Origin of the sequence: Cytobacillus sp. FSL M8-0252 (assembly GCF_038007345.1) — a bacterium.
Lineage (GTDB): Bacteria > Bacillota > Bacilli > Bacillales > Cytobacillaceae > Cytobacillus > Cytobacillus kochii.
Window position 1 is genome coordinate 1,958,998 of the sequence record NZ_JBBOWZ010000001.1, and the last position, 57,671, is coordinate 2,016,668.

Annotated in this window: 56 protein-coding genes and 1 other annotated feature (1 of these 57 running past the window's edge); of the genes, 53 read left to right on the forward strand and 3 right to left on the reverse strand. The window is 37.9% G+C overall.

The window, feature by feature from the left end; genetic code table 11:
- The 26 genes from ftsA to pyrE form a co-directional block, all read left to right on the forward strand.
- A protein-coding gene (gene ftsA / locus MKX83_RS10115; RefSeq protein WP_095369610.1) for a cell division protein FtsA crosses the window boundary here: on the forward strand, positions 1-223 show its end. It extends 1,061 nt beyond the left edge of the window; 223 of the gene's 1,284 nt are visible here — the last part of the coding sequence; the start codon falls outside the window, past its left edge; the stop codon is at positions 221-223.
- A 157-nt stretch (positions 224-380) separates the two neighbouring features.
- Positions 381-1,547 carry a cell division protein FtsZ gene (ftsZ, locus tag MKX83_RS10120; RefSeq protein ID WP_307314547.1) on the forward strand — a complete coding sequence of 389 codons (1,167 nt, stop codon included), beginning with the start codon at positions 381-383 and terminating at the stop codon, positions 1,545-1,547.
- A 370-nt stretch (positions 1,548-1,917) separates the two neighbouring features.
- On the forward strand, positions 1,918-2,838 hold the full coding sequence (gene spoIIGA / locus MKX83_RS10125) for a sigma-E processing peptidase SpoIIGA (RefSeq protein ID WP_095369608.1): 921 nt from the start codon (positions 1,918-1,920) through the stop codon (positions 2,836-2,838).
- A gap of 38 nt (positions 2,839-2,876) precedes the next feature.
- Positions 2,877-3,596 (forward strand): RNA polymerase sporulation sigma factor SigE, encoded by a 720-nt coding sequence (gene sigE / locus MKX83_RS10130; protein ID WP_095369607.1) that lies wholly within the window; start codon positions 2,877-2,879, stop codon positions 3,594-3,596.
- Positions 3,597-3,741: 145 nt separating this feature from the next.
- Positions 3,742-4,521 carry an RNA polymerase sporulation sigma factor SigG gene (sigG, locus tag MKX83_RS10135; protein ID WP_095369606.1) on the forward strand — a complete coding sequence of 260 codons (780 nt, stop codon included), beginning with the start codon at positions 3,742-3,744 and terminating at the stop codon, positions 4,519-4,521.
- 354 nt (positions 4,522-4,875) lie between these two features.
- Positions 4,876-5,154, forward strand: coding sequence for a YlmC/YmxH family sporulation protein (locus MKX83_RS10140; RefSeq protein WP_095369605.1), 279 nt, complete (start codon positions 4,876-4,878; stop codon positions 5,152-5,154).
- Between the two features lie 59 nt (positions 5,155-5,213).
- On the forward strand, positions 5,214-6,032 hold the full coding sequence (pgeF, locus tag MKX83_RS10145) for a peptidoglycan editing factor PgeF (RefSeq protein WP_095369604.1): 819 nt from the start codon (positions 5,214-5,216) through the stop codon (positions 6,030-6,032).
- A 4-nt stretch (positions 6,033-6,036) separates the two neighbouring features.
- Positions 6,037-6,714 (forward strand): YggS family pyridoxal phosphate-dependent enzyme, encoded by a 678-nt coding sequence (locus tag MKX83_RS10150; protein ID WP_095369603.1) that lies wholly within the window; start codon positions 6,037-6,039, stop codon positions 6,712-6,714.
- 15 nt (positions 6,715-6,729) lie between these two features.
- On the forward strand, positions 6,730-7,221 hold the full coding sequence (locus tag MKX83_RS10155; RefSeq protein WP_095369602.1) for a cell division protein SepF: 492 nt from the start codon (positions 6,730-6,732) through the stop codon (positions 7,219-7,221).
- Between the two features lie 7 nt (positions 7,222-7,228).
- Positions 7,229-7,495: a YggT family protein gene (locus tag MKX83_RS10160; protein WP_095369601.1), complete on the forward strand. Its 267-nt coding sequence runs from the start codon at positions 7,229-7,231 to the stop codon at positions 7,493-7,495.
- Between the two features lie 177 nt (positions 7,496-7,672).
- Positions 7,673-8,449: a YlmH family RNA-binding protein gene (locus MKX83_RS10165; RefSeq protein WP_095369600.1), complete on the forward strand. Its 777-nt coding sequence runs from the start codon at positions 7,673-7,675 to the stop codon at positions 8,447-8,449.
- Positions 8,450-8,593: 144 nt separating this feature from the next.
- Positions 8,594-9,109 (forward strand): DivIVA domain-containing protein, encoded by a 516-nt coding sequence (locus tag MKX83_RS10170; RefSeq protein ID WP_095369599.1) that lies wholly within the window; start codon positions 8,594-8,596, stop codon positions 9,107-9,109.
- Positions 9,110-9,183: 74 nt separating this feature from the next.
- Positions 9,184-9,435, forward strand: a binding site (T-box leader).
- A gap of 97 nt (positions 9,436-9,532) precedes the next feature.
- Entirely contained in the window at positions 9,533-12,304 is a 2,772-nt protein-coding gene (gene ileS / locus MKX83_RS10175; protein ID WP_095369598.1) for an isoleucine--tRNA ligase, read from the forward strand.
- A 335-nt stretch (positions 12,305-12,639) separates the two neighbouring features.
- Positions 12,640-12,933: a hypothetical protein gene (locus MKX83_RS10180; protein ID WP_224938549.1), complete on the forward strand. Its 294-nt coding sequence runs from the start codon at positions 12,640-12,642 to the stop codon at positions 12,931-12,933.
- Between the two features lie 88 nt (positions 12,934-13,021).
- Positions 13,022-13,507 (forward strand): signal peptidase II, encoded by a 486-nt coding sequence (lspA, locus tag MKX83_RS10185; RefSeq protein WP_095369597.1) that lies wholly within the window; start codon positions 13,022-13,024, stop codon positions 13,505-13,507.
- Positions 13,488-14,393 carry an RluA family pseudouridine synthase gene (locus tag MKX83_RS10190; protein WP_328199043.1) on the forward strand — a complete coding sequence of 302 codons (906 nt, stop codon included), beginning with the start codon at positions 13,488-13,490 and terminating at the stop codon, positions 14,391-14,393. The genes lspA and MKX83_RS10190 overlap by 20 nt, the downstream gene beginning before the upstream one ends.
- Positions 14,394-14,579: 186 nt before the next feature.
- Entirely contained in the window at positions 14,580-15,122 is a 543-nt protein-coding gene (pyrR, locus tag MKX83_RS10195) for a bifunctional pyr operon transcriptional regulator/uracil phosphoribosyltransferase PyrR (protein WP_095369595.1), read from the forward strand.
- Positions 15,123-15,253: 131 nt separating this feature from the next.
- Entirely contained in the window at positions 15,254-16,531 is a 1,278-nt protein-coding gene (locus tag MKX83_RS10200) for a uracil-xanthine permease family protein (RefSeq protein ID WP_095369594.1), read from the forward strand.
- A gap of 203 nt (positions 16,532-16,734) precedes the next feature.
- Positions 16,735-17,670, forward strand: coding sequence for an aspartate carbamoyltransferase catalytic subunit (locus tag MKX83_RS10205; protein WP_341050699.1), 936 nt, complete (start codon positions 16,735-16,737; stop codon positions 17,668-17,670).
- On the forward strand, positions 17,633-18,919 hold the full coding sequence (locus MKX83_RS10210) for a dihydroorotase (RefSeq protein WP_341050702.1): 1,287 nt from the start codon (positions 17,633-17,635) through the stop codon (positions 18,917-18,919). Before MKX83_RS10205 ends, MKX83_RS10210 begins: the two co-directional genes overlap by 38 nt.
- Positions 18,916-20,004 carry a carbamoyl phosphate synthase small subunit gene (locus MKX83_RS10215; protein WP_095369591.1) on the forward strand — a complete coding sequence of 363 codons (1,089 nt, stop codon included), beginning with the start codon at positions 18,916-18,918 and terminating at the stop codon, positions 20,002-20,004. The genes MKX83_RS10210 and MKX83_RS10215 overlap by 4 nt, the downstream gene beginning before the upstream one ends.
- Entirely contained in the window at positions 20,001-23,219 is a 3,219-nt protein-coding gene (gene carB, locus MKX83_RS10220; RefSeq protein WP_095369590.1) for a carbamoyl-phosphate synthase large subunit, read from the forward strand. The genes MKX83_RS10215 and carB overlap by 4 nt, the downstream gene beginning before the upstream one ends.
- A complete protein-coding gene (locus MKX83_RS10225; protein WP_341050708.1) occupies positions 23,216-23,995 on the forward strand; it encodes a dihydroorotate dehydrogenase electron transfer subunit in 780 nt (259 codons plus the stop codon). Before carB ends, MKX83_RS10225 begins: the two co-directional genes overlap by 4 nt.
- Entirely contained in the window at positions 23,992-24,933 is a 942-nt protein-coding gene (locus tag MKX83_RS10230) for a dihydroorotate dehydrogenase (protein WP_095369588.1), read from the forward strand. The genes MKX83_RS10225 and MKX83_RS10230 overlap by 4 nt, the downstream gene beginning before the upstream one ends.
- Positions 24,905-25,621 (forward strand): orotidine-5'-phosphate decarboxylase, encoded by a 717-nt coding sequence (gene pyrF, locus MKX83_RS10235; RefSeq protein ID WP_095369587.1) that lies wholly within the window; start codon positions 24,905-24,907, stop codon positions 25,619-25,621. Before MKX83_RS10230 ends, pyrF begins: the two co-directional genes overlap by 29 nt.
- The gene (pyrE, locus tag MKX83_RS10240; RefSeq protein WP_095369586.1) at positions 25,618-26,250 is read left to right on the forward strand and encodes an orotate phosphoribosyltransferase; all 633 of its coding nucleotides are present in this window, start codon (positions 25,618-25,620) and stop codon (positions 26,248-26,250) included. Before pyrF ends, pyrE begins: the two co-directional genes overlap by 4 nt.
- A gap of 82 nt (positions 26,251-26,332) precedes the next feature.
- Here pyrE and MKX83_RS10245 read toward each other — a convergent pair whose 3' ends face one another.
- Complete coding sequence (locus tag MKX83_RS10245) at positions 26,333-27,433, reverse strand: LuxR C-terminal-related transcriptional regulator (RefSeq protein ID WP_095369585.1); 1,101 nt, start codon at positions 27,431-27,433, stop codon at positions 26,333-26,335.
- A gap of 169 nt (positions 27,434-27,602) precedes the next feature.
- On the opposite strand from MKX83_RS10245, the gene MKX83_RS10250 reads away from it, so the two are divergent.
- Both MKX83_RS10250 and MKX83_RS10255 read left to right on the forward strand, forming a co-directional pair.
- Positions 27,603-28,358, forward strand: a complete 756-nt coding sequence (locus MKX83_RS10250) for an SDR family NAD(P)-dependent oxidoreductase (RefSeq protein WP_328199056.1) — start codon at positions 27,603-27,605, stop codon at positions 28,356-28,358.
- Between the two features lie 22 nt (positions 28,359-28,380).
- Positions 28,381-29,124 carry an SDR family NAD(P)-dependent oxidoreductase gene (locus MKX83_RS10255; protein WP_341055247.1) on the forward strand — a complete coding sequence of 248 codons (744 nt, stop codon included), beginning with the start codon at positions 28,381-28,383 and terminating at the stop codon, positions 29,122-29,124.
- Positions 29,125-29,196: 72 nt separating this feature from the next.
- On the opposite strand, the gene MKX83_RS10260 is transcribed toward MKX83_RS10255, so the two are convergent.
- Entirely contained in the window at positions 29,197-30,909 is a 1,713-nt protein-coding gene (locus MKX83_RS10260) for an Rqc2 family fibronectin-binding protein (protein WP_341050716.1), read from the reverse strand.
- A 281-nt stretch (positions 30,910-31,190) separates the two neighbouring features.
- Between MKX83_RS10260 and MKX83_RS10265 the strand changes: the two genes are divergently transcribed.
- The 18 genes from MKX83_RS10265 (at position 31,191) to spoVM (ending at position 49,098) form a co-directional block, all read left to right on the forward strand.
- Positions 31,191-33,869: a cation-translocating P-type ATPase gene (locus MKX83_RS10265; RefSeq protein WP_307314500.1), complete on the forward strand. Its 2,679-nt coding sequence runs from the start codon at positions 31,191-31,193 to the stop codon at positions 33,867-33,869.
- A 167-nt stretch (positions 33,870-34,036) separates the two neighbouring features.
- The gene (locus MKX83_RS10270) at positions 34,037-34,909 is read left to right on the forward strand and encodes a YicC/YloC family endoribonuclease (RefSeq protein ID WP_224938566.1); all 873 of its coding nucleotides are present in this window, start codon (positions 34,037-34,039) and stop codon (positions 34,907-34,909) included.
- A gap of 59 nt (positions 34,910-34,968) precedes the next feature.
- Complete coding sequence (gene remA, locus MKX83_RS10275) at positions 34,969-35,232, forward strand: extracellular matrix/biofilm regulator RemA (RefSeq protein ID WP_095369581.1); 264 nt, start codon at positions 34,969-34,971, stop codon at positions 35,230-35,232.
- 9 nt (positions 35,233-35,241) lie between these two features.
- Positions 35,242-35,856: a guanylate kinase gene (gene gmk, locus MKX83_RS10280; RefSeq protein WP_095369580.1), complete on the forward strand. Its 615-nt coding sequence runs from the start codon at positions 35,242-35,244 to the stop codon at positions 35,854-35,856.
- A 1-nt stretch (position 35,857) separates the two neighbouring features.
- Entirely contained in the window at positions 35,858-36,082 is a 225-nt protein-coding gene (gene rpoZ, locus MKX83_RS10285; protein WP_095369579.1) for a DNA-directed RNA polymerase subunit omega, read from the forward strand.
- Positions 36,063-36,221 (forward strand): hypothetical protein, encoded by a 159-nt coding sequence (locus MKX83_RS10290; protein ID WP_341055249.1) that lies wholly within the window; start codon positions 36,063-36,065, stop codon positions 36,219-36,221. Before rpoZ ends, MKX83_RS10290 begins: the two co-directional genes overlap by 20 nt.
- A gap of 19 nt (positions 36,222-36,240) precedes the next feature.
- Positions 36,241-37,449, forward strand: a complete 1,209-nt coding sequence (coaBC, locus tag MKX83_RS10295; protein WP_341055251.1) for a bifunctional phosphopantothenoylcysteine decarboxylase/phosphopantothenate--cysteine ligase CoaBC — start codon at positions 36,241-36,243, stop codon at positions 37,447-37,449.
- Positions 37,446-39,854 (forward strand): primosomal protein N', encoded by a 2,409-nt coding sequence (gene priA / locus MKX83_RS10300; RefSeq protein ID WP_328199063.1) that lies wholly within the window; start codon positions 37,446-37,448, stop codon positions 39,852-39,854. Before coaBC ends, priA begins: the two co-directional genes overlap by 4 nt.
- A 112-nt stretch (positions 39,855-39,966) precedes the next feature.
- The gene (gene def / locus MKX83_RS10305) at positions 39,967-40,452 is read left to right on the forward strand and encodes a peptide deformylase (protein ID WP_341050722.1); all 486 of its coding nucleotides are present in this window, start codon (positions 39,967-39,969) and stop codon (positions 40,450-40,452) included.
- Positions 40,449-41,399: a methionyl-tRNA formyltransferase gene (gene fmt / locus MKX83_RS10310; protein ID WP_341055254.1), complete on the forward strand. Its 951-nt coding sequence runs from the start codon at positions 40,449-40,451 to the stop codon at positions 41,397-41,399. The genes def and fmt overlap by 4 nt, the downstream gene beginning before the upstream one ends.
- Positions 41,396-42,748, forward strand: a complete 1,353-nt coding sequence (rsmB, locus tag MKX83_RS10315) for a 16S rRNA (cytosine(967)-C(5))-methyltransferase RsmB (protein ID WP_341050725.1) — start codon at positions 41,396-41,398, stop codon at positions 42,746-42,748. The genes fmt and rsmB overlap by 4 nt, the downstream gene beginning before the upstream one ends.
- A gap of 4 nt (positions 42,749-42,752) precedes the next feature.
- Entirely contained in the window at positions 42,753-43,838 is a 1,086-nt protein-coding gene (rlmN, locus tag MKX83_RS10320) for a 23S rRNA (adenine(2503)-C(2))-methyltransferase RlmN (RefSeq protein WP_095369573.1), read from the forward strand.
- 4 nt (positions 43,839-43,842) lie between these two features.
- A complete protein-coding gene (locus MKX83_RS10325) occupies positions 43,843-44,592 on the forward strand; it encodes a Stp1/IreP family PP2C-type Ser/Thr phosphatase (RefSeq protein WP_095369572.1) in 750 nt (249 codons plus the stop codon).
- A 9-nt stretch (positions 44,593-44,601) separates the two neighbouring features.
- Positions 44,602-46,593 carry a Stk1 family PASTA domain-containing Ser/Thr kinase gene (gene pknB, locus MKX83_RS10330; RefSeq protein WP_341058610.1) on the forward strand — a complete coding sequence of 664 codons (1,992 nt, stop codon included), beginning with the start codon at positions 44,602-44,604 and terminating at the stop codon, positions 46,591-46,593.
- 15 nt (positions 46,594-46,608) lie between these two features.
- A complete protein-coding gene (rsgA, locus tag MKX83_RS10335; RefSeq protein ID WP_095369570.1) occupies positions 46,609-47,493 on the forward strand; it encodes a ribosome small subunit-dependent GTPase A in 885 nt (294 codons plus the stop codon).
- Between the two features lie 3 nt (positions 47,494-47,496).
- Entirely contained in the window at positions 47,497-48,141 is a 645-nt protein-coding gene (gene rpe / locus MKX83_RS10340; RefSeq protein ID WP_224938574.1) for a ribulose-phosphate 3-epimerase, read from the forward strand.
- 132 nt (positions 48,142-48,273) lie between these two features.
- The gene (locus MKX83_RS10345; protein ID WP_328199072.1) at positions 48,274-48,927 is read left to right on the forward strand and encodes a thiamine diphosphokinase; all 654 of its coding nucleotides are present in this window, start codon (positions 48,274-48,276) and stop codon (positions 48,925-48,927) included.
- A gap of 90 nt (positions 48,928-49,017) precedes the next feature.
- A complete protein-coding gene (spoVM, locus tag MKX83_RS10350; protein WP_095369568.1) occupies positions 49,018-49,098 on the forward strand; it encodes a stage V sporulation protein SpoVM in 81 nt (26 codons plus the stop codon).
- An 83-nt stretch (positions 49,099-49,181) separates the two neighbouring features.
- Here the strand turns inward: spoVM and rpmB are convergent, their stop codons facing one another.
- Positions 49,182-49,370, reverse strand: coding sequence for a 50S ribosomal protein L28 (gene rpmB, locus MKX83_RS10355; RefSeq protein ID WP_095369567.1), 189 nt, complete (start codon positions 49,368-49,370; stop codon positions 49,182-49,184).
- 406 nt (positions 49,371-49,776) lie between these two features.
- Here rpmB and MKX83_RS10360 point away from each other — a divergent pair, with 406 nt between their 5' ends.
- The 7 genes from MKX83_RS10360 (at position 49,777) to fabG (ending at position 57,624) form a co-directional block, all read left to right on the forward strand.
- Positions 49,777-50,139: an Asp23/Gls24 family envelope stress response protein gene (locus MKX83_RS10360; RefSeq protein WP_095369566.1), complete on the forward strand. Its 363-nt coding sequence runs from the start codon at positions 49,777-49,779 to the stop codon at positions 50,137-50,139.
- A gap of 16 nt (positions 50,140-50,155) precedes the next feature.
- Complete coding sequence (locus MKX83_RS10365) at positions 50,156-51,841, forward strand: DAK2 domain-containing protein (RefSeq protein ID WP_341055257.1); 1,686 nt, start codon at positions 50,156-50,158, stop codon at positions 51,839-51,841.
- A 252-nt stretch (positions 51,842-52,093) separates the two neighbouring features.
- Positions 52,094-54,133 carry an ATP-dependent DNA helicase RecG gene (gene recG, locus MKX83_RS10370; protein WP_307314473.1) on the forward strand — a complete coding sequence of 680 codons (2,040 nt, stop codon included), beginning with the start codon at positions 52,094-52,096 and terminating at the stop codon, positions 54,131-54,133.
- Between the two features lie 208 nt (positions 54,134-54,341).
- Positions 54,342-54,899, forward strand: a complete 558-nt coding sequence (gene fapR / locus MKX83_RS10375) for a transcription factor FapR (RefSeq protein ID WP_095369563.1) — start codon at positions 54,342-54,344, stop codon at positions 54,897-54,899.
- Between the two features lie 32 nt (positions 54,900-54,931).
- Positions 54,932-55,921, forward strand: a complete 990-nt coding sequence (gene plsX / locus MKX83_RS10380; protein ID WP_341055260.1) for a phosphate acyltransferase PlsX — start codon at positions 54,932-54,934, stop codon at positions 55,919-55,921.
- Positions 55,922-55,936: 15 nt separating this feature from the next.
- Entirely contained in the window at positions 55,937-56,884 is a 948-nt protein-coding gene (fabD, locus tag MKX83_RS10385; RefSeq protein WP_095369561.1) for an ACP S-malonyltransferase, read from the forward strand.
- Positions 56,881-57,624, forward strand: a complete 744-nt coding sequence (fabG, locus tag MKX83_RS10390) for a 3-oxoacyl-[acyl-carrier-protein] reductase (protein WP_095369560.1) — start codon at positions 56,881-56,883, stop codon at positions 57,622-57,624. Before fabD ends, fabG begins: the two co-directional genes overlap by 4 nt.
- Positions 57,625-57,671: the final 47 nt, after the last annotated feature.

Genomic DNA, 57,671 nt, shown 5'->3' on the forward strand with positions numbered 1-57,671 from the left:
TGGGGTTAGAGAACCACAATATTGTACAGCAGTTGGCTTAATACAGTTTGCATATAAAAATGCAAAGATACAAGGAAAGAACATGGAGGCAATTGTCGATCAGCCTGAAGCAAATGAAAAGAGAACACAAAAGCAAACACAGCCGAAGAAAAGCACAGAAAAAGAGCCGGAACAAAAAGTGACATCAAGAGTTAAAAAGTTCCTTGGATACTTTTTCGAGTAGCAAAAACAAAACATTGTATTGTAATAGATTAATAGCAAGGCAGATTGTAAATTTACAGTAGATGTGAGTTAGCTATTAAACAGTTAATCATCAAGATAAATGAGCGAATCGAAAAAAAGGTGTTCTTAGGAATATCGACGAATTAGGAGGATTTGTCATGTTGGAATTTGATACGAATTTAGATTCATTAGCAACGATAAAAGTAATTGGAGTTGGTGGCGGAGGAAATAACGCCGTTAACCGCATGATTGAGCATGGTGTACAAGGTGTTGAATTTATTGCAGTGAATACAGATGCTCAAGCGCTAAACCTATCCAAAGCCGAAGTGAAGATGCAAATTGGTGGTAAATTGACAAGAGGGCTCGGTGCAGGTGCCAATCCAGAAGTAGGAAAAAAGGCAGCTGAAGAAAGTAAAGAGCAAGTAGAAGAAGCATTAAAAGGTGCAGATATGGTATTTGTTACTGCTGGAATGGGCGGAGGAACAGGTACAGGTGCTGCTCCTGTTATAGCTCAAATCGCACGTGATTTAGGCGCTTTAACAGTGGGTGTTGTGACAAGACCTTTTACATTTGAAGGTCGTAAACGTTCTACTCAAGCAGCTGGTGGAATAGCTTCTATGAAAGATGCTGTGGATACATTGATTGTTATCCCTAATGATCGTTTATTAGAAATTGTAGATAAAAGTACACCGATGCTTGAAGCATTCCGTGAAGCAGATAATGTTCTTCGCCAAGGTGTTCAAGGTATTTCAGATTTGATTGCCACACCTGGTTTGATTAACTTGGACTTCGCTGATGTAAAAACAATTATGTCCAATAAAGGTTCTGCACTTATGGGAATCGGATTAGCTGCAGGAGAAAATCGAGCAGCAGAAGCTGCCAAGAAGGCCATCTCTTCTCCATTATTAGAAAAGTCTATTGATGGTGCGCAAGGGGTTCTAATGAATATTACAGGCGGATCAAACTTAAGCTTGTATGAAGTACAAGAAGCAGCAGATATTGTTGCATCAGCATCAGATCAAGATGTTAATATGATCTTTGGTTCTGTTATCAATGAGGATTTGAAGGATGAGATTGTTGTAACAGTTATCGCGACTGGCTTCAATGAAGAAGTTATTCAAACAAAGCCTTCAAAGCCTGCATTCGGCCAGAATAAAGGAAATATTGGTGTCGGATCACAGGTGCAAAAGCGTGAAACGTATCGTGAACGTGAGCGGGAAGAAGCTGCCACACATGAGCAGCCATCAAGGAATACAGCAAAGGAACATCCAGAAGATACATTAGATATCCCAACATTTTTAAGAAATCGTAACCGCAGAAGATAATTCAATTTGTGTAAGAAAGCCAATGTCCTTAAGTTTAAGGACATTGGCTTTTTTTTGTTTTAAAAGAAGAATGCCCCACAAATATATGTACGATTAGTAAAATACTATTCTATATTTATGTTAATCAAAGATAAGAACTCTCTAAAAAGTTAGTAACATTAAAAACTTCCCCATTTTCGTCATTTTCCCCACGTGAGACAGACCGCAAAAAACTGACAAAAAAAGAAAAGAATAGTGAAAATTTCTGCTGTTTTACCAACAGAAAGTGACATCTTTATCTTGATGAATAGGCTATACTTTTTTTAGCACATCAATAAGACAGCCACCCATAAGAATATACATTGTTAGTTTTAGGGGGGAAGAAGGCAGATTGGCCATTTATTTAGATATTATTTGGGCATTAAATTTGTTGTTTGATAGTCTTCTCCTATATTTAACGTCTATTCTTCTGAAAATCGAAGTTAAATTATGGAGAATAGCCACAGGAGGTTTGGTAGGCTCAATAATAATCTTATTATCCATTACACCGATTCATGCATACTCCAGTCATCCAATAGGTAAGTGGTTATTTTCTATTTTCATGGTTTTTATTGTATTTGGTTTTAGAAGATTAACTTTTTTTATTAAAGCGTTAAGTACATTTTATGCAGTAACCTTTTTAATCGGTGGTAGTTTAATTGCTGTTCATTATTTTATTCAATTTGATTTAGATCTAACATCAACCGTGATGCTTGCATCCGTAAAGGGCTTTGGTGACCCTATTAGCTGGCTATTCGTATTATTAGGTTTCCCTATTGCCTGGCATTTTTCAAAGAAAAATTATGATTCTATTGAAATGACCAAGATCAATTATGAGTCGAATGTAAATGTGCAAATTCAACTAAAAGGCGAAACCTATGAGTTCCAAGGTCTAATAGATAGTGGTAATCAGCTTTACGATCCATTAACAAGAGTACCTGTGATGATTGTTTCGATTGACCAGCATAAAGAGTCTTTTCCAGAAGCGATTACAACAATGGCAAAAGATCCAGATGGTGCGATAGAAGGCAGGTGGGAAATCCCGAACGATTGGATGTCAGTTGTCCGAGTGATCCCTGCAAAAGTGGTCGGTAACGATAATCAAATGCGACTTGCCCTCAAACCAGAGAAGATTACTTTGGTTAAAGATAATGAAGTCATTGCAGTGGATAAAGGGTTAATTTCATTTACTATGCAAAAATTGTCCCCAGAGAATCGCTTTCAATGTATTGTACATCCAAAAATGTTAACAGGTGCAAAGAAGGTTAGTTAAAGTGCATGAGAAATAAACCATTATAGGGAGGAGAAAGAGTGCGTAAACTTAAATTTCGCTTATCATATTATTGGTATAAGCTTTTAATGAAATTAGGTTTAAAGACAGATGAAATATATTATATAGGTGGTAGCGAAGCTCTTCCCCCGCCACTTAGTAAAGAAGAAGAAGCAATATTGTTAAACAAGCTTCCTAAAGGAGATCAAGCAGCAAGGTCAATTTTAATTGAACGGAATTTGCGTTTAGTAGTGTATATTGCCCGCAAGTTTGAGAATACAGGCATTAATATTGAAGATCTCATTAGTATAGGAACAATTGGCTTAATAAAGGCAGTTAATACTTTTAATCCGGAGAAAAAAATCAAACTGGCTACATATGCCTCACGATGTATTGAAAATGAGATATTAATGTATTTACGTAGAAATAACAAAATTCGCTCGGAAGTTTCGTTTGATGAACCACTTAATATTGATTGGGATGGGAATGAATTATTATTATCAGATGTTCTTGGCACAGAGGAAGATATAATCACTAAGGATTTAGAAGCAAATGTCGATAAAAAGCTCTTAATCAAAGCACTTCATCAATTATCTGATAGAGAAAAACAGATCATGGAATTGCGTTTTGGACTTGGTGAGGATGAGGAAAAAACACAAAAAGATGTTGCTGATATGCTTGGGATTTCTCAATCCTATATTTCAAGATTAGAAAAAAGAATCATTAAACGTTTGAAAAAAGAATTCAATAAAATGGTGTAAAAAAATTTTTTTCGTCGTTGAAATATCTGTTAAATAAAGGATATTTCTTTTTTTTGCAATTTATGCGCATTTTTCTTGTGCATATTTTTCCTTCTCGCGGAGATACTGATTTTTGTACAGCAGCTCCTGTGAGGAGGGAATGGGATTGACTCGAAATAAAGTAGAAATTTGCGGAGTAGATACATCAAAGCTTCCAGTACTAAAGAACGAAGAAATGAGAGCACTCTTCAAGCAAATGCATAATGGAGATACATCAGCAAGGGAGAGCCTAGTAAATGGGAACCTCCGACTCGTTTTAAGTGTCATTCAACGGTTTAATAATAGGGGTGAATTTGTTGATGACTTATTTCAAGTTGGCTGTATCGGTCTTATGAAATCTATTGATAATTTTGATTTAAGCCAAAATGTAAAATTCTCCACTTATGCTGTTCCTATGATTATTGGAGAAATCCGTAGATATTTACGCGATAATAATCCAATAAGGGTATCTCGTTCCTTACGTGATATCGCCTATAAAGCCTTGCAGGTAAGAGAACGCCTAATGAGTAAAACTTCAAAAGAACCAACAGCTGAAGAGATTGCGAAAGAGTTGGATATTCCGCATGAAGAAATTGTTTTCGCCCTTGATGCAATACAAGATCCTGTATCACTTTTTGAGCCTATTTATAATGACGGCGGCGACCCAATCTTTGTAATGGATCAACTCAGTGATGAAAAGAATAAGGATATTCAATGGGTGGAAGAACTTGCACTAAAAGAAGGCATGAGACGCCTGAATGATCGAGAAAAAATGATATTACGCAAAAGGTTTTTTCAAGGAAAAACACAAATGGAAGTTGCTGAAGAAATTGGTATTTCTCAGGCTCAGGTCTCACGCTTAGAAAAAGCAGCTATTAAACAAATGAATAAAAATATTCAAAGCTAATATGCCAGGAGAGTTTGACACAAATGTGTTAAGCTCTTTTTTTATATAGATGTGAGTGCTAATCCAAAAAAGATCCTTCTGTTAGAGCTTGCATAGCATAAGAGGAAATGTAAGAAATCTCATAGAAAATACACACAAATAGGTAAAACTGGATACAAATATTTGTTTTATATAAACGGACAAAAGCAGAAGAACTATTACGCAAAAAAGTAGGATACACCTACAATAAATGCTTGCTTGACAAATATTATAAGTAAACATCTTGAGATCCACTTAGTCTCAAATCACACCAAATATGAACTCGGTATTTTTAATCTTTCTCAACATATATTGTATTAAAAGGAGGCGTTTAAAATGATGAGGATCTCAAGCTTTCAAATGAAAGATGTTATTAATGTTGCAGATGGTAAGAAGTTAGGATTTATTAGTGATATTGATATCGATGTAGCAACTGGGAAAATAGACTGTATTTTCATAAGTCAACAAAACAAAATGCTTCCTTTTTTTAATAAGCTGGAGGATATTGTGATTGAATGGGGCGATATTTTAAAGATTGGGGAGGACGTGATCCTTGTCCGTTTTCCTCATCAATATCAATTAAATGAACCAAAAGAAGAATATAGCAATCGATAGTTATAGCTGTAAACCTTAATCGCAATATGGTAAACTAAAGAAAAAAATGGGGAAAGTGTATGGAGCCATTTCAATTAACGAATGAAAAATATTTGATTATAAAACATTGGTTTGAAAAATATGGACTTACCTGTGGGTTTACAACTAAAAATGATGGGTATAGTGACAAAGCTTACACATCGCAAAACTTTGGCTTTCATGTAGGTGACCAACAAGTGCATGTTATTCAAAATCGAATAGCATTAGCACAAGAATTACAATTTCCGTTAGAGAATTGGGTGGGAGCAGAACAAACTCATGGTGTTCATATTGAATATGTTCAAACTAAAGATAGAGGTAAGGGCGCAAAAGAGTATGATACATCATTTGCTGCTACAGACGCCTTGTTTACAGATGAAAAAGATTTATTATTAACCATGTGTTACGCAGACTGTATTCCCCTATATTTCTTTCATCCAAAGAGTCAGCATATGGCTGTTGCTCATGCAGGATGGAAAGGGACGGTCTTTGAAATCGCTAAAAATGCGATTGATGCCTTCCGTGAAAAAGGAATTCATCCACAAGAGGTCGAAGTTGTTATAGGCCCGGGTATATGTCGTTCTTGTTATATTGTAGATAATTATGTAATTAACAAAGTGAACGATTGCCTAGGAGAAATAGCTCCTAGTGTATATAATGAAATAGCTAAAGGTCAATATCAATTAGATTTAAAACGATGTAATCAGCTCATATTGCAGAAATATGGTGTTTTACGAGATAATATTCATACTACTGAATATTGTACAAGCTGTCATGAATCCTTGTTTTTTTCACACCGAAGAGATGACGGAAAAACGGGTAGATTGATGAGCTTTATTGGTTTGCGTGAGGAGGAATAGCATCTTGAATGTACAAACAAACCTAGAGAATATACAGGAAAATATACAAGCTGTTTGTGAGAAAGTTAATCGTTCTAGTGATGAAGTGAAAATTATCGCTGTGACAAAATATGTATCAACAGAAAGAGCGCAGGAGGCAATTGCAGCGGGGGTTAATAACCTTGGGGAAAATCGCGATGAAGGCCTATTAGAAAAACAAGCTGTCATTAAAAATGGGGCTGTTTGGCATTATATCGGAAGCTTACAATCTAGAAAAGTAAAAAATATCATCAATAAAGTGGATTATATCCATTCATTAGATCGCATATCTCTTGCAAAAGAGATTGAAAAGCGAGCGAATAAACCAATTAAATGCTTTGTACAAGTTAATGTGTCTGGAGAAGATTCGAAGCAAGGGTTATCCAAAGAAGAAATCATTCCTTTTGTTAAATCACTGTCAGATTTTAAACAAATAGAAGTAGTTGGTCTTATGACAATGGCACCATTTACAAGTGATGAGACAGTATTAAGAAATTGTTTTCGAAATTTGAAGTTGATTCAGAAAGAAGTATTATCCCTTCAATTATCTCATGCACCGTGTAAAGAATTATCAATGGGGATGTCCAATGATTATCAAATTGCTATTGAAGAAGGGGCAACAATGGTCCGTATAGGAACGGCTTTAGTTGGAAAAGAAAAGTAAGGAGGCTAGGTGCAGATGAGTATAAAATCAAAGTTTAAATCATATTTCTTTTTAGATGACGAAGAAGACAACTATGAGACAAGAGAAGATGATTACGCTAATAGTAGGGATCGTAAAGAAGAGCAAGAAACAACCTCTGTGCGGACTTCTCAAAGGCAGCACGCTGCAACAAAACAAAATGTCGTAAGTTTACAATCCGTTCAAGGACAAGGCGGTCAGCAAAAATCATCAAAAGTTGTCCTTGTGGAGCCACGGGTCTATGCTGAAGCTCAAGAAATTGCTGATCAATTGAAGAATAGAAAAGCAGTTGTGGTTAATCTCCAAAGAATTGATAAAAGCCAGGCAAAGCGCATTGTTGATTTTTTAAGTGGAACTGTGTATGCCATTGGTGGAGATATACAAAAAATTGGAATGGACATCTTTTTATGTACACCTGAAAACGTTGAAGTATCTGGGAATATTTCACAAATGATTCAGGAACATGAAGAAGAAAACTCGAGGTGGTAAATTAAATATGGCAACTTTATTTTCGATTATTATAACAGCCGTGGAGATTTATTCATGGGCATTGATTATATACATACTCATGTCATGGTTTCCGAATGCAAGAGAATCTAGTATTGGGCAAATGTTAACAAAAATTTGTGAACCATTTCTTGAACCATTTAGACGTGTCATTCCGCCAATTGGTGGGATGTTAGATATTTCGCCGATTGTAGCGATATTAGTATTAAATTTAGCTACATCCGGAATAAGACAAATATTTTTTTGGATGATGTAAAAAATACGAGCTAATGCTTAGCTCGTATTTTGTTTTTATCAATAACAAATCATCGAATTCTAAGACAGTTGTAAAACAAATAAAAAAATAAATGTTATACTATTATACAATTGTAAACATAGGGGTAAGCGAGAAATTAGGCATTTCTTGCCTAACCAGTTTTAAAGGAGTAAGCTAATGTCAAATATATATCAACATTTTCGTATGGAAGAGAGAGAGTTTATTGATCAAGTGTTAAGTTGGCGACAAACGGTTGAACAAACGTATGCGCCTAAGCTTACAGATTTTCTCGATCCAAGGGAACAAGATATTTTACACACCATCATTGGTTCTCAAAGTGATGTGCGCGTCCAATTTGACGGTGGACATAGAAACGCTGAAAGAAAACGCGCGCTTATTTTTCCTGATTATTTTATACCGGAAATGGACGATTTTCGCTTAGAGTTATACCAAGTAAATTATCCGCATAAATTCGTATTAATCGAGCATCCCCAAGTACTTGGAAGCCTGATGTCACTCGGATTGAAAAGAAGTAAATTTGGAGATATTTTGTTTGAAGGTCATACGATACAAGTAATTGTCTCTAAGGAAGTATCCTCTTATATTTCTATGCAATTAGAATCTGTTGGGAAAGCTTCTGTTCAACTTGAAGAAAAGCCATTTTCATCTGTTATCGATGCAAAAGAGCAGTGGCAAGAAAAAGTTTTTACAATGTCATCCTTAAGACTTGATACGCTTATTGCATCGATTTATAATTTTTCTAGACAAAAGGCGCAACAACTCATTTCTGCAAAAAAAGTAAAAGTAAATTGGGCAATGAAAGAAAATGTAGCATTCGATTGCCGTGAGAGTGATACAATTTCAGTAAGAGGCTATGGGCGCTGTAAGGTTATTGCGATAGAGGGAAAAACGAAGAAAGAAAAATGGAAAGTAGTTGTCGGTATACAAAAATAATCTTTTTTAGCTATAATGATTATAGTGTTTTACCGATATAAAATTGAAAGTGTATCGAATTTTATGCAGGAATCTGCAAGAAACTGTCGAATTACATGTTAACAAATGTACATAATTTGACCAACTGATCTAGGAGGTGGCCTTATGCCATTAACACCATTAGATATTCATAACAAAGAGTTCAGCAAAGGTTTTCGTGGATATGATGAAGATGAAGTAAATGAGTTTTTAGATCAAGTGATTAAAGACTATGAAATCATTATTCGTGAGAAGAAGGAATTAGAAGAGCGTTTAAACGACTTAAATGAAAGAGTCGGACATTTTAATACGATTGAAGAGACGTTAAATAAGTCGATTGTTGTTGCGCAAGAAGCTGGCGAAGAAGTGAAGCGAAACGCACAGAAAGAGGCAAAGTTAATTATTCGGGAAGCGGAGAAAAACGCCGATAGGATTGTGAATGAATCATTATCTAAAGCAAGGAAGATTGCGCTAGATATAGAAGATTTGAAAAAGCAATCGAAAGTATTTAGAAATCGTTTTAAAATGTTAATTGAAGCCCAATTAGATATGCTTCAGAATGATGACTGGGACCACTTAATGGAATATGAGCTAGATACAACAGAATTAAAGTCTACAAAAGAAGAAGAGTCTAGAGTATAAGATACTTTTATCTTTTAAGATGAACGACGACTTGACGAAGTTGTATCCTATCGCATATAATCTAGAAAAAACATGATAAAACGATGACAGGGATAGTAGCATTCTATCTTACTTAAAAGAGTGGATTTCCACTTCAGCGATTCAGGGAAGGTGAAAGCCTGATATTAAGGAGAAGAATTTGAACATCACCCTTGAGTTCCTTACTTGAGCTAAAAAGTTAGAGTAAGGCGTAGACGTTCACGTTACGAATTGATTTTTGAGCGGATAGGAAATTTCTCTATCTACAAGGGTGGTACCGCGGGAATATATAACCTCTCGTCCCTTTTTTGGGATGAGGGGTTTTTTGTGTTTTTTCCGAGTACCTTATGTATGAACGCTACTTTGGTCATAATGTTATGTAGTATGTTGAGGAGGAAATGAGCTATGGATTACAAAGATACTTTATTAATGCCTAAAACAGATTTCCCAATGAGAGGAAATCTGCCAAAAAGAGAACCTGAAATGCAAACAGAATGGAATGAACAAGATATTTATGCAAAAGTGCTTGAGCGCACGAAAAATCAACCGTTGTTTGTCCTACATGACGGTCCTCCTTATGCGAATGGCGATCTTCATATCGGACATGCGTTAAATAAAATTTTAAAAGACTTCATTAACCGCTATAAGTCAATGAGTGGTTACCATGCACCATATGTACCTGGTTGGGATACGCATGGATTACCCATTGAACAAGCGTTAACGAATAAAGGTGTAAAACGTAAAGAAATGACGGTAGCAGAATTCCGTAAGCTTTGTGAAGAATATGCGTACGGTCAAATCGAAAATCAACGTGAACAATTCATGCGATTAGGTGTTCGTGGAGATTGGGAAAATCCCTATATTACATTAAAACCTGCCTATGAGGCCCAACAAATCAAAGTTTTTGGTGAGATGGCGAAGAAAGGTTATATCTATAAAGGGAAGAAACCTGTATACTGGTCACCATCATCTGAGTCTGCATTAGCTGAAGCTGAGATTGAATATAAAGATAAGCAATCCGCTTCCATTTATGTAGGATTTAAAGTGAAAGATGGCAAAGATGTTTTAACTGATGACGTACGTATTGTTATTTGGACAACTACTCCTTGGACAATGCCAGCTAACTTAGGTATTTCTGTCCACCCGAAACTAAAATATGTTGTCGTTGAAGTGGATAACGAAAAATATTTAGTAGCTGAAGACCTGCTAGCGGCTGTATCAGAAGAGATTGGCTGGGAAAATCCTAAGGTCGTTCAAACCATTCAAGGTAGTGACTTAGAATATGTGACTGCTGAACATCCATTATATGGCCGTGATTCACTTGTTATGCTAGGTGACCATGTAACTACAGACGCTGGTACTGGTTGTGTTCATACGGCTCCAGGACATGGTGAAGACGACTTTTACATCGGATCTAAATATGGTTTAGATGTATTATGTCCAGTAGATGATAAAGGGGTAATGACAGAAGAAGCGCCTGGCTTTGAAGGTCTTTTCTATGATAAGGCGAATAAACCAATCACTGAAAAATTAGAAGAAGTTGGCGCGTTATTGAAGCTTTCTTTTATCAAGCATTCTTATCCACATGATTGGCGCACAAAAAAACCAGTTATTTTCCGTGCAACGGCTCAATGGTTTGCGTCAATTAAAGATTTTAGACAGGAATTATTGCAAGCAATTAATGATACAACATTTACACCAGCATGGGGCGAAACAAGGCTTTATAATATGGTTCGTGATCGTGGCGATTGGTGTATTTCTAGGCAGCGCGCATGGGGTGTGCCAATTCCTGTATTCTATGCAGAAAATGGAGAAGAGATTATTACAGACGAAACCATTAATCATGTATCCAACCTATTTAGAGAGCATGGTTCTAATGTGTGGTTTGAAAAAGAGGCAAAGGAATTATTGCCTGAAGGATTTACTCATCCAGGTAGCCCAAATGGAGTATTTACAAAAGAAACTGATATTATGGATGTGTGGTTTGATTCCGGTTCTTCGCATCAAGCTGTATTGCTAGAACGTGAAGATTTACAAAGACCAGCAGACCTTTATCTAGAAGGATCTGATCAATATAGAGGTTGGTTTAACTCATCATTATCAACAGGTGTCGCTGTAACTGGTAAGGCGCCATATAAAGGCATCTTAAGTCACGGCTTTGTTTTAGATGGTGAAGGTAGAAAAATGAGTAAATCAATTGGTAATGTCATTGTACCTTCAAAAGTGATGAACCAATTAGGTGCAGATATTTTAAGACTTTGGGTTGCATCAGTTGATTACCAAGCAGATGTAAGAGTATCTGATCCAATCTTAAAACAAGTAGCAGAAGTTTACCGTAAAATTAGAAACACTTTCCGCTTCTTATTAGGAAACTTAGCTGATTTTGATCCAGCAGTACATCGAGTTTCTTATGATGATTTACGTGAAGTCGATCAGTTTATGTTAGTGAAGTTAAATAAACTAATCGAAACATCGCTTCAATCATATGAGAACTATGAATTTGCAGGTATTTACCATGCTGTGAATAATTTCTGCACATTAGACTTAAGTTCGTTCTATTTAGACTTTGCGAAAGATGTATTGTACATTGAAGCGCAAGATCAACATGATCGTCGTGCGATTCAAACAGTGCTTTATGATAGCTTAGTTGCCCTTACTAAGCTTGTATCACCGATTCTTTCTCATACAGCTGATGAAGTTTGGCGTCACATTCCAAATGTGGAAGAGATGAGTGTTCAATTGACAGATATGCCGTCAGTAGAAACTTTTGCCAATGCGGAAGAATTAACGGCAAAATGGACAGCATTCATGAAATTAAGAAATCATGTCCTAAAAGCTCTAGAAGAAGCACGAAATGAAAAAGTAATCGGTAAATCATTGACAGCAAAAGTAACGTTGTATGTCGATAACGAAACCAATTCATTACTTGATTCTATTTCAGAGAGCCTACCACAACTCTTTATCGTTTCTGCATTTGAAGTGGCAGGCAGCTTAGAACAAGCACCAAATGAAGCACATAAATTTGACAATGTAGCAATCCTAGTTTCCAAAGCTGAAGGCGAAACATGTGAACGTTGTTGGACTGTCACACCAGAAGTAGGGGAAGTAGATGAATTTTCAACACTTTGCCCACGTTGTGCTACTGTCGTAAAAGAAAACTATAGCCATTTGAGCTAAGTGGCAGTAGGTTAAAAAGTACTACCATATTTTTGGCCCGGACTAACCGTTCGGGTCTTTTTCTAATTATATAAAAAGGATTAATGAAGATAGAAAATGAAGTAAAGCTAAAAATGATTTTTACCATAAAGCAAGTATGTTAGTGCATGGTTTTTATAATGTCTCGGCTTTTCACACTTTCCATTTTAATCCTTCATGATAATGAGTAAAAACTAATAAAATTTTCCTCAACCTGCAAAACTTGTTCAGCTTGTAAAATCTTTAGAGGCGTTCAAAATTAGCCAGTTGCTCATAATAACTTTATGAACAATCTTGTAGGATGAAGGGGGATTTTTTTGAACAATCAACCACATGTTATTCCACTAATTGAAGAGCTTCGTAATACGAGACAAGAGTTACTTGAGAGGTTAATGCAAAGTAATCTTCACCCCTTTATAAATGAAATGATATTAGATGAATTATATGATGTTGAAAAGGCAATTGAGAAGTATGAAAATGGCCAATTCGGCACATGTGAAATTTCTGGTGAGTTTTTGCCAGAGGATTTATTAACATTAATCCCTACGCTGAAAACAATGGACGATTGTCAGTCTCTTAAAAGGTTCTATCGTAAAGCCCTATATGATTAAAACGATCGCTTAAAGAGCAAAGCTACCGTTTTTTATGGGTTTATGCTAAAATGCAAAGGTATACAAATGAATATTGGAGGTTGCCTTTGTGTTTTTCTACATAATCGCTTTATTGATTATTGCTTTTGATCAATGGACTAAATGGTTAATTGTCAAGAATTTTACGCTTGGTGAAAGTATTACTGTCATTGAAGATTTTCTGTATATTACTTCCCATCGGAACACAGGTGCAGCCTGGGGAATATTAGAAGGTCAAATGTGGTTCTTTTATTTGATTACTGTTATTGTCATCATCGGAATCATTTATTATATGCAAACACATGCGAAGGGAAAATGGCTTCTTCAGCTCTCATTAGCACTTATATTAGGTGGTGCAATTGGAAACTTTATTGATCGTCTTTGGCGAAAAGAAGTGGTTGATTTTATTCATACTTTCCCGTTCGGATATAACTTCCCGATATTTAATGTTGCGGACTCCTCTCTATGTGTAGGTGTCGTGTTGTTATTAATACAGATGATACGAGAGGAAAGAGAAGTGAAAAAGGAGAAAGCAAATGAGCAAAGTGGAACATAATGTCACCGATAATCAAGCGGGTGATCGAATTGATAAGGTGCTGGCTAATCTGAATGCAGAATGGTCAAGAACACAAGTGCAAGAATGGATAAAAGCAGGACATGTGCTTGTCAATGGTAATAAAGTGAAAACAAATTATAAAGTAGTAAATGAAGACCATCTTGATATTATTATTCCTGATCCAGAGCCATTAGATGTAGTTGCTGAGGATATGGATTTGGATATTTACTATGAAGATAGTGATGTTTTAGTTGTCAATAAACCGAGGGGAATGGTTGTACACCCTGCGGTTGGACATGGAACAGGTACATTGGTAAACGGATTATTGGCACATTGTAAAGACTTATCAGGTATAAATGGGGTTATGAGACCAGGTATTGTCCATCGCATTGATAAGGACACTTCCGGCCTTCTGATGGTTGCTAAAAATGATCTTGCCCATGAGAAGTTAGTAGAGCAACTAGTTAATAAGACGGTGACGAGAAAATACAAAGCGATTGTTCACGGCGTTGTCAATCATGATCATGGCACAATTGATGCGCCAATTGGCAGAGATACGAAAGATCGTCAAAGTATGACGGTTGTGGATGGTGGCAAACATGCTGTAACGCATTTTAATGTTATCGATCGTTTTAAAGATTTTACTTTGATAGAATGTCAGCTCGAAACGGGAAGAACGCATCAAATCCGTGTTCACATGAAATATATTGGCTTTCCATTAGCTGGCGATCCGAAATATGGACCGCGAAAAACGCTTGAATTCGGAGGACAAGTGCTTCATGCAGGTGTGTTAGGATTTAATCATCCAAGAACAGATGAGTACCTTGAATTTACGGCACCATTGCCAGCTGATTTTAAACAGCTAATTGCTATGTTGGAAAAATAATTGTTGACACATAAGTTGAAGTGTTATAAGATGAATTCAGTTAAATAAGTCCTTTAAGAACAGTCCCGTGAGGCTGGGAAGGAAACGGTATGAACATACGGTTGTTGTATGTTCAAATAAAGTACAATCGTTTACCCTCTCATCCTTAGGTGAGAGGGTTTTTTAGTATAAAATGAGGTGAAAAAGATGTCACAAAAAGCCATTGTACTGGACGAACAAGCGATAAGAAGAGCACTGACAAGAATAGCTCATGAAATGATTGAAAAGAATAAGGGCATAGAGGATTGTGTGCTTATTGGAATTAAGACAAGAGGAATTTATATTGCTAATCGCTTAGCAAAACGAATAGAAGAAATTGAAGGTGCCAAGGTTTCGGTTGGTGAAATTGACATTACGCTATATAGAGATGACTTATCAAAGAAGACAGCTAATCAAGAACCACTTGTTAAGGGTTCAAATATCCCGATTGATATTAACGATAAGAAAGTGATTGTCATTGATGACGTCCTTTATACTGGAAGAACGGTAAGAGCAGCATTAGATGCTTTAATTGATATAGGTAGACCTTCAGCTATTCAATTAGGTGTGCTTGTCGATCGTGGTCATAGAGAATTACCGATTAGAGCCGATTATGTGGGGAAAAATATTCCAACTTCAAGTTCAGAAAAAATAGTTGTCGAACTAAATGAAATTGATCAAACAGATCAAGTTAGTATTTTTGAAAAATAAATGAGCCCTTTTTAAATGCAGTCCAGAGAGGCTGACAAAGGGGGAAGTAATAGACTGCTCCTGTCTATGCTTACCAACCCTCTTTGTCCGCAGGCAAAGAGGGTTTTATATTAAAGGGGAGAAATACCACCATGAATAAACCAGTATTAGACATACATGATAAACCAACGCCAGTACATTGGCTCACTCTCAGTTTACAGCATTTATTCGCCATGTTTGGTGCAACCATCTTAGTACCATACTTAGTAGGATTAAGTCCGGCCATTGCACTAATCTCAAGTGGTATCGGCACACTTGCTTTCCTAATGATTACAAAATGGAAAGTACCTGCTTATCTAGGTTCGTCGTTCGCATTTATTATCCCTATACAGACGGCACAGCTCGAAGGTGGACCTGGTGCTGCTATGATAGGGAGCTTTATGGCAGGTCTCGTTTATGGGATTGTCGCTCTTATTATTAAGCAAGCAGGTTATCGTTGGATTTTAAAATTATTACCACCAATTGTTACAGGACCTGTTATTATCGTTATTGGACTTGCGTTATCAGGAACAGCAATAGACATGGCCATGAACAACCCCGTAACAGGAGAATATAGCATGCTTCACTTCTCGGCAGCTTTAATTACACTTGCTGCTACAGTAGTTATCTCAGTATATGGAAAAGGTATGTTTGGAATGATTCCGATTCTTGCTGGTATAATTATCGGTTATGTATATTCACTCATGATTGGTATTGTTGACTTCTCGGTTGTTGCAAAAGCTGCATGGTTTGAAATGCCTGAATTTATCTTTCCTGTAATGGATTATGATGTCAGAATTACTCTTGATCTTGCTCTATTGATGATTCCAGTAGCTGTTGTCACTCTTTCTGAACATATCGGTCATCAACTTGTACTCGGAAAAGTCGTTGGCAAAGACTATATTAAAGACCCAGGCTTACATCGCTCAATCTTAGGTGATGGGATGGGAACCATGTTATCAGCTCTCATTGGTGGGCCACCGAAAACAACGTATGGAGAAAATATCGGTGTACTTGCGATCACCAAAATTTACAGTGTTTATGTAATTGCAGGCGCAGCAGTGATTGCCATCGTCTTCGGTTTTGTCGGAAAAGTAACAGCTTTAATAAGTTCAATACCGACACCTGTTATGGGCGGTGTTTCAATCCTTCTATTCGGTATCATAGCTTCTTCAGGGTTAAGGATGCTTGTAGATAATAAAGTGGACTTTGGTAATAACCGTAACTTAGCTATCGCCTCTGTTATCCTAGTATTAGGAATTGGCGGCGCGCATTTACAACTTTGGGTATTCAACTTAGAGGGAATGGCGATTGCTGCAATTGCTGGGGTTATACTCAACTTAGTCTTACCGGGTAAACCGGATGTAGATGAAAATATGTTTGAAAACTAATTACGCCTTTTAAAAGGAATCCAGAGAGGTTCATAAGGGTGTTGAAGAGCTCAGTTCAAAGTGGGAAGAAAAATCCCACTTTTGTACACTCATGTTTATTCGACACCTTGACTTGTTTTTGTCAAGGTGTTTTTTAATAGCAAAGCAAAGAAGTCAAGGTTGATCAAGCTTTACGTTTCAATAAAAAAAGGAGGCTGTCTTTTATGGAACATTGTCTCACTACAACTGATCTAACAATAGACGAAATTCAAGGGATTTTAGCCGATGCAGAGCATTTTATTAACGGTAAAATGTGGAAACCTAAAAACAAAGTTTTTATCGCTAATCTCTTTTTTGAAAACAGTACAAGAACAAAGTGTAGCTTTGAAGTAGCTGAAAGAAGATTGGGCTTAGATATTATTCCATTTGAAGTGAGTACTTCTAGTGTGTCAAAGGGTGAAACGCTCTATGACACAGTAAAGACGCTTGAAGCAATTGGTGTTCAACTAGCTGTCATCAGGCATAATGAGAATTGTTATTTTGATCAACTGATTGGGAAAACCAATAGTGCGATTATTAATGCAGGCGATGGATGTGGCCATCATCCAACACAGTCTTTGCTTGACTTACTAACGATCAAACAAGAATTCGCTAGCTTTAAAGGGTTAAAGGTAGCCATCGTTGGTGACTTACGTCATAGCCGTGTTGCCAGGTCAAATGCAGAGAGCTTAAATCGGTTAGGTGCGAACGTAATTTTCTCAGGACCAGAAATATGGTTCGATCAAGACATGGCACAACATGGACAATATGTGTCTATCGATAAAGCGGTCAAAGAAGCTGATGTTATCATGCTGCTTAGGGTACAGCATGAACGTCATGAAGGTGGTAGATGGGACGCTGAAAAATACCATAAAGCATTTGGGTTAACACTTGAACGGGAGAAAATGATGAAAAAGGGCAGCATTATTATGCACCCTGCACCAGTTAACCGCGGCGTAGAGATTGCAGACAGTCTAGTTGAGTGTGGACGGTCAAGAATTTTTAAACAAATGCAAAATGGTGTATTTATTAGAATGGCGGTATTAAAAAGAATAATTGAACAATTTGAAAGGGGAGAGCGTAATGGGAATCATCATCAAAAATGGTCAATTGCTTACTAATGAAGGGGACTTACTTCAACAGGATGTGTTAATTAATGATGGGAAGATTGAAGAAATCGGTGAATCCATCGTAGTAAATGATCATGAGGTCATTGATGCAACAGGTCAACTTGTAACAGCAGGATTTGTCGACCTTCATGTCCATTTGCGCGAACCGGGTGGTGAACATAAAGAAACAATTGCAACTGGTACACAGGCAGCGGCACGAGGCGGATTTACTACAATTGCTGCAATGCCTAATACAAGACCTGTACCAGATAGTAAGGAACAAATGGAGACACTACATAAAAGAATCACTGAAACAGGCGTAGTAGAAGTATTACCATATGCATCTATCACTATAAGAGAAGCTGGATTCGAACTAACAGATTTTGCAGCACTTAAAGAAGCAGGGGCCTTCGCTTTTACTGATGACGGGGTTGGCGTACAGTCAGCTGATATGATGTATTCAGCCATGAAGAAAGCAGCTGAAGTAGATATGGCAATTGTCGCTCATTGCGAGGAAAATACACTAATTCATAAAGGAGCTGTTCATGAAGGGAAGTTTTCAAAAGCACAAGGTATAAATGGTATCCCTTCAGTATGTGAATCTGTGCATATTGCAAGAGACGTGCTATTAGCAGAGGCAGCAAATTGCCATTATCATGTTTGTCATATTAGCACAAAAGAATCGGTTAGGGTGGTAAGAGATGCCAAAAGGGCAGGAATTAAAGTAACGGCAGAAGTGACACCACACCACTTATTATTATCAGAAGAAGATATCCCTGGTCTTGATACAAACTATAAGATGAATCCTCCACTTAGAGGCAAAGACGATCAAGAAGCGCTGTTAGAGGGTCTACTAGATGGTACAATCGATTTTATCGCAACTGACCATGCCCCGCATGCAGCAGAAGAGAAGGCTGAAGGGATGACATTATCACCATTCGGTATTGTAGGATTGGAGACAGCTTTTCCACTTCTTTATACGAACTTTGTTAAGAAAGGTATTTTCACACTAAAGCAACTCATCGATTTCTTAACAAGAAAACCAGCTGAATCTTTCTCTTTAAATAGAGGACTATTACAAAAAGGAAGCAGGGCGGATATTGTATTGCTTGATTTAGAAAAGGAAGAAGCAATTGATCCTGATACCTTCTTATCAAAAGGTAAAAATACACCGTTTGCTGGTTGGAAGTGTAAAGGTTGGCCAACAACGACAATTGTTGCTGGAAAGGTAGTCTTTAAAAAGGGGAGTGTAACAGCGTGAAAAGACAATTAATTTTAGAAGATGGCACAGTATTTATTGGTGAAGGCTTTGGTAGTGGTAAACAAACGATGGGTGAAGTCGTGTTTAATACAGGCATGACAGGATACCAAGAAGTGTTATCTGACCCTTCATATTGTGGCCAAATCGTTACTTTAACTTACCCGTTAATAGGTAATTATGGTATTAACCGTGATGACTTTGAATCCATTCATCCAGCTATCAGTGGCTTCATTGTGAAAGAAGCAGCGGAATATCCTTCAAATTTTCGTCATCAACAATCGCTTGCTGAGTACTTTTCTATGAAAGACATTCCAGGCATCGCTGGGATTGATACGAGAAAATTAACAAGAATCATCCGTAAAGCAGGAACTTTAAAAGGGACGATTTGTAGCATGGAAGAAAATGTTGCCGAGATATTAGAAAAAATGAAAGCAACCAAACTGCGAGTCGATCAAGTAAAACAAGTATCAACAAAAACGCCTTACCCATCACCAGGGCGTGGCAGAAGAGTAGTATTAGTTGATTTTGGTATGAAACACGGGATTTTAAGAGAATTGAATAAAAGAGATTGTGACGTCATTGTTGTTCCATACAACACGACTGCACAAGAAATCTTAAATTTAAGTCCTGATGGCATCATGTTATCAAATGGCCCTGGGGATCCAAAAGATGTGCCACAAGCAATTGAGATGGTTAGAGAGATTCTTGGGAAAGTTCCACTGTTCGGCATTTGTCTTGGACATCAAATCTTTGCGCTCGCTTGCGGGGCCAATACGGAAAAGATGAAATTTGGTCATCGTGGATCGAACCATCCTGTAAAGGAATTGGCTACAGGTAAGATTGCGATCACTTCACAAAACCACGGCTACTCTGTAGATGAAGCATCGATTACACAGACAGACCTTGAAATAACACATATTGCTTTAAATGATGGCACGGTTGAAGGGTTAAAGCATAAAGTGCACCCTGCTTTCACTGTACAGTATCATCCAGAAGCTTCACCCGGACCTGAAGATGCCAACGGACTTTTTGAACAGTTTTTAACACTAATTGAAATGAACAGACAGGAAGGTGTTTATCAATGACAAAGCGTACAGACATAAAAAGCATACTTGTAATTGGATCAGGACCGATTGTCATTGGGCAAGCAGCAGAATTTGACTACGCGGGTACACAAGCTTGTATCGCTCTAAAAGAAGAAGGATATCGAGTCATTCTCGTTAATTCGAATCCAGCAACGATCATGACAGATACAGAGATTGCTGATGCAGTCTATATCGAACCTTTAACACTTGAGTTTGTGAGTAAAATTATTAGGAAAGAACGTCCAGATGCGCTCGTGCCAACATTAGGTGGTCAGACTGGTTTAAACTTGGCGGTTGAATTGGCCAAATCAGGCGTATTAGAAGAATGTAATGTCGAGATATTAGGTACGAAACTTTCGGCTATTGAACAAGCAGAAGATCGCGACTTATTCCGTACATTAATGAATGAGCTCGGTGAACCAGTACCAGATAGTGAAATTATTCACACGCTAGAAGAGGCCAAACAATTTGTTGAAATTGTTGGTTACCCAGTCATCGTCAGACCTGCTTTCACACTAGGTGGAACAGGTGGAGGTATTTGCCACGACGAAGAAGAACTAAATGAAATTGTTATAAGCGGTTTGAAAAACAGCCCGGTGACGCAATGTTTGTTAGAGAAAAGTATTGCTGGTTTTAAAGAAATAGAATACGAGGTTATGAGAGATTCAAATGATAATGCCATCGTTGTTTGTAACATGGAGAACATTGATCCTGTAGGCGTCCATACTGGTGACAGCATTGTCGTCGCGCCGAGCCAAACGTTAAGTGATCGTGAATATCAAATGTTAAGAAACGCTTCGCTCAAAATTATTAGAGCACTCGGCATTGAAGGGGGCTGTAACGTACAATTAGCCCTTGACCCTTACAGTTTCCATTACTACATTATTGAAGTAAACCCGAGGGTTAGCCGTTCTTCTGCCTTAGCCTCTAAAGCAACTGGCTACCCGATCGCGAAGTTGGCAGCGAAAATCGCTGTCGGATTAACTTTGGATGAAATGATGAACCCGGTAACAGGGAAAACTTATGCCAGCTTTGAACCAGCATTGGACTATGTCGTTACCAAAATTCCTCGCTGGCCCTTTGATAAATTTGAATCGGCTAACCGTTCATTAGGGACACAAATGAAAGCAACTGGGGAAGTCATGGCGATTGGTCGAAACTTTGAAGAATCGATTTTAAAAGCTGTCCGATCACTAGAAGCAAATGTTCATCATCTCGCATTACAAAATGGAGACGAAATAGATGATGCCCTTTTACAAAAGCGGATTCGTAAAGCAGGCGACGAACGATTATTCTATATCGGAGAAGCATTAAGGCGCGGTGTCACCATTGAAACCATTCATGAATGGAGCCAAATTGATTTGTTTTTCTTATACAAATTCAATAAAATTGTTAAGCTGGAAGATCAATTAGCGGCGAATATTGGTGATCTAGAAATCTTGCAGGCAGCAAAAAAACTAGGGTTTGCTGATACAACAATTGCACAAATATGGTCAATGGAAGAAAGAGAAGTCTATGAAAAGAGAAAAAATGCGGGCATTACACCAGTTTATAAAATGGTCGATACTTGTGCAGCTGAATTTGAGTCGGAAACACCTTATTATTACGGAGCATATGAAGATGAGAACGAATCTGTTGTAACAGATAGAAAAAGCGTGCTCGTATTAGGGTCTGGTCCGATTAGAATTGGTCAAGGGGTAGAATTCGATTATTCCACTGTCCACGCCGTTTGGGCAATTAAAGAGGCAGGATATGAAGCGATCATCATTAACAACAATCCAGAAACCGTGTCAACTGACTTCAGTATTTCGGATAAGCTCTACTTCGAACCTTTAACAATAGAAGACGTCATGCATATCATCGACCTTGAACGTCCTGAAGGGGTTGTCGTTCAGTTCGGTGGCCAAACGGCGATCAATTTAGCGGCAGGACTTGTTGAACGAGGAGTGAAAATCTTAGGAACCTCACTTGAAAATCTTGATCGTGCAGAAGACCGCGACAAGTTTGAACATGCATTGCACAAATTAGACATTCCGATGCCAGAAGGAAAAACAGCATTATCGGTTGAAGAAGCAGTGGAGATCGCGACTGATATCGGCTATCCTGTTCTAGTCAGACCATCTTATGTACTAGGTGGTCGCGCGATGGAAATCGTCTACAAAGAAGAAGAACTCCTGCTGTACATGAAGAATGCTGTAAAAGTAAATCCTGAACATCCGGTATTAATCGATCGTTACTTAACTGGTAAAGAAATCGAAGTGGATGCGATTAGTGATGGAGAAACGGTAGTGATTCCTGGGATTATGGAACATATCGAACGAGCTGGCGTACACTCAGGTGATTCAATTGCTGTCTATCCTCCGCAAAATATTAGCCAAAGCATTCAGGCGAAGCTGGTTGATTATACCGAGAGATTGGCAAAAGGGCTTGGCATTATCGGATTGTTAAATATCCAATATGTCATCTCAAAAGGTGAAGTCTATGTGCTAGAAGTGAACCCTCGCTCAAGTAGAACGGTACCTTTTTTAAGTAAAATTACAAATGTACCAATGGCAAAAATTGCAACAAAGGTTATTTTAGGAGAAACATTACAAAGTCAAGGGTATGAAAATGGTTTAGTGCCGGAGAAAGCCGGCGTATACGTTAAAGTACCGGTATTTTCTTTCGCGAAACTGAGGAGAGTTGACATTACGCTTGGACCAGAAATGAAATCAACTGGTGAAGTGATGGGCAAAGATCAAACGCTTGAGAAAGCATTATATAAAGGATTAGTTGCTTCAGGTATGAAAATTTATCCATATGGCACGGTTTTAATGACTGTAGCAGATAAAGATAAGGAAGAAGCTTTGAGTCTAGCAAAACGCTTTGCCTCTATCGGTTATAGATTGATGGCAACCAGTGGAACGGCAGAATATCTTCAAAGTGCGGGTATACCGGTTGATATTACGAATAAAATTGGCACAGATGAACCAAATTTACTTGATGTCATCCGAAACGGTCAAGCGCAAATTGTTATAAACACCTTAACAAAAGGGAAGCAGCCAGCAAGAGATGGTTTTAGAATTCGTAGAGAATCGGTTGAAAATGGGGTCCCATGTTTAACATCCTTAGATACAGCAGATGCCATTCTCCAAGTAATTGAATCGATGACTTTCTCTGCTGATGCAATGAATAATTTAGAAGAAAAAGCAGTACAGGAGGCGGTTTTCTTATGATCAAACAAGAATTATGTCAAGTGATTGATCAAACAGAAATCGCAACAAATATTTATGAGCTCACCGTAAAAGGTGAGCTTGTTCATGAAATGAAAGAGCCAGGACAATTTGTTCATTTGAAAGTGAATAGTGGTCTTTCACCGCTTCTAAGAAGGCCCATCTCGATTGCAAATATCAATCAAGACGAACAGACTTTCACGATGATCTATCGTGCAGAAGGAAAAGGTACACGCTTGTTAGCAACGTTACAACAAGGCGACCTTCTTGATGTATTAGGTCCGCTTGGTCACGGATTTCCTGTAGAGGAGACGGACGCTTCTGATACGGCATTGCTTGTCGGTGGCGGTATTGGAGTCCCCCCGCTATATGAACTTTCGCAAAGACTAACTGCCAATGGTGTAAAAGTTATTCATGTCCTCGGGCATCAAACAAAGAATGCTGTTTTTTATGAAGAAGAGTTTAAACAATTAGGTCCTACTTTTATCGCGACTGCTGATGGTAGTTACGCTTATTCAGGATTTGTCACAGATATTATTAAGAATGAAAATATAACGTTCGATGTTTTGTATACTTGTGGGCCAACGCCCATGCTCCAAGCACTTGAACAAGAATATAGACATAAAAAAGTATTTTTATCATTAGAAGAGAGAATGGGTTGTGGAATCGGTGCTTGCTTTGCCTGTGTATGCCATACAGCAGAAGATCCCACAGGCGTGTCTTATAAAAAGGTTTGTAGCGATGGGCCAGTCTTTAAGGCAGGGGAGGTTGTCATATGAGCGCTTTGAATATTAGTTTACCAGGGCTTGAGTTGAAAAACCCAATAATGCCGGCATCTGGTTGCTTCGGTTTCGGTAGAGAATATAGTGACTTGTTTGATTTAAGTCAGCTCGGTGCGATTATGATTAAGGCCACAACGAAAGATGCAAGATTCGGTAATCCCACACCAAGGGTAGCGGAAACATCTGCCGGAATGCTGAATGCAATCGGCCTGCAAAACCCAGGATTGACGAAAGTCGTAGAGGAAGAATTACCGTGGCTTTCGCAGTTTGATGTACCAATCATAGCTAATGTCGCCGGTTCAATGGAAGAAGATTATATCGAGGTGGCAAAAGAAATTTCGCAAGCGCCGAATGTCCATGCACTTGAATTAAATATTTCATGTCCCAATGTGAAAACAGGTGGTATTGCTTTTGGAACCGTGCCAGAAATTGCGCAATCATTAACGAAGAAGGTAAAGGAAGTATCAGCTGTTCCTGTATACGTGAAACTCTCGCCGAATGTCACAAATATCGTTGAAATGGCAAAGGCTGTTGAACAAGGTGGTGCTGACGGATTAACGATGATCAATACTCTTGTTGGTATGAGAATTGATATAAGGACCGGTAAACCAGTAATCGCCAATAAAACGGGTGGTCTTTCTGGGCCGGCCATTAAACCAGTTGCTATTCGCATGATTCATGAGGTAAGCCAACAAGTAGCGATTCCAATCATCGGCATGGGGGGCGTGGAATCAGCTGAAGATGTGATTGAATATTTTTATGCCGGGGCGAGCGCCGTCGCAGTGGGAACGATGAACTTTGTTGATCCATTTATCTGCCCAAAAATCATAGCAGAGTTGCCAGAACTTATTCATTCTTTAGGATTTGATCATATTTCTGAATGTACCGGAAGGAGCTGGAAAACAGTTGAAAAACTCACTCATCATCGCGCTTGATTTTGCTAACCGTCAACAAGTGGAAGATTTTCTCAAACCTTTCACAAATGAGCAATTATTCTTAAAGGTTGGAATGGAGTTATATTATCAAGAAGGTCCACAAATTGTGGAACGATTAAAAGCTGAAGGCCACCAAGTTTTCCTTGATTTGAAACTGCATGATATTCCGAATACAGTCAAAAGTGCCATGAAAGGACTTGCTCGTCTCGGTTGTGATCTCGTGAATGTCCATGCAGCTGGTGGTATAGAGATGATGCGGGCAGCTGTTGAAGGACTTGAGGAAGGGAAAGTGCAAGGAAAGGAACGGGCAAAGCTTATTGCTGTTACGCAATTAACGAGCACATCTAGGCAGCAAATGAATAGTGAACAGTTAATCCCTGTTTCTTTAAATGAATCTGTGTTGCATTATAGCCAAATAACAAAGCAAGCAGGCTTAGATGGTGTGGTTTGTTCGCCTTTTGAAGCCAAACAAATTGCCAAGAAGGTGGGCGCTGATTTTTTGACCGTGACACCAGGAATAAGAATGGAGACTGACGACAAGCAAGATCAAAAAAGAGTGGCAACACCTGATTTTGCCAGAGCTGAAGGTGTTTCAGCAATCGTCGTAGGGCGATCCATTACTAGAGCATCTAATTCCCTTGCTGCCTATTATCAAATCAAGAATCTTTGGGAGGGTATTTCCGTATGAAAAAACAAATAGCAGAAAGTTTATTAACTATTAAAGCAGTCGCACTAAATCCTAAAGATCCTTTTACGTGGTCATCTGGTCTTAAATCACCAATCTACTGTGATAATCGCTTAACATTAGCTTATCCTAAAGTAAGAAATGAAATTGCGCAAGGGCTACAAGCACTTATTGAGGAACATTATGCAGACGCTGAGGTGATTGCTGGGACAGCGACTGCAGGCATTCCACATGCTGCATGGGTAAGTGATCGGATGAATTTACCGATGTGCTATGTTCGGTCAAAGGCGAAAGCTCATGGTAAAGGCAAACAAATTGAAGGGAAAGCGGAGAAAGGGCAAAAAGTTGTCGTCGTCGAAGATTTAATTTCGACAGGTGGCAGTGTGATCAACGCTGTCGAAGCACTAAGAGAGGCAGGGTGTGAAGTTCTAGGGGTTGTCGCTATTTTTACTTATCAATTAGCAAAAGGCGAAGAGTTACTTCAGGCAGCAAATGTTTCCGTTCACACACTTTCCGATTTTGAATCATTAAAAGAAGTTGCAAAGAATCAAGGGACAATCGAGGCATCCGATTTTGCAGTATTAACTGAATGGAGAAAAGACCCGCAAGCATGGGGGAAAGCATTTGCATAAATAAGTGGCGGCGAAAAGTTAGCAATAGCAAACTTTTCGCTTAGCCTATCTAACAGTATACAGTTTTATCAGTAAAGAGGAATTAATGTAATAATCCCGATTGAAAAGCAATCGCCACAACTTGTGTGCGATTTTTTGCTTTTAGTTTAGTCATTAATTGACTGACATAATCTCTCACCGTATGCTCGCTTAAATAGAGCATGGAGGCTATGGTTTTATTATCATGACCATCAGCTAGTAGGATGAGAATAGAATGCTCCCTTTGGGTAAGATGAATGGAGGATTGGATCCTATCATTTCCACTTTTTCGAGAAAAGAATAAACCCAATAATATACCTACTTCATTGATATAATCTAACTCTTCTTTACTATATTCAAACGCCTCTCCCTTTTGGTCAAAAGTTAACCAGCCATATAATTGTTCTTCACATAAAATGGGAAGAAAGATAATCGAAGATAAGCCGAATAATTCAATATGTTCTTGTCTAATTAATTGCTTAGGGTCTTTTAAGAAAATTGGTTTCTTTGTAGAGAAGACTGAGAAATTCTCTCCTAATTGACCTTTCATACTCTGTACTTTGATAACTTCTGTTCCGACTGCACCATAAAATTCATTGGACCACGGAATATAACCATAAAAAACACAGCGTTTAAACCCAAACCAATCTTCACATTTTTTTAGGATATCGGGGAGTTCCGTCTTCGATGAACGAATTAATAATTGACTTAATTTAGTTAAGGGTGCTCTATGAGGTATTTGCTTCTCTTTTTTTGCTATTTGCTGATATGTTTTCAGTAAATCTGATTGTAAGTTAAATAAAAACATGATAAACCCATCGTTCTTATGAATTTTTTCTTTCTTTAATAAGGTTGTTACCGCTTTTTGTAGAATCAATGAAAACAAATATAATCGTTCAGTGGATAGAATGGATATTTGCGCATAAAGCCAATCTATTAACTGATTATGAATGTCTTCCTCCATTTCTCCCATGTGTATATGGTGAAACCATTCTGTAAAGGAACGGAGTAGCAGTGTAACCGCCTCAAAATGCTCTTCGTCAGAAATCCCCTCGACATTGAGGTAGATCCGGATATTTTCTTCTAAGTTTTGCCTATATGTTTTCATAAAGAATATAAATTCCCGCAATGTAACTTCTTCAAAACGATCATGAGATTGAGCCATGAAATTCCCCCTATATATGACTGTAAAATAGCTACTCATAAACAGTATCTTATAGGATAGCGCTAAAAAGTTAAAGTTTGTATCATTGTAGATGTGGGGTGAACAATGAATGAATTGTTGATAAGTAAGGATATTCATGTAAATATGACAGCAGAGAAGGGATAAGATTATGAGATTAAATGAAAAAGTGGCTGTTATTACTGGTGGTGGCACGGGGATTGGGAAAGAAACGGCACTTCTTTTTGCACAAGAAGGAGCAAAAGTTATTCTGACAGATATTCATGAAACGTCTGGTCAAGGTACCGTCGAAGAAATCAAGGCAAATGGTGGGGAAGCAATATTTGTTCGCCATGATGTAAGTAATGAAAATGATTGGCGTAAGGTCGCTGATGAGGCGATAAAAGCTTATAACCAGGTAGATATTCTCTTCAATAATGCAGGGATTTATCTTATTAAACCACTAGCTGAAATTGAGCTAGTGGAATGGAATAAATTAATGGCTATTAATGTAGGGGGTGTGTTTTTAGGAATGAAGCATATTATGCCATTAATGGCGGAGCGGCAGAAAGGTTCTGTGATTAACGCTTCTTCTATTGCTGGCTTAGTTGGCTCTCCAGGCCATGTTTTATATGGTGCAAGTAAAGGTGCTGTACGTGTCATGACTAAGGACGCTGCCATTGAATATGCTCCAATGGGTGTTAGAGTAAATTCTATCCATCCAGGGTATATTGATACTGGCATGGCTGATTATGCTTCAGAACAGACTGGTCAGTCAAAAGATGCACTAGGAAAGAACCTATTTCCACTCGGTTATTTAGGTAAAGTAAAAGATGTAGCTAATACAGTGCTCTTTTTAGCTTCAGACGATTCAGCATACACTACAGGGGCAGAGTTTGTCATTGATGGTGGAGCGACAGCAAGATAATGAAAAGAAAGAGGAGATTAAAATGAAATTACAAGATAAAGTAGCAATCGTAACAGGTGGAGCAAGTGGTATTGGTGAAGCAGTTGTCAAAGAATATGTAAAAGAAGGTGCAAAGGTTGTCATAGCTGATTTCTCTGACAAGGGACAAGCTCTTTCTGATACTTTGAATAAAGAAGGATATGAGACTTTATTTGTTAAAACAGATGTATCAAAAGAAGAAGATGTGAAAAATGTCGTTGCACAGACAGTTAATCGGTTTGGAAAATTGGATATCATGTATGCCAATGCGGGGATTGCCAGTGATGGGCCAGCAGCTGAATTAGATTATGATAAATGGAAAAAAACGATTGATATTAATCTTTCTGGTGTGTTTCTATCAGATAAATACGCAATCGAACAATTCCAAAAACAAGGAAGCAGCGGTGTAATAGTGAATGCAGGATCTATTCATAGCTTTGTCTCACTCCCTAATATACCAGCATACTCATCTGCAAAAGGTGGCGTGAAACTGTTAACACAAAACTTATGTACGGCATATGCGAAAGAAAATATCCGTGTAAATGCGGTTTGTCCGGGATACATTGATACGCCTTTATTATCGGAATTAGAATCAGATGTGAAGAATCACCTGGCCTCCCTTCACCCACAAGGTAGACTTGGAAAACCAGAAGAAATTGCTAAAGCTGTTTTATTCTTATCAAGTGATGATGCGAGCTTTGTAAATGGTACAACCTTATTAGTAGATGGTGGTTATACAGCACAGTAACTTTTAACTAATAAAAAACCCAATTGGATGGAGCGCCTGGTAGAGTAAGGCGTTCATCTCAATTGGGTTTTGTTATTTCTTTTTACTAAGTGAAATGACTTTTTCTTCATCAGGGGTGACAAAGATTGTTTGTTGTTGATCATAAATGACAAACCCGGGCTTAGCACCACTCGGCTTTTTTACATTACGTACCTTTGTGTAATCGACGGGTACACTACTTGAGTTACGCGCTTTACTAAAATAAGCAGCTAAACAAGCAGCTTCTTGTATAACTTCATTACTTGGCGCTTTATCTCTAATGACCACATGTGACCCAGGGATATCTTTTGTATGGAGCCAGATGTCGTCTTTTGCAGCTAACTTATTCGTTAAGTAATCATTTTGTTTATTGTTCTTACCAACAATGATTTCTGTCCCATCGCTAGCGACAAAATAATCCAGGATAGGTTTGGCATTGACCGGCTTTTTCTGTTTTTTTTGTCTTTCACGTAAGTAACCGCCTTCAATAAGTTCCTCCCGTATCTCTTCAATATCTTTCGGTGAAGCGGCTTGTATTTGTTGTAAAAGATGATCGAAGTAGTTAACTTCTTCATAGGCTTGATCTATTTGTTCTTGTACAACTTGTTTAGCGTGTTTAGCTTTTTGATATTTCTTAAAGTATATCTGTGCATTTTGCGAAGGTGTTTTTTGTGTATCTAGAGGGATAAGCACATTGCTGTTATTTTCATCATAATAATTGTTCACTTCAATCTCATCCATCCCTCTTTGAATGGCGTACATATGAGCTGTAATTAATTCACCGTACAATTGAAATTGCTCGGCGTTTTTTGCTTCTTGCATGGTTAGTTTTAATTTCTCTATCTTTTTTGTGTTTTTTTCTTTTTCATTGCTAACAAATTTTTCCAAGTCATTGCCTTGTTGTTTGACACGATCTCTTTCTGCTTTGCCGAAATAATAGCGGTCAAGCATTAGACTTAAGCTCTCAAAATGACGCTGCTCTCCCTGAATATGATCTAACTGGAGGAAATAAAAAGTCTCTTTATGTTCATTTATTGTAATGGTCGGTTGAACTTCTTTGTTTTTTATTTTATCCATTGTCTTAATAAAGGCAGCAGGTATTGTTGTACGGTTGGCTAATCCAGATTGGAATACAACTTCTTTTGCAAGTAGGGGAGAAAACCCGCTGTAATGTTGGACAAGTTGTTTATCTAACTTCCCACTATTAAAGTCCATTCTTCGTAATACATCCGTCTCATCAGCTTCTAATGGGTTGGCTTTATTTTGAGCCGGAGGAGCCACATAAAGTTGACCCGGAAGCAGGGCACGATGACTATTTACCGCATAAGATACATGCTTGATACAATCTAAGATCATGTTTCGTTCTTGATCGACCAATGTAATATTACTGTGACGTCCCATGATTTCGACGATGAGCCTCTTATATGAGATATCGCCAATTTCATTACGACCTTTAACGTTAAATACTATGATACGATCTAGGTCCATTTGTTGAATATCTTCTAATATATATCCCTCTAAATGTTTTCTTAAAAGCATGCAGAACATCGGTGGAATACTGGGGTTATCATATGCTTCATTTGTTAATTGTACGCGTGCATAGCTTGGATGCGCAGACAATAGTAATTTATGATTTTTTCCGTTAGCTCTAATTACTAAGATGATTTCATTTTTATATGGTTGGTGAACTTTATTAATTCGACCACCTTTAAGAGTAGCTTGTAGCTCCTCTACCATCGCTTTTGTAAATAATCCATCAAATGACATCTCTAACATCCTTTTCTACGCTCTTAGTTATCCGAAAGGCGTCTCTTTACTTTATGGAAGCTATTTTCCCATAAACAAATGGTTTTTAAAAGCTTTCTGTTTATGTAAAATACATTCTTTCTCATAATAGCATAGCATTTTTTAGGACGAGACTGAATAAGCTTTCATGAGAGCCTTAAAAATAGGACAGCTCTCCATCGAGATAGTAGGGGAAGCAGGACGGTTCGCATGTAGTAGATGCGAATTCTCTTAAAATGAAAAGGAGGAAGTGTGATGTCCGAATGAAATACCATGAGATGGAAGCGAGAGAGGTTGAAGACACGTTAAACACAAATAGGCATGAAGGCATGTCTGAAGAAGATGCGCAAAAAAGATTGGAGCAATTTGGATATAACGAATTAGCAGAAGGAGAAAAGCAATCCGCTTTACTCTTATTTTTTAGTCAATTCAAAGACTTTATGACTTTAATTCTATTAGTAGCCACATTGATATCTGGGCTACTGGGTGAATATATTGATGCAATCGCCATTATTGCGATTGTGCTTATCAACGGAGTATTAGGTTTTTTTCAGGAACGAAAAGCAGAGAAGTCATTAAGTGCGCTAAAAGAATTATCCACACCTCATGCAACAGTATTACGTGATGGAGAATGGAAGAAAATCCCCTCAAAAGAAGTCGTTGTTGGTGACTTATTGAAGTTCTCCTCCGGTGATAGAATTGGGGCGGATATCCGCTTAATCGAGTGCAATAACTTAGAAATAGAAGAATCGGCCTTAACAGGTGAATCATTACCGGTGCAAAAAACAGTCGCAGCAATTAAGCAAGATAACCCCGGAATCGGCGATATGGAAAATATGGGATTTATGGGTACGATCGTAACGAAGGGTAGCGGAGTGGGGGTTGTCATTGGCACAGGAATGAAAACAGCGATGGGACAAATCGCTGATATGATTCAAAGTGCGGAAACGATGACAACACCGCTGCAAAGAAGGTTGGAACAATTAGGGAAAATTCTCATTGTTGTCGCACTATTCTTAACGGTTCTTGTCGTAGGTATCGGTGTGCTACAAGGACAAGAATTATATACGATGTTCTTAACAGGGGTATCGTTAGCTGTAGCAGCTATACCAGAGGGATTACCGGCGATAGTCACCGTGGCCTTATCGCTAGGAGTCCAACGCATGATTAAACAAAAGGCGATTGTCAGAAAGCTCCCAGCAGTAGAAACATTAGGCTGTGCTTCTGTCATATGCTCCGATAAAACGGGAACCTTGACTCAGAACAAAATGACTGTCACCCATTTATGGAGTGGTGGGAACACATGGCAAGTAGATGGCATTGGCTATACACCAAAAGGAGATTTTTATCGCAGTGAAAAACGTATAGATCCGAAAAATGAAAAAACATTACAACAATTATTGATGTTTGGTATGCTTTGTAATCATGCTGAAATTCATAAGAAAAATAAAGAATTTGTCATTGACGGTGATCCAACAGAAGGTGCATTGTTAGTCGCTGGGATGAAAGCAGGATATAGTCGCCCCTCTTTATTAAATCAATATGAAATTCTCGAGGAATTTCCTTTTGATTCAACTAGAAAAATGATGAGTATCGTGTTAAGGGATGCCAGTGGCAGAAGATTTGTTGTCTGTAAAGGAGCACCGGATGTGTTGGCGCAGAACTGTGAGAGTATCCTGTGGGAAAATCGTAAGCAAGCAATGACCCAAGAGATGCATAGATCAGTTAATGAGGCAATTCACGGTTTAGCCTCCCAAGCACTAAGAACAATTGCAATAGGATATAAGGAATTGACTAATGAGGGCAGAATAACATCAGAAAAAGATGCAGAAAATCGATTGACGTTTATAGGTTTACAAGGAATGATTGATCCACCAAGGACAGAGGTACGAGCTGCGGTTAAAGAATGTAAAGAAGCAGGAATTAAGACAGTGATGATTACAGGCGACCATATTACAACTGCTCAAGCAATTGCTAAACAATTAGGTATTCTTAATAAGTCAACAAAAGTAATGGAAGGAAAAACATTAGCTACATTGAGTACAGAAGAGTTAGAAGATGTAGTGGATGATGTATCTGTGTTTGCGCGCGTATCACCGGAACATAAACTAAAGATTGTTAAAGCTCTGCAAAATCGCGGTCATATTGTAGCTATGACAGGGGACGGAATCAATGATGCGCCAGCTATCAAAGCTGCCGATATTGGCATTGCGATGGGCATTACTGGTACGGATGTAGCAAAAGAAGCATCTTCTCTTATTTTACTTGATGACAACTTTGCAACCATTAAATCAGCAATAAAAGAAGGGCGAAATATTTACGATAATATTAGAAAGTTTGTAAGGTATTTACTTGCATCTAATGTTGGCGAAATACTGGTTATGCTATTTGCAATGATTTTAGCGCTACCTCTGCCGCTAGTACCTATACAAATACTTTGGGTGAATTTAGTAACAGATGGCCTGCCGGCGATGGCGTTAGGTTTAGATCGACCAGAAGGTAATGTCATGAAGCGAGAGCCGCGAAATCCTAAAGAAGGCATTTTTTCAAGAGGGCTTGGCTGGAAGGTTATTTCAAGAGGTTTTTTAATTGGTGGAGTAACCTTACTTGCGTTTATGCTCACATATAAAGGCGATCCTAGTGAGCTCGCATATGCGCAAACCGTCGCTTTTGCGACATTAGTCCTTGCTCAATTAATTCATGTGTTTGATTGTCGAAGTGAAAAATCAGTTTTTGCTCGAAATCCATTCGGTAATATGTATCTTGTCTGGGCGGTTATTTCTTCGGTTTTACTTATGCTGATTGTTTTATATTGGCCGCCATTGCAACAAATTTTCCACACAGTACCAATCGCTGGTCGTGATTGGTTAATGATTGTTGGCTTATCAGCTGTCCCAACATTTTTGCTTGGCTTCACATATTTGGCAAGAAAATCGAAGTGAAATATGATATAATCCTTTAGGTAGTAGAGTGAAACTCTATTACCTTTTGGTTTTTTAAAGAAAACTACATAATATATGAGTGTAAGAAAAGGTATGGTTAGTGCCAAATTTGTATAAGAAAGTTGTAGGTACTTCCCGCAAACGGCGAAAGGAAGTGTGGTTAAACGATGGTAGCGAGTATGACAGGGTATGGACAGGGTAAAAGGCAAACTGACACCTTCTCTATCACGATTGAAGTAAAAACGGTTAATCATCGTTTTACAGAATATTTCCTGCGCATTCCAAAGCAATTTCTCAAGCTGGAAGATAAAATAAAAAAAACGCTTAATCAATATATTAAGCGTGGTAGAATAGAAGTCTATGCAACCATAGAACAAACGGGATCGAAACAAAAGAAGATACGTGTGGATTGGGATTTGTTAGACGAATTTTATCGTTCAATGACAGAAGTGAAAGAAAAATATAAGTTAAGTAGTGAGCCTGGGCTAAAAGATTTACTTAATGAAGATGTGTTTGCTATTGTGGAAGTGGATGAAGAAGACGAATGGCTAGATGAGCTGATTCTTGAAGCGACAAATGAAGCTGGTAAAGAGCTGCAAATGATGCGGTTAGCTGAAGGTAAGGAGCTAGAGAAGGATCTTTTTAAACAGCTCGGTTTACTAACTGAATGTCTTAACCGCTTATATGACCTAGCCCCTAACGTGGTAAAGCAATACGAAGACCGTTTGCGAAAGCGAATGGAAGAATATGCTGATGGTCATATTGATGAATCAAGAATTATTACAGAGGTGGCAATTTTTGCAGATAAGGCCGATATCAATGAAGAATTGACACGACTCGCATCACATCGTAATCAATTTCAATTGACCCTTTCCTTGGAAGATGCAATTGGCAGGAAGCTTGATTTCATGATTCAAGAGATGAATCGCGAAGTCAATACAATCGGTTCAAAAGCGAATGATTCTACCATTGCTGGAGAAGTAGTTGAGATGAAAGGTCTATTAGAAAAGATGAAAGAACAAGTACAAAATATTGAATAAAGCGGTTTAGAAACGCGTGATAAAGGTCAAAATAGTTAACTGATGACGGGGGGACGCATATGTCAATAAAATTAATTAATATTGGCTTCGGAAACATTGTTTCTGCCAATAGAATCATATCAATAGTGAGTCCGGAATCGGCACCAATTAAGAGAATTATTCAGGATGCAAGAGACCGTGGTGTACTGATAGATGCAACATATGGCCGTAGAACGAGAGCAGTCATTGTCATGGATAGTGATCATGTCATTTTATCTGCTGTTCAGCCGGAAACAGTAGCTGCACGACTGAATGACCGCGATGATGTTATCGATGAAGGGTAGGATTTTCTAATGAAGGAAAAAGGTTTATTAATAGTACTCTCAGGTCCATCTGGTGTAGGAAAAGGAACAGTGAGAAAAGAGATTTTCTCGCAGCCTGATACGGCATTTGAATACTCTATTTCTATGACAACAAGAAAACCGAGACAAGGTGAAGTTGATGGAGTAGATTATTTCTTTAAATCTCGTGAAGAATTTGAAACATTAATAGAGCAAGATAAATTATTGGAGTATGCTGAGTTTGTTGGCAACTATTATGGAACCCCTGTTGATTATGTGAAACAAACGTTAAACGAGGGCAAGGATGTATTTTTAGAAATAGAAGTACAAGGTGCAAAGCAAGTGCGTGAGAAGTTTCCTGATGGCTTGTTTATCTTCCTAGTTCCACCTAGTTTATCTGAATTGAAAAATCGTATTGTTACACGAGGCACAGAAACAGAAGATATAATTAATAATCGTTTAAGTGCAGCTAAAGAAGAAATTGAAATGATGAAATTATATGATTATGTTGTAGAAAATGATCAAGTGGAAAACGCTTGTGACAGAATTAATGCGATTGTAGTGGCAGAACATTGCCGTCGCACTCGCGTTGAACCTAGATATTTGAAAATGTTGGAGGCTGAATAATATGTTAAATCCATCAATTGATTCATTGATGACAAAAATTGATTCAAAATACTCTCTTGTGTCTGTGGCTGCTAAAAGAGCACGGAAATTACAAAATAATGAAGAGCAATATCGTTTAGAAAAATATGTATCACATAAAAATGTGGGTAAAGCGTTAGAAGAGATTAATGCAAACGAACTATTTTATCGCTTAGGTGATACAACGCATGAAGGGGAAAAAAGGTAAAATACACATATATGAAAAAATAACAACCTGTATGGAGGTTGTTATTTTTGTTCATAGCCATAATATTTATAAAAAACAAGAAGAGATAGATGAAAAAGTGAGCGAAATTATTCATAATAAAAGAAAAATAACCTTTTGAATATTGGGGGTTTGTATAGATGTTGAATGGTAAAAAAATCCTGTTGTGTGTAACCGGTGGTATTGCTGTTTATAAAGCGGTAGCTTTAACAAGTAAGTTAACGCAAGCGGGAGCTTGTGTGAAAGTAATGATGAGCGATTCAGCTAGACAATTTGTGTCACCATTAACTTTTCAAGTGATGTCACGTAATGAAGTATATTTTGATACCTTCGATGAAAAGGACGCTAGTAAGATTGCTCATATTGATTTAGCAGACTGGGCAGATTTGATATTGATTGCACCAGCAACTGCGAATATTATTGGTAAGCTTGCAAATGGCCTCGCAGATGATATGATTTCTACAACATTGTTAGCACACACATCGCCGGTATGGGTTGCACCAGCGATGAATGTCAATATGTACAATCATCCTGCAGTGATAAAAAATATTGATACACTTCATCAGTTTGGTTATCAATTTATTGAACCGAGTGAAGGCTATCTAGCATGTGGTTATGTTGGAAAAGGTAGATTAGAAGAACCGGAAAAGATTGTGGAGCATATGAATCATTTTTTCAATCAAAAGGAACCGTTGTTAAAAGGGAAAAAGTTATTGATCTCAGCAGGGCCGACAAGAGAAAAAATTGATCCTGTTCGTTATTTAACCAATCATTCGAGTGGTAAGATGGGCTATGCGATTGCAGAAGTCGCAGCGAAACTTGGTGCGGATGTGACATTAGTATCAGGTCCTGTCCATATTTCTCCACCTCATGGTGTAAAAGTGATACAAGTTGAAAGTGCGGAAGAAATGTATGAAGAAATGATTGCGCGTTTTGCTGATGCTCATATTGTGATAAAAACGGCTGCTGTAGCAGATTATCGGCCTAAATATACTTATGATCAGAAAGTGAAAAAGAATGATGGTGATCAACAATTGGAATTAGAAAGAACTAAAGATATTTTAATGGCACTTGGTAAAAGAAAGAAAAATCAAGTGTTGGTGGGTTTTGCGGCAGAAACAAATAATGTGGATGTATATGCGAGAGGAAAGCTGAAAAAGAAAAATGCTGATATGATTGTAGCCAATGATGTAACAAGTGCGGGTGCCGGATTTGGAACAGATACGAATGTTGTTACTCTCTATAAACGAGATGGGACTAAAACAGATCTCCCGTTGATGTCAAAACATGACGTAGCAGAAAGCATTTTAAAAGAAGCACTTTATTTATATGAGGATGAGGGGAAATGATTGCTGAGGTCATTGTTGATGTACCGGCTAAGCAAACAGATCGACCTTTTGATTATGTTATTCCGCAATCACTTGAGACGGTCATTCAAATTGGGATGCGAGTCGTTGTCCCATTTGGGCCAAGGAGAATTCAAGGTTTTGTCATTGGGATCAAACCTCAGTCCACGCTTAATAAATTAAAAAAAATCATTGAGCCGTTAGATTTAACACCTGTATTATCTGAATCGCTCATTTCATTAGGAAATTGGCTATCAGAAGAAACTTTAAGTTATCGGATCTCTGCTTATCAAGCGATGTTACCAGCAGCACTTAAAGCAAAATATCAAAAAAAATTACAAGTTTCAACTGAAAACAAACAGTTGTTGCCGCAAACCTTACAAGGCTTATTTACTAACCAAGATAGCATCCTGTGGGAAGAAGCGAAAGAAACAGGCTATTTATCATTGTTACAGCAAGAAGTAACGAAAGGTCATATTCTAATTATTTATGAAGTGAAAGATAAAATAAAAAAGAAAAAACGCCTCGCCATTAGAAGCGCTCTTTCAACAGAGGAATTAAAGACTTATCAATCGTCTCTTACCCCACGGGCACAAAAACAACATGACGTGATTAATTACTTTATCGAAAATAAAGATTGGATATTCTTAACTGACTTAACGGCAACACTACAAATATCGAATGCCGTTGTAAAAGAACTAGTGAAAAAAGAAGTATTAGAGGAGAGCGAACGTGAAATTTATCGTGATCCTTATGAAAATCGTTATTTTGCACGAACAGAACCATTACTGTTAACAAATGAGCAACAAGAAGCCATCGATCCAATCCATGATCGCATCGCAAAATCCCTTCATGAAGTGTTTTTATTGTATGGCGTAACAGGGAGTGGGAAAACAGAAGTTTACTTACAGTCGATACAGAAAGTACTAGAGAGAGGTCAAGAAGCGATTTGTTTAGTGCCAGAGATTTCACTTACCCCACAAATGGTTCATCGTTTCAAAGGAAGATTTGGGAATCAAGTAGCTGTGATGCATAGTGGATTATCTGCTGGTGAGAAGTATGATGAATGGCGAAAAGTTCAGCGGGGAGAAGTGAAAGTCGTTGTTGGAGCGCGATCAGCTGTATTTGCTCCGTTTGAAAACCTCGGTCTCATCATTATAGATGAGGAACATGAGACAAGTTATAAACAAGAGGAAAACCCAAAATACCATGCAAAAGATGTAGCAATAAAACGAGGGAAGCAAGGGAGTTTCCCCGTTATTTTAGGTAGCGCTACACCTTCACTCGAATCATTTGCTCGTGCTAAAAAAGGTGTATACACTTTGTTAAGTTTGCCGAAGAGGATGAATAATCAAGATTTACCACATGTGGATATTGTAGATATGCGTGAAGAGCTAAGAAGTGGAAATCGCTCAATGTTTTCTTCATCCTTATTAGAAAAGCTTCAATTACGTCTAGAAAAAAAAGAGCAGACTGTACTTTTCTTAAATAAACGTGGATATTCTTCTTTTGTCATGTGTCGTGATTGTGGCTATGTTGTTAATTGTCCGAACTGTGATATTTCACTAACTTATCATCGCCACCAGCAGCAAATGAAATGTCATTATTGTGGATATGAGGATCATGTCCCCTCTGTTTGTCCAGAATGCCAGAGTGATCATATTCGTTATTTTGGCACAGGGACACAAAAGGTAGAAGAAGAACTCCATAAAGTATTGCCTGAAGCGAGAGTTATTCGTATGGATGTGGATACAACGAGTAAAAAAGGCTCTCATGAGCGACTGCTAAATGAGTTCCAAAAAGGCCATGCAGATATTCTACTTGGGACCCAAATGATTGCCAAAGGACTCGATTTTCCAAATATAACGCTTGTCGGTGTATTATCAGCTGATACAATGCTTCATTTGCCAGATTTTCGGTCATCAGAAAAAACGTTTCAGTTATTGACGCAAGTGAGTGGAAGAGCAGGGCGTCATCAATTACCAGGAGAAGTGGTCATTCAAACATACAGTCCTGAACATTATAGTATTGAGTTAGCAGCTGAACAAAATTACGACCAGTTTTATGAGCGCGAAATGATGATCAGAAAAGGTTTAAAGTACCCACCTTTTTATTTTATTACACTTATTACGGTCAGTCACGAGCAATTGATGAAAGCGTTAGATGTCACAGAAAAAATTACCACATTTCTGACTAGTCGCTTAACTAAAAGCGCCCTCTGTCTTGGTCCGGTCGCATCACCTATTCCACGAATCAACAATAGATATCGCTACCAATGTTTGATAAAATACAAACGGGAGCCAGAGTTAAATCAATCATTAAAAAAGATATTAGATCAATATCAGCAAGAAGTGACTTCGACTTCTTTGAAAATATCTGTGGATGTTAATCCATTTATTCTGATGTAAAGAAAAATAACTAAAAAAGGTTATAGATAGAGAAAATCGTCGAGAATGGTAATAATTTTAGTCTAGCTATGGCTGCCTGTTGAATGAGAAGATGTTATGGAGGATTTATATTTTGAGTGTTAAACAAATAGTGATGTACCCTAATACAATTTTAGAAGAAAAATGTACACCGGTAACGGTTTTTGATAAAAAATTAGTAAGGCTATTAAATGATATGTATGATACAATGATTGAATTTGATGGTGTAGGACTAGCTGCTCCTCAAATAGGTCTCAATAAGAGAATAGCGATTGTAAATATTGAAGATGAACATGGCACGATTGAGATGATAAATCCCGAAGTAATCGAAACATCAGGTGAACAAACAGATCCAGAAGGCTGTTTGAGCTTTCCCGGTATTTATGGTGATGTCACACGACCGTCATTTGTGAAAATAAAAGCATTCAATCGAAAGGGAAAGCCATATGAGTTCGCAGCAGAAGGTTTTCTTGCTAGAGCCATTTTACATGAGATTGATCATTTGGATGGAATCCTATTCACCACTAAAGTTAGCAGATATATAGAGGCAGAAGAGTTAGAGAGGTTGGATGAAGAATGACGAAAATTGTATTTATGGGAACACCGGATTTTTCAGTTCCGGTATTACGAAGTGTTATTCAAGCAGGTTATGAAGTCATTGCAGTTGTTACACAACCTGACCGGCCAGTGGGAAGGAAAAAGGTGTTAACTCCATCCCCAGTAAAGGTGGAAGCACAAAAACATGGTATTCCAGTGCTACAGCCTGAGAAAGTTAAAAATAAAGAGGACTTGCAAGCTGTTTTAAATCTAGAGCCTGAACTTATTATCACGGCTGCATTCGGGCAAATTCTCCCTAAGCAATTGTTAGATGCACCTAAATATGGTTGCATTAACGTACATGCTTCATTATTGCCAGAATTAAGAGGTGGAGCACCGATTCATTACAGCATCATCCAAGGGAAAGAAAAGACTGGTATTACGATTATGTATATGGCTGAAAAATTGGATGCAGGCGATATTTTAACACAGGTAGAAGTCGAAATCGCTAAGGATGATACTGTTGGTAGCTTACATGATAAATTAAGTGAAGCTGGTAGCAAACTATTGCTAGAAACATTACCACCATTATTAAAAGGTGATTTGCTTCCGAAACAACAAGATGAAAATTTAGCAACATTTGCATACAATATTAAGCGTGAAGAAGAAAAAATTCAGTGGAGTAAACCAGCATTAGAAATTTATAACCATATTAGAGGGATGAATCCTTGGCCAGTTGCTTATACGACTTTGTCTGATGCAGTTATGAAAGTGTGGGCTTCTGTGATCATTGAATCAAAATCAAATCAAGTGCCTGGAACGATTGTCGGATTAGAAGAGGATGGCATCAATGTCTCCACCGGCGATGGTCAGATATTGAAGCTAACGGAGATTCAGCCATCAGGTAAAAAACGCATGAAAGCGAAAGATTACCTGCGCGGCGCAGGTGCCCATCTTCAAGTTGGCATGAAGTTAGGGGACAATCGATGAAAAAACAAAGAAAGAAAAATGTAAGAGAAGTCGCGATGGATTTGTTAGATGCAATTGAAAAGAACCAATCGTATAGTAATCTCCTGTTAAACCATGCTATTAATCAAAATCATTTAGAACAAAAAGATATTGGTTTGCTGACAGAACTGGTTTATGGGACGTTACAACGTAAAATGACATTAGATTATTATTTACAGCCCTATATAAAAAAACCAAATAAAGTGGAGTCTTGGGTAAAGCAATTATTAAGGATCACGGTTTACCAAATGGTTCACTTAAATAAAATTCCTGATCACGCGGCATTAAATGAAGCCGTAGAAATAGCAAAAAATAAAGGCCATAAAGGCATTGCTTCATTTGTGAATGGGATATTACGAAATGTACAAAGAACTGGGATTAGACAAGTGGAAGAGATCAAAGATCCTATTCAAAGAATTTCAATAGCAACAAGTCACCCAGAATGGCTCGTTGCTAGATGGGTGGATCAATTTGGGATAGAAACAACGGAGGAAATGTGTAAGCTTAATTTACAAGCTCCGACTCAAACAGCGCGTGTAAATATTACGAAGGCTACGACAGAAGAAGTGATTACATTATTAGAAGAGGAAGGATATGCCGTGAAACGGAGTGAATGGGTTTCAGAAGCCATTCATGCTCTTCGAGGAAATCTTGCCAAGTCTACAGCATTCAAAAATGGACTTATCACAATACAAGATGAAAGTTCAATGTTAGCTTGCTTGGCCCTAAATCCTCAAAAGAATGAAAAGATCCTTGATGCTTGTGCAGCTCCAGGTGGGAAAACGTCTCATATAGCTGAAGCGATGTCGGGGAGTGGAGAGGTTATAGCGATAGATCTCCATGAGCATAAAGTTAAGCTTATTGCACAAACAGCAGACAGATTAGGATTAGAGAATATTGATACTCTTGCTCTCGATAGTAGACAAGTTCAAGATCATTTCCCGCAAGAGTCGTTTGATCGTATTTTGCTAGACGCGCCGTGCTCAGGTTTAGGTGTGATGCGTAGAAAACCTGATATGAAATACACAAAAAAACAAGATGATTTATCACGCCTGCAGTCCATTCAATTGGATTTATTAAATGCCATCACCCCATTATTAAAAAAAGGCGGTATGCTAGTGTATAGTACATGCACTGTTGATGAATCTGAAAACCATCAAGTCATTTCACGTTTTTTAAGTGACCATAAAGAATTTGTTGGAGACTCAACACTTAAGGCAAGGCTACCACAAGCGTTACAAACGTTTGTGAATGATTTTGAAATACAAGTATTACCGCAATATATTGGTTCAGATGGGTTTTATATCGCTTGTCTGAGAAAGAAGGTGTAATCACATGGAAAGAAGTGCAACAAAGAAAAATACAGAAACGAATCATCAACCATCCATTTATTCATTACAATTAGACGAACTAAAGGACTGGTTAAAAGAAAATAATGAAAAAGCATTCCGCGCAAGTCAAATTTTTGATTGGTTATATACAAAAAGAGTAACAAACTTCGATGATATGACAAATTTATCAAAAAGTTTGCGAGAAAAGCTCGATGCTTCATTTACTTTAACAACATTAAAAACGATTATTCAGCAACAATCTACTGATGGCACGATTAAATTTTTATTTGAGTTACACGATGGCTATTCAATTGAGACGGTTTTAATGCGTCATGAATACGGTAATTCTGTTTGTGTTACAACACAGGTAGGGTGTCGTATTGGTTGTACATTTTGTGCCTCGACTTTAGGAGGATTAAAACGTCATCTAGAAGCAGGAGAAATCGTTGCTCAAGTCGTAAAAGTACAACAAGCGTTAGATGAAACAGATGAAAGAGTAAGTTCTGTTGTCATTATGGGTATTGGGGAACCGTTTGATAATTATGATCAAATGATGTCTTTCTTGAAAATTATTAATCATGATGATGGCTTGAATATTGGTGCTAGACATATCACTGTATCTACAAGCGGAATTATCCCGAAAATCTATAAATTTGCTGATGAAAATATGCAAATCAATTTTGCTGTCAGCTTGCATGCCCCTAATAATGATATAAGAGGAAGATTAATGCCAATCAACCGCGCTTATAAATTGCCCGATTTAATGGAAGCTATTCATTATTATGTGAACAAGACAGGTAGACGTGTAAGTTTTGAATATGGTTTATTTGGAGGAGTCAATGATCAAGTAGAGCATGCAGAAGAGCTTGCTGATCTCGTTAAAGGATTGAAGTGTCATATTAACTTAATCCCAGTCAATTACGTACCTGAGAGAGACTATGTAAGAACTCCTAGAGAGCAGATTTTTCAATTTGAAAAGGCTTTGAAAAATCGTGGGGTTAATGTGACCATCCGTAGAGAACAAGGTCATGATATTGATGCAGCATGTGGACAACTTCGTGCAAAGGAGAGAAAAGAAGAAACGAGGTGACAGTATGAAGGCTGTTTTTATGACTGATGTAGGGAAACTTCGTCAGCGAAATGAAGATAATGGTGGCATTTTTACAAACGCCAGTGGTGATCGCTTAGCTATTGTAGCTGATGGTATGGGCGGTCACCGAGCTGGTGATGTAGCTAGTGAAATGGCCAAGGAAAAGCTAAAATCTATGTGGCTGCTTGCACCAAAGATTGAAACCGCGGACCAAGCAGAAAAGTGGTTGCATGACCATATTAATGAAACCAATAAGGCTATATATGCTCACAGTAAAGAAGTAACTGAATGTGAAGGTATGGGTACGACCGTTGTTGCTGCTATTTGTACTAGTCGATTTGCTACGATTGTAAACGTAGGTGATAGCCGGTGTTATATTAGAAATGAAGCGGGTTTTCAGCAGCTAACTGACGACCATTCCCTTGTTAATGAACTGCTTCGGTCAGGGCAAATTACAAAAGAGGATGCTGAAAATCATCCGATGAAAAATTTAGTGTTACGTGTGCTCGGTACGGAAGAAGATGTAAACCAAGATATTAAAACAATTATTTTTGAGGAAGATGATAGACTATTGCTATGCTCTGATGGTTTGTCAAACAAAGTTTCAGAACAAGAGATGGAATCGATTATAAATGGAAATGACTCATTAGAGGAGAAAGCTACTGAGTTGATTAAAAGAGCAAATGAAAATGGAGGGGAAGATAATATTACCCTCGTAATCATCGAGTATGCAGATGATTGTGAGAGAGGGTGATAAACGTTGATGATTGGTAAGCGTATAAACGGCCGTTATAAAATTTTGGAAATGGTCGGTGGAGGCGGCATGGCCAACGTTTATTTAGCTCATGATATGATTCTAGATCGAAACGTGGCATTAAAGATGTTGCGTCTAGACTTCGCTGAAGATGATGAGTTTATTAAACGATTTCACCGTGAAGCTCAATCAGCTACAAGCCTAACTCACCAAAATATTGTGACGATTTATGATGTTGGAGAAGAAGATACCCTATATTACATCGTCATGGAATATGTTGACGGTCAAACATTAAAACAATACATACAAAAAAACGGGCCTGTCCCTTTGGAAACAGCGATTGATATTATGAAACAGCTGACATCAGCTATTTCTCACGCCCATCAAAACCAGATTATTCATCGTGATATTAAACCACATAATATCTTAATTGATCATGAAGGCAAGATAAAAATTACTGATTTTGGAATTGCAATGGCTCTAAGTGCAACTAGCATTACCCAGACGAATTCCGTATTAGGGTCGGTTCATTATTTATCACCAGAACAAGCAAGAGGCGGTATGGCAAACCGTAAATCAGATATATATTCATTAGGGATTGTCATGTTTGAGCTGTTAACTGGAAGATTACCGTTTTCAGGAGAATCAGCTGTTTCTATTGCATTGAAACACTTGCAATCAGAAACGCCTTCCTTAAGAAGATGGAACCCAGATATACCACAAAGTGTTGAAAATATCGTATTGAAGGCAACAGCAAAGGACCCTTTCCATCGCTATAATAGTGCCGATGAAATGGAAGAAGACCTCTCTACATCTTTGAATGAAGAGAGGATGAACGAAAGAAAGTTTACTGTACCTGATGACGATGATGCTACAAAAGCAATTCCGATCATTACTGCAGATAAAATGTACCATCCTACTGACGAAACGATTATTCATAAAATTGAAGAAAAAAATGAAGATAGTCCTGTACCTATTGTAAAAAAGGAAAGTCCAAAAAAAGAAAAAGAAGATACGAAAAAGAAGAAAAAACGAAAAAAAGGTCCAATGATCCTTATATCTACTTTTGTTCTATTAGTTGTGCTATTTGTTCTTTCCGTCACTGTTTTACCTGAGATGCTTTCACCTGATGATGTTACTGTACCAGATGTATCAAATATGAGCGTTGATGACGCGAAAACATTGATACAAGAAGAAGGATTTACGATTGGTGAAGAAATCGAACAAAACAATGATGAAGTGAAAGCAGGGGAAGTTATAAGAACCGAACCGAGAGCAGGGAGGACACAGAAAGAAGGAACAGCAGTAAATATTTATGAAAGTATCGGTAAAGAACGCTATTCAATGGAGGATTTTACTGGTCGCCCATATAGTGATATAGAAGAGTTACTAAAAGAAGAGGGTTTCCAATCTATCCAATCAGAAGAAGAATTTAGTGAGGAAGCAAAGGGAACAATTCTAGAACAGAATATTGATCCCGGAGAAGAAGTGATTCCCCAAGAAGAAGAGCTCATCTTTGTCGTCAGCAAAGGGGAGGAACCGATAGAATTAAAAGATTTAACCGGTTATAATGATAAGGCCCTAGCAGAATACGAAGCATCTAGTGGATTAACAATTGAAGTAGCTGGAGAAGAGCATCATGCTGAGATTGCTCAAGGTGAGGTCATTCGGCAGGAACCTGGAGCTGGAGCATCTTTAAATGACGGGGACACAGTAAAAGTTTATCTATCAAGTGGGCCGGAACAAGTTCCTGTAGAAGTGAAAAGAGAAGTGAATGTACCGTATAAGCCAAATCCTGATAATGTCGGACAACCTCAAGAAGTACAAATCTTTATAGAAGATATGGACAACAATATTGATGAGCCATTTAATACGATTCATATTACTGAAGATCGAGTTATTTCCTTTTCACTGCAAATACAACCAGGAGAAACCGCTTCTTACCAAATTATGAGGGATGGACAAATGATTATTCAAGAAAATGTTCCGTATGAACAGTGATGTAGGAGGACTACTATGCCAGAAGGCAAAATCATAAAAGCTTTAAGTGGCTTTTATTATGTTTTGAACAAGGATAAAGAAATCATCCAATGTCGTGGACGTGGTGTCTTTCGTAAAAATAAAATAACTCCATTAGTCGGAGATGAAGTACACTATCAAGCAGAAAATGATAAAGAAGGGTATATTTTAGAAGTGAAAAAGCGTAAAAATGAACTTATTCGCCCACCTATAGCGAATGTAGATCAAGCTTTTCTCATTTTCTCAAGTGTTGAACCTACCTTTAGTACAGCGTTATTAGATCGTTTTCTTGTCCTGGTAGAATCGAATCATATTACGCCTATTATTTGTATCACTAAGATGGATTTGGCAAGTAAAGAGGAACAAGAAACACTAGCTGTATATGCTGATAACTATCGAAAAGCAGGCTATAAAGTTGTTTTGACTTCGTCCGAAACGGCGGAAGGGATTGAGGATCTTTATCCTTTCATTACGGGAGAAATATCCGTATTTGCTGGTCAATCAGGTGTTGGTAAATCTTCACTTTTAAATGTATTACGTCCTGATTTGCAATTAAAAACAGACGATATATCCTCTCATTTAGGGAGAGGAAAACATACAACAAGACATGTGGAGCTCATTGAGATTAATGGTGGACTTGTTGCTGATACACCGGGTTTTAGCTCTTTAGAGTTTACTGAAATTGAGCAAGAGGACTTACAAAATTATTTCCCTGACATCCAAGAACTAAGCAGCTCATGTAAATTCAGAGGTTGCATGCATTTGAAGGAACCTAAATGTGCAGTTAAACAAGCTATAGAATCTGGAGATTTGCCACGTTATCGCTATGAGCATTATATTACTTTTATAGACGAAATAAGAGACAGAAAGCCGAGGTATTAACGCATGGTAAAAATTGCACCATCGATTTTATCTGCAGATTTTTCTAAATTAGGAGAAGAAATTCTTGATGTCGAACGTGGGGGAGCGGATTATATTCATGTAGATGTGATGGATGGTCACTTTGTTCCTAACATTACGATTGGTCCGTTAATTGTTGAAGCCATTAGACCGATAACGAACCTACCATTAGATGTTCATCTTATGATAGAAAACCCTGATCAATATATTCCAAGCTTCGCCTCAGCAGGAGCAGATATTATTACTGTTCATGCTGAGGCGTGTAAACACCTTCATCGTACAATACATCTCATTAAATCCTTGGGTGTTAAAGCAGGAGTTGTGATTAACCCAGCGACACCTGTCGAAGCGATTAAGCATGTGATAACTGATGTTGATATGGTGTTATTGATGACTGTGAACCCTGGCTTTGGTGGACAATCATTCATTGAAAATGTTTTACCTAAAATTGCTGAAGTAAAAGAATGGAGTAAAACATCTAACCCCTCTCTCGAAATCGAAGTGGATGGTGGGGTAAATGAGGAGACTGCAAAAAAATGCATTGCTGCAGGAGCGAATGTTTTAGTAGCAGGCTCTGCCGTTTATAATAAACAAGACCGTAAAGAAGCAATCGCTAGACTGCGGAATTGACCTGAAAAAGCTGATTTTAAGATTATACTTAGAGTCAGCTTTTCTTATGTTTCTTGCATTTTACGATAGTTAACAATTAAAAGAATAAATAGTTCATAACCTAAAAGGTAAGGAAAAGTGGAGGGCGTAGAGATGAAAATCAATATATTAGCAGGGGGACCACAACAGTATCTACCCAATCTCAATGACTATTGTTTTGATGAAGTATTATGGATAGGTGTTGACCGTGGCGCCTATACATTAATTAAAAAGGGAATCGCAATTGATTATGCATTTGGAGATTTTGATTCAGTTGATGAAAGTCAGTACAGTATGATTAAGCAGCATGTTCCTCATCTACAAAGGGTAAAACCGGAAAAGGATGAAACGGATATGGAACTAGCACTTTTATGGGCGATCGAACAAAAGCCAGAAGAAATTACGGTATTTGGAGCCACAGGTGGGAGATTAGATCATTTTTTTGCTAATACTCAACTGTTAATTCAACCACTTCTAAATGACATTCTAGTACCTATTCGTTTAGTTGATAAACAAAATCAAATTATGGTTAAAAAGAGCGGCCATTATCAAATTGCTAAGGAATCATCTTATCCATATATATCTTTTATTCCGGTAACAGAAAACGTGAGGAACTTGACATTAACGGGATTCAAGTACCCATTAACTAATCACTTCGTACCTTTAGGGTCAACTCTTTGTATAAGTAATGAACTTATTGATGATAATGGTACTTTTTCTTTTGATAAAGGCATATTAATGGTGATAAGAAGTAAGGATGAAAAATAACTAATATTGATTCCTTTGTTCTAATATGAATAAAAAGAAGTAGTGCGTACGTTTATTACTTAAGGTGTGAGACTTTGAGGAGGGACTTAAATGAGATTTTATACAATCAAGCTGCCTAAATTTTTGGGAGGCATTGTGAGGGCGATGCTAGGGACATTTAAAAAGGAGTAAAGAGTACAATCTTTTTTTCTAACGTCTTTAGTGCGAATATTGTATAAAAAAAGAGGGTACCAATACTGGTACCCTCTCATTCATTATACGCGTTCAACTTTACCTGATTTCAAAGCTCTTGCAGAAACCCATACACGTTTAGGTTTACCGTCTACAAGAATGCGTACTTTTTGTAGGTTAGCACCCCAAGTACGTTTGTTAGCATTCATCGCATGAGAACGAGCATTACCTGTTTTTGTTTTCTTTCCAGTAATTACACATTGGCGTGGCATCTATATTCCCTCCTTACTAAAACATGACATCATTATTTTCATGTTTCGATCACAATTGTCAGTTACATCTAACTTAATATGAAAGTAGCTCGCACTAATTTCATACTAAAAAGATACTTTAATAATTTATCATACAAACACCTACAATGCAATAGTTTGCCTCTATTCTATCAAGAAAAAAACCTTGACATATATGCTGTGAAAATACGTTATAATATGAAAGAGGTAAGTATGGCTTTTAAAATGCTTACATGTATAGTAAAATATTCTTTATGAAAAGTGTAGTACATGCGTCTATTCGTTCCATGGCTTCATCAAACAATGATTGTCATTCATTAGATATTCACAATGAAAACGAAGACTAGCTAAGAAGAAGCAGTAATTTACCAGAAGGGGGAACAACAAAATGTCCATCGAACTAAAGAATAACTACGGGCAAATTGATATCTCAAATGACGTAATTGCGACAATTGCAGGAGGAGCAGCAGTCGACTGCTATGGTATTGTTGGCATGGCCTCTAAACATCAAATAAAAGACGGCTTATCTGAAATCCTGCGTAAAGAAAACTTTACTAAAGGTGTCATCGTGCGTCAGGAAGAAGATGAAGTACATATCGACATGTATATTATTGTTAGCTACGGAACGAAAATTTCTGAAGTTGCTCATAATGTGCAATCCAAAGTTAAATACACTTTAGATCAAACAGTCGGTCTAAGTACTGAGTCTGTTAATATTTTTGTTCAAGGTGTTCGTGTAACGAACCCGTAATGAGGAGGAAAATTTCGTGTCAATTAAAGTTTTAGAAGGAAAACAATTTGCGAAAATGATTGTCCAAGGAGCTAATCATTTATCTACAAATGCGAATTATGTAGATGCATTGAATGTTTTCCCTGTTCCAGATGGTGATACTGGGACAAATATGAACTTGTCAATGACTTCTGGTGCAAAGGAAGTTAAAAATATAACAACCAATCATATTGGTAAAGTTGGGGTTGCTCTTTCAAAGGGTCTATTAATGGGCGCTCGTGGTAACTCTGGTGTAATTCTCTCTCAGCTTTTTCGTGGGTTCGCAAAGCATATTGAGCAGAAAGAAAGTGTAAATGGACTTGAATTTGCATCTGCATTTGAAGCGGGTGTAGAAACTGCTTATAAAGCGGTGATGAAACCTGTTGAAGGAACAATATTAACTGTTGCGAAAGATGCTGGAAACAAAGCAGTACAAGTAGCACAAACAGAAGATGATATTGTTCAAATTATGCAAGCAATCGTTAATGAAGCTAAAGCTTCTCTTGAGCGTACACCAGAGCTACTACCAGTGTTAAAAGAAGTAGGGGTAGTTGATAGTGGTGGACAAGGTCTACTTTTTGTATATGAAGGCTTTCTAGCAGAATTAAAAGGAGAAGCATTACCTGACTCCAGTGCATCTCTTCCGAAAATGGAGGAGCTTGTAAGTGCGGAACATCATAAAAGTGTACAGAGCCATATGAATACAGAAGATATTGTATTCGGATACTGTACAGAATTTATGGTTAGATTTGAATCTGAGAAGATAGCTACGAATCCATTCTCTGAAGACAAATTCCGTCAAGACTTAAGTCAATATGGTGATTCCCTACTTGTGATTGCTGATGAAAACCTTGTGAAGGTTCATATTCATTCTGAACAACCAGGGGATTGCTTATCCTATGGACAAAAGTACGGAAATCTTATTAATATGAAGATCGAGAATATGCGTTTGCAGCACACAAACATTCTTGACGAAGATGAAAAGGCTTCCGCATCACAAAATGATGCTAAAGTTCCCAAAGAAAAACGTGAATACGGAGTGATCACTGTTTCAATGGGAAGCGGAATTGCTGAGGTTTTCCGTAGTATTGGGGCGCATGTAGTAATTGAAGGCGGCCAAACAATGAATCCAAGCACAGAGGATATTGTCAAGGCGATTGAAGAAGTGAATGCAGAAAAAGTAATTATCTTACCAAATAATAAAAATATTATTATGGCTGCTGAACAGGCGTGTGAAGTATCAGAAACCGATGCCATTGTTGTTCCTTCCAAAACGGTTCCTCAAGGAATGAGTGCGCTACTTGCCTTTAATCCATCCGCGGAACTATCAGAGAATAAGGATTATATGTCTGAAGCGTTATCGCATGTGAAAACAGGTCAGATCACTTTCGCAGTCCGTGATACGAGTATCGATGGTCTTGAGATTGAAAAAGGCGACTTTATGGGGATTGAAGAAGGCAAAATAATCGTTAAAGATAAGGATAAGCTTCAATCTGCTAAAAGTTTAATTGACCAGATGATAGATGAAGATTCGGAAATTGTCACAATTATTCAAGGTGAAGATGCCTCAAAAGAAGATGTAGAAGTAATTCTTAACTATATAGAAGAGAAGTATGATGATGTCGAAGTAGAAGTGCACGACGGCAAACAACCATTATATGCATTTATCTTCTCGGTAGAATAAATAGAAGAGAATGACCATGGGTAGCTTCTTTTACACTGCTCCCGTGGTCTTTTTTCATCAAATGACTCACTGCCTTCTCCTACTTACTGCAATTGGAATTTGATATCGATGGTTAGGAGGGTAATTAGAGGTTAGTTATTTAATCATTTGGTTTATGAAACTATGCCTCTGTCTTCGCCTTAGTGCTCGCCAAAAGGGCGAGTTTTCTTTATTTCTCGTAAAGAAAGGCTGTTTTGAAAAGGAGGGTCAAGTATGTTAAGTGACAAAGTAGATCATATAAAGGGGTTGGGTCAATCTGCTGCAGATAATCTGAAAGATATGGGGATCACCACTGTAGGCGACTTGATTGAATACTTGCCTTTTCGTTATGAAGATTATCGTCTAAAAGATTTAAGTGAAATCAAACATGAAGAAAGAATTACAGTTGAGGGGAAGGTCCATTCACAGCCCACACTTAGTTTTTATGGACGTAAACGTTCGCGCTTAACATTTAGAGTTTTAGTCGATCGCTACCTCATACAAGTAATTGCTTTTAATCAACCATATTTAAAAAAACAAATAGAATTAAATGATACAGTTACTATTACGGGAAAGTGGGACCAACATCGCCAAACGATTACACTAGGTAAACTCAGCAAAGGTGAGGTTACGCAAACGAATGCATTTGAACCTGTTTATGCTGTTAAAGGCAAAGTCACAGTGAAGTCTTTACGTCGCTATATTAAGCACGCACTTGATCAATACGGACACGATATAGTAGAAACACTACCTTCAGAATATATTGGGGCATATCGGTTGATGGCGCGTGAAAAAGCGATTCGTACATTACATTATCCTGATACTCCGGAAATGCTAAAGCAAGCAAGAAGAAGGTTAGTATATGAAGAGTTCTTTTATTTCCAATTAAAAATCCAAGCATTACGAAAAATAGAAAGAGAAAGTAGTGCAGGTGTGAACATTGATTATGATCTGCAACGCTTAAAGTCATTTATAGATACACTTCCATTTGAACTGACGGGTGCACAAAAAAGAGTTGTCAATGAAATTCTCTTTGATATGAAATCTAACTATCGTATGAATCGACTGCTTCAAGGTGATGTTGGATCAGGTAAAACAGCAGTTGCTGCTATTATGTTATTCGCTGCTAATAGTGCGGGTTATCAAGGTGCATTAATGGTACCAACAGAGATTTTAGCTGAACAACATGCAGAATCACTGGCTATGATGTTTGCGAATTATCCAATAAGGATTGAAAGATTAACAAGTTCAGTGAAGGGGAAAAAGAGAAGAGAACTACTTGCAGAATTAGAGGCTGGTAACATTGATATTGTTATTGGTACACATGCGCTTATTCAAACGGAAGTTGTTTTTAAAAAATTAGGACTTGTTATTACAGATGAACAACATCGCTTTGGTGTTGAGCAGCGTCGTGTATTAAGACAAAAGGGTGAAAACCCTAACGTGTTATTCATGACTGCGACGCCGATACCGAGAACTTTGGCCATAACCGCATTTGGCGAAATGGATGTATCCATCATTGATGAAATGCCAGCAGGTAGGAAAGTAATAGAAACGTATTGGGCAAAACTAGATATGTTAGAAAGGGTATTAGGCTTTATGGAGAAAGAATTGCGTGGAGGACAGCAAGCTTATGTGATTTGCCCACTCATTGAAGAATCAGAGAAACTTGATGTCCAAAATGCAATTGATGTCCACACTATTCTTATGCAATATTTTCAGGATAGGTATAAAGTTGGTTTAATGCACGGGCGTCTACACCCTGATGAGAAAGAAGATGTGATGAAGAAGTTTAGTGACAATCAGACGCAAGTACTAGTATCTACAACTGTGGTTGAGGTAGGTGTCAATGTACCGAATGCCACAATGATGCTCATCTACGATGCTGATCGTTTTGGGCTAGCTACGCTTCATCAATTAAGAGGAAGAGTTGGTAGAGGAGATAAACAGTCCTATTGTATATTACTAGCTGATCCTAAGTCAGAAGTTGGTAAAGAAAGAATGCGGATTATGACAGAAACGAATGATGGGTTTGTTTTAAGTGAGAAGGATTTAGAGCTACGTGGTCCAGGTGATTTTTTTGGTCGCAAGCAAAGTGGGCTTCCTGAATTCAAGGTAGCTGACATGGTGCATGATTACCGTGCGCTTGAAGTGGCAAGAAATGATGCTACTCAATTAATTCAGACAGATAGCTTTTGGTATGAAAAAAAATATCAAATATTGAGGGATTACTTAAGGGATAATGGTGTGCTTGAAGGTGAGAAGTTAGATTAATAAAAAGGGAATGAAAGGAGATATGCGGACTAGAAGCAGCTATCTATTTGAATAAATAGTTTGAGGTAAACATTGCCTAGATGCTCGCTAGTAAGCTTAAGACTTTAAAAGGTCAATAGTAGCAATAATTACTTCTTGCAATATAATAGCTATAATTATATACTACTATTAGTACCTAGTCTTAATTTTCTTGGACGGTGTATAAAAAATGAAAAGAAATAAAAAGCAACGACAATCATTGTTAGTAGAAACGATAAAAGAGAACCCATTCATTACGGATGAAGATTTAGCCGATAAGTTTTCTGTCAGTGTGCAGACGATTAGGCTTGATCGGTTAGAGCTCTCAATACCTGAATTGAGAGAAAGAATAAAAACAGTCGCTGAAAAAAATTTTGAGGACGAGGTTGTCGCGCTGCCTATCGAGGAAGTAATAGGGGAAATCATTGATATTGAGTTAGATAATGTAGCCATTTCTATATTCGATGTCAAAGAGGAGCACGTTTTTAAACGAAATCAAATTGCGCGTGGACATCACTTATTTGCTCAAGCAAACTCTTTAGCGGTCGCGGTTATTAATGATGACCTTGCCTTAACAGCGAAAGCAAATATTCACTTTACTCGCTCGGTAAAGCAAGGGGAACGAGTAGTATGTAAAGCGAAAGTGATAAGTATCGATAACGATCGGACAAAGATAGAGGTTATAAGTACCGTACATAATGAATGTGTTTTTAAAGGTGAGTTTGATATGTATCGCTCGCATCAATAAAAATATTAAATGAGACTAAAGGATGAATAGATGTGAAAATTGCCATAGATGCAATGGGTGGTGACAATGCACCAGAGGAAATTGTTGATGGTGCTATGAAGGCTGCGTTAGACTTCAATGATATTGAAATTACTTTAGTAGGTAATGAAGATGAGATTAGAAAATATTTGACATCAAATGATGACAGAATTCAAGTGCTTCATACGAACGAAATGATTTTGGGCACTGATGAACCTGTTCGCGCTGTAAGAAGAAAAAAACAAGCATCAATGGTGTTAGCTGCACAACTTGTTGCAGATGGTAAGGCTGATGCTTGTATATCTGCAGGTAATACTGGAGCCTTAATGGCTGCTGGATTATTTGTAGTTGGTAGAATTGAAGGGATTGAAAGACCAGCGCTAGCCCCTACTTTGCCAACCATAGGAGGAGAAGGTTTCTTACTTTTAGATGTAGGAGCAAATGTCGATGCTAAACCTGAGCATTTAACGCAGTATGCCTTGATGGGGGCGATTTATGCAGAGAAGGTAAGAGGAGTTAAGAACCCTAGAGTTGGTTTGTTGAATATTGGTACAGAGGAGAAAAAAGGAAGCGAACTAACAAAGGATACTTTTACTAAATTGCAACAAGCTGATATCAATTTTATTGGAAATGTTGAAGCGCGTGATTTACTAAATGGCGTAGCAGATGTGGTAGTGACCGATGGTTTTACTGGCAATATGGTATTAAAGACCATTGAAGGGACAGCGATGAGTCTGTTTAAAATGTTGAAAACGGCAATGACAAGTAATCTGAAATCAAAACTAGCTGCAGCAGTATTAAAGCCTGATCTGAAAGAGTTGAAAGGAAAAATGGACTACTCTGAATATGGTGGAGCAGCATTATTTGGACTAAAGGCACCAGTTATTAAAGCACATGGATCGTCTGATCGCAATGCTTTGTACAGTGCTGTAAAGCAGACAAGAATTATGGTAGAGCATGAAGTAGCTGAAAAAGTGAAAGCGTCGCTTGAAATTCAATCATAATGGGAGGCGGATAATATGGGGAAAATTGCATTTGTTTTTCCAGGACAAGGTTCACAAACTGTTGGAATGGGGAAATCACTAGCTGATGAGAATGAGAACGTTTTAAAATTATTTAAACAAGCTGATGAACGTTTAGGATACTCTCTTTCACAACTTATTTTCGAAGGCCCACAAGAACAGTTGACGCAAACGATGAATGCTCAACCGGCATTGTTAACAACAAGCATCGCGGTTTTGGAAGCATTCAAACAATCTGGCATCACAGCAGATTATGTTGCTGGCCATAGTTTAGGAGAATATTCAGCACTTGTTGCAGCAGAAGCCATTTCTTTTACTGACGGTGTTTATGCTGTTCATAAACGTGGTGAATTTATGGAAGATGCTGTTCCTAATGGAGAAGGGACAATGGCTGCAGTTCTTGGTATGGAAAGAGAAGCACTGCAAGCTATTACCGATAAGATTACTGAATCAGGTCATTCTGTACAATTAGCCAATTTGAATTCACCTGGACAAATTGTCATTTCCGGTACAAAACAAGGTGTAGAACTAGCTGGCGTAGAAGCAAAGATGGCAGGTGCGAAAAGAGTATTACCATTAGAAGTAAGCGGTCCCTTCCATTCGCAACTAATGAGACCAGCAGCTGATCGTCTATTAAGCGTATTAGATGAAATCAAATTACAGGATGCAAGTGTGCCAGTGATTGCGAATGTTTCAGCAACGCCAATCACTGCGTCTGGAGAAATCAAAGAAAAGCTATTGCAACAATTATATTCACCTGTTCTTTGGGAGGATACTGTAAGGAAGTTACTTGCTTTAGGTGTAGATACTTTTATTGAAATTGGACCTGGAAAGGTTTTATCAGGCCTTATCAAAAAGGTAGACCGTAATGTTCAACTTTTTGCTATTTCTGATAGTAAGTCCATTGAGTCAACTATCGAAGCCATAAAGGAGGCTGCAAAATGAAGTTATCAAATAAAATTGCAATTGTAACCGGTGCTTCTAGAGGGATTGGTAGGGAAATAGCTTTAGAGCTTGCCAGAGAAGGGGCAAAAGTAGCTGTCAATTATGCAGGTAGTGAGGCGAGAGCCAATGAAGTAGTTGATGAAATTAAATCATTAGGGTCAGAAGCATTTGCAATTCAATGTGATGTTTCTAATAGTGAATCAGTTACAAATATGATTAAAACGGTCATCGAACATTTTGGCCGTATTGATATTCTAGTGAATAATGCAGGCATTACAAAGGATAACCTATTGATGAGAATGAAGGAAGATGAATGGGACGCTGTCATCAATACCAATCTTAAGGGAGTATTTCTGTGCACGAAGGCTGTAACTAGACAAATGATGAAGCAGCGGAGCGGACGCATTATTAATATTTCCTCTATTGTTGGAACAACAGGAAATCCAGGCCAAGCAAATTACGTAGCTGCTAAATCTGGTGTCATCGGCTTAACTAAAACAACAGCCAAAGAATTAGCATCGAGAGGCATTACGGTTAATGCGATTGCACCTGGGTTTATTACGACAGAAATGACCGATGAATTAAATGCAGAAATTAAAGAGCAAATGCTTGCTAATATTCCACTGGCAACATTCGGAGAGCCAAAAGATATTGCAAAAGTAGTTAACTTCCTTGCTTCTGAAGATAGTAAGTATATGACTGGTCAAACTTTGCATGTTGATGGTGGTATGTATATGTAAACAGTAAGTCCTTTTTTAAAGGGTTTACATATAAATGAAAGATTTAT

Coding starts and splice junctions, on each gene's coding strand:
- ftsZ (WP_307314547.1), top strand. CDS start 381: ATGTTGGAATTTGATACGAATTTAGATTCATTAGCAACGATAAAAGTA.
- MKX83_RS10140 (WP_095369605.1), top strand. CDS start 4,876: ATGATGAGGATCTCAAGCTTTCAAATGAAAGATGTTATTAATGTTGCA.
- pgeF (WP_095369604.1), top strand. CDS start 5,214: ATGGAGCCATTTCAATTAACGAATGAAAAATATTTGATTATAAAACAT.
- MKX83_RS10155 (WP_095369602.1), top strand. CDS start 6,730: ATGAGTATAAAATCAAAGTTTAAATCATATTTCTTTTTAGATGACGAA.
- MKX83_RS10160 (WP_095369601.1), top strand. CDS start 7,229: ATGGCAACTTTATTTTCGATTATTATAACAGCCGTGGAGATTTATTCA.
- MKX83_RS10165 (WP_095369600.1), top strand. CDS start 7,673: ATGTCAAATATATATCAACATTTTCGTATGGAAGAGAGAGAGTTTATT.
- MKX83_RS10170 (WP_095369599.1), top strand. CDS start 8,594: ATGCCATTAACACCATTAGATATTCATAACAAAGAGTTCAGCAAAGGT.
- ileS (WP_095369598.1), top strand. CDS start 9,533: ATGGATTACAAAGATACTTTATTAATGCCTAAAACAGATTTCCCAATG.
- MKX83_RS10190 (WP_328199043.1), top strand. CDS start 13,488: ATGAGCAAAGTGGAACATAATGTCACCGATAATCAAGCGGGTGATCGA.
- pyrR (WP_095369595.1), top strand. CDS start 14,580: ATGTCACAAAAAGCCATTGTACTGGACGAACAAGCGATAAGAAGAGCA.
- MKX83_RS10200 (WP_095369594.1), top strand. CDS start 15,254: ATGAATAAACCAGTATTAGACATACATGATAAACCAACGCCAGTACAT.
- MKX83_RS10205 (WP_341050699.1), top strand. CDS start 16,735: ATGGAACATTGTCTCACTACAACTGATCTAACAATAGACGAAATTCAA.
- MKX83_RS10210 (WP_341050702.1), top strand. CDS start 17,633: ATGGGAATCATCATCAAAAATGGTCAATTGCTTACTAATGAAGGGGAC.
- carB (WP_095369590.1), top strand. CDS start 20,001: ATGACAAAGCGTACAGACATAAAAAGCATACTTGTAATTGGATCAGGA.
- MKX83_RS10225 (WP_341050708.1), top strand. CDS start 23,216: ATGATCAAACAAGAATTATGTCAAGTGATTGATCAAACAGAAATCGCA.
- MKX83_RS10230 (WP_095369588.1), top strand. CDS start 23,992: ATGAGCGCTTTGAATATTAGTTTACCAGGGCTTGAGTTGAAAAACCCA.
- pyrE (WP_095369586.1), top strand. CDS start 25,618: ATGAAAAAACAAATAGCAGAAAGTTTATTAACTATTAAAGCAGTCGCA.
- MKX83_RS10245 (WP_095369585.1), bottom strand. CDS start 27,433: ATGGCTCAATCTCATGATCGTTTTGAAGAAGTTACATTGCGGGAATTT.
- MKX83_RS10250 (WP_328199056.1), top strand. CDS start 27,603: ATGAGATTAAATGAAAAAGTGGCTGTTATTACTGGTGGTGGCACGGGG.
- MKX83_RS10255 (WP_341055247.1), top strand. CDS start 28,381: ATGAAATTACAAGATAAAGTAGCAATCGTAACAGGTGGAGCAAGTGGT.
- MKX83_RS10260 (WP_341050716.1), bottom strand. CDS start 30,909: ATGTCATTTGATGGATTATTTACAAAAGCGATGGTAGAGGAGCTACAA.
- MKX83_RS10265 (WP_307314500.1), top strand. CDS start 31,191: ATGAAATACCATGAGATGGAAGCGAGAGAGGTTGAAGACACGTTAAAC.
- MKX83_RS10270 (WP_224938566.1), top strand. CDS start 34,037: ATGGTAGCGAGTATGACAGGGTATGGACAGGGTAAAAGGCAAACTGAC.
- remA (WP_095369581.1), top strand. CDS start 34,969: ATGTCAATAAAATTAATTAATATTGGCTTCGGAAACATTGTTTCTGCC.
- gmk (WP_095369580.1), top strand. CDS start 35,242: ATGAAGGAAAAAGGTTTATTAATAGTACTCTCAGGTCCATCTGGTGTA.
- rpoZ (WP_095369579.1), top strand. CDS start 35,858: ATGTTAAATCCATCAATTGATTCATTGATGACAAAAATTGATTCAAAA.
- MKX83_RS10290 (WP_341055249.1), top strand. CDS start 36,063: ATGAAGGGGAAAAAAGGTAAAATACACATATATGAAAAAATAACAACC.
- coaBC (WP_341055251.1), top strand. CDS start 36,241: ATGTTGAATGGTAAAAAAATCCTGTTGTGTGTAACCGGTGGTATTGCT.
- priA (WP_328199063.1), top strand. CDS start 37,446: ATGATTGCTGAGGTCATTGTTGATGTACCGGCTAAGCAAACAGATCGA.
- fmt (WP_341055254.1), top strand. CDS start 40,449: ATGACGAAAATTGTATTTATGGGAACACCGGATTTTTCAGTTCCGGTA.
- rsmB (WP_341050725.1), top strand. CDS start 41,396: ATGAAAAAACAAAGAAAGAAAAATGTAAGAGAAGTCGCGATGGATTTG.
- rlmN (WP_095369573.1), top strand. CDS start 42,753: ATGGAAAGAAGTGCAACAAAGAAAAATACAGAAACGAATCATCAACCA.
- MKX83_RS10325 (WP_095369572.1), top strand. CDS start 43,843: ATGAAGGCTGTTTTTATGACTGATGTAGGGAAACTTCGTCAGCGAAAT.
- pknB (WP_341058610.1), top strand. CDS start 44,602: ATGATTGGTAAGCGTATAAACGGCCGTTATAAAATTTTGGAAATGGTC.
- rsgA (WP_095369570.1), top strand. CDS start 46,609: ATGCCAGAAGGCAAAATCATAAAAGCTTTAAGTGGCTTTTATTATGTT.
- rpe (WP_224938574.1), top strand. CDS start 47,497: ATGGTAAAAATTGCACCATCGATTTTATCTGCAGATTTTTCTAAATTA.
- MKX83_RS10345 (WP_328199072.1), top strand. CDS start 48,274: ATGAAAATCAATATATTAGCAGGGGGACCACAACAGTATCTACCCAAT.
- spoVM (WP_095369568.1), top strand. CDS start 49,018: ATGAGATTTTATACAATCAAGCTGCCTAAATTTTTGGGAGGCATTGTG.
- rpmB (WP_095369567.1), bottom strand. CDS start 49,370: ATGCCACGCCAATGTGTAATTACTGGAAAGAAAACAAAAACAGGTAAT.
- MKX83_RS10360 (WP_095369566.1), top strand. CDS start 49,777: ATGTCCATCGAACTAAAGAATAACTACGGGCAAATTGATATCTCAAAT.
- recG (WP_307314473.1), top strand. CDS start 52,094: ATGTTAAGTGACAAAGTAGATCATATAAAGGGGTTGGGTCAATCTGCT.
- fapR (WP_095369563.1), top strand. CDS start 54,342: ATGAAAAGAAATAAAAAGCAACGACAATCATTGTTAGTAGAAACGATA.
- fabD (WP_095369561.1), top strand. CDS start 55,937: ATGGGGAAAATTGCATTTGTTTTTCCAGGACAAGGTTCACAAACTGTT.
- fabG (WP_095369560.1), top strand. CDS start 56,881: ATGAAGTTATCAAATAAAATTGCAATTGTAACCGGTGCTTCTAGAGGG.